Here is a 56,067-nt window from a genome sequence, read left to right on the forward strand (position 1 = left end):
GAAGACGAACCGCCTGGTCAGCGTCGAGGAAGGCTGGCCCTTCGCCGGCATCGGCTCGGAGCTGGCCGCGGTGATCATGGAGCAGGCCTTCGACTACCTGGACGCGCCGGTGGTACGGGTCGCCGGCGTCGATGTGCCGATGCCCTATGCCGCCAATCTCGAGAAACTGGCGCTTCCGCAAGCCGCGCAGATCGCGGATGCGGCCAAGCAAGTCTGCTATCGCTAGAAGAGGGAGGGAGCGATGCCGATCAACATCCTGATGCCCGCCCTCTCGCCCACCATGACCGAGGGCAACCTCGCGAAGTGGCTGAAGAAGGAAGGCGATACGGTGAAAGCCGGCGACGTCATCGCCGAGATCGAAACCGACAAGGCGACCATGGAGGTCGAGGCCGTCGATGAAGGCAAGATCGGCAGGATCCTGGTCGCCGCCGGCACCGAGGGCGTGAAGGTCAACGACGTGATCGCCGTGCTGCTGGAGGAGGGCGAAAGCGCCGCCGACATCGCCGCGACGCCGCAGTCCAACCCGGAACCGGCGCCCAAGGCTGCGCAGGCGAAGCCTCAGGCGACTTCCCCCCACCCTAATCCTCCCCCAAAGATGGGGGAGGGGACGACACCGAAACCGGCGGCAACCTCCGCTCCCCCGACTTCGGGGGAGGGCCGGGGTGGGGGGAAGTCGCGCGTCTTCGCCAGCCCGCTCGCGCGCCGCATCGCCGAGCAGAAGGGCATCGACCTTTCCAGTCTGGCCGGCAGCGGGCCGAACGGCCGCGTCGTCCGCGCCGATCTCGACAAGGCGCCCGTCGGCAGGACCGCGCCCGGTGCCGCCGCCCAGAAACCGGCGACCTTGCCGGGTGCACCGAGCTTCAATGCCTTTGGCGAGCCCGAGTTCGAGCTCATCCCGCATACGACGATCCGCAAGACCATCGCGCGCCGCCTGCAGGAATCGAAACAGTTCGTGCCGCATTTCTACCTGACGGTGGATTGCGAGCTCGACCGGCTGCTGGCGCTCCGCGAGGACGCCAATGCCGGCTCGGCCAAGGAAGGGCCGAACGCCTACAAGCTCTCGGTCAACGACTTCATGATCAAGGCCTACGCCATCGCGCTCCGGCAGGTGCCGAAGGCCAATGCCTCCTGGAGCGACGAGGGCATCAAGCAGTACAAGTCCTCCGACATCTCGGTGGCGGTGGCGATCCCGAACGGCCTGGTGACGCCGATCATCCGCAATGCTGAAGCGAAGACGCTGACCCAGATCTCCGCGGAGATGAAGGAACTGGCCGGCCGCGCCAAGGCGGGCAAGCTGAAGCCCGAGGATTACACCGGCGGCAGCGGCTCGCTCTCCAATCTCGGCATGTTCGGGGTGAAGAGCTTCAGCGCGATCATCAACCCGCCGCAGGCCACCATCCTCGCGATCGGCGCCGGCGAGCAGCGTGCCGTGGTGAAGAACGGCCAGCTTGCCGTGGCCACGGTGATGAGCGCGACGCTCGCGGTCGATCATCGCGCGGTCGATGGCGCGCTGGGCGCCGAGCTGCTGGCAGCATTCAAGCGACTGGTGGAGAGCCCGGCCGCCATGCTGGTCTGACCGCCGAAACGGAGCCCGGGCCATGCGCCCCATCATCTACGTCGCCGCCGGACTGGTACTCCTGATCGTCGTTGCGATCGCCGGCGGGCTCGCGCTGGTCGGTGGCGGGATCACCTGGGTTGCTACAAAGAAGGTGGACGTGAGCGATCCCAACGCAGCGGACACGTTCAGAGCCACGTTTCAGCAGAAATGCAGCGACATGGCTGTCAAGTTCTTCGACCAGCAGGACTATCAGAAGATCGCCCTGGTCAAGCAGGTCTGTGCCTGCGACGCCAACAAGCTCATCGCCTACATGCGGCGCGACAAGGACATGACGGTGGTGCAGTTGCAGGCGAAGTTGTTGGGCCACGATCCGGCAATCATGCGCGAGTTTGAAGCCTGCAACCAGGCCTATGGCATCGACGTCATGCCGAACTGACGGCCGATCAAAGGAACGCGCCGGGGGAACTGGATGAAATACATATTCTGGGGCATCGTCATCCTGGTCGTGCTCGGCGTCGTGGTCGTCGGGGGCGGGGCCTATTGGCTGGCCAATATCGACGTCGACTTCAAGGACCCGCAGATGGTCGGCAAGTTCAGCGAGACCTACGGCAAGAACTGCGTCGCGACCTACCAGAAGCAACTCACCAAGGCCGGCACGCCGCCGACGCCCGAGCAGCTGGTGGCGGCGGAGGCGGCCTGCAAATGCGCCCGCGACCCAGTGATCGCCGCGCTCGCCAAACGCCCGACCATGACGGTCTCCGAGCTGGCCGGCACCATGGCGACGGATCCCGAGATCCTCGCCATCACCAAGACCTGCTCCGAGGCCGCCGGCCTGTCGGCGCCGCAATGAGCAAATAGAGGAAGGAACCGACGTGGCCGATACGAATTTCGATGTGGTCATTCTCGGCGGTGGGCCGGGCGGCTATGTGGCGGCGATCCGCGCCGCGCAGCTCAAGCTCAACACCGCGGTGGTCGAGCGCGAGAACCTGGGCGGCATCTGCCTCAACTGGGGCTGCATCCCCACGAAGGCGCTGCTGCGCTCGGCCGAGGTCTATCACCTGATGCAGCATGGCGATGCCTACGGCCTCAGCGCCAAGGAGGTCAGCTTCGACTTCCAGAAGGTGGTGGATCGCTCGCGCAAGGTCTCGGGCCAGTTGACCGCGGGCGTGAAGCACCTGATGAAGAAGAACAAGATCACCGTGTTCGACGGCTCGGGCAAACTGAACGGCGCCGGCAAGGTGAAGGTCGAGAAGGACGGCAAGCCGGTCGCCGACCTCTCCGCCAAGCACATCATCCTCGCGACCGGCGCGCGGGCGCGGGTGTTCCCGGGCCTCGAGCCGGACGGCAAGCTGATCTGGACTTACCGTGAAGCGCTGCTGCCGAACATGATGCCGAAATCGCTGCTGGTGGTCGGCAGCGGTGCGATCGGCATCGAGTTCGCGAGCTTCTTCAGGACCCTCGGCGCCGAGGTGACCGTGGTCGAGGTGATGCCGCGCATCCTCCCTGTCGAGGACGCGGAGATCTCCGCCTTCGCCCACAAGGCCTTCGAGAAGCAGGGCATGAAGATCAAGGTCGGCGCCACGGTGAAGGCGTTGAAGAAGGGCAACAACAACGTCACCGCCACGATCGAGGCCGGCGGCAAGACCGAGGAGCTGACGGTCGATCGCGTGATCATGGCGGTCGGCATCGTCGGCAATGTCGAGGGCATCGGCCTCGAAGGCACCAAGGTCAAGGTCGAGAAGACCCATGTGGTGATCGACGAATACGGCCGCACCGGCGAGCCCGGGGTCTATGCGATCGGCGATCTCGCCGGCCCGCCCTGGCTCGCCCACAAGGCGATGCACGAGGGCGTGCTGGTGGTCGAGAAGATCGCCGGCGTCAAAGGGGTCCATCCGATGGACACCAAGAACATCCCCGGCTGCACCTATTGCATGCCGCAGGTGGCCAGCGTCGGCCTGACCGAGGAGGCCGCCAAGGCCGCCGGTCGCGAGATCAAGGTCGGCAAGTTCCCCTTCATCGGCAATGGCAAGGCCATCGCCTTGGGCGAGCCCGAGGGCCTGATCAAGACCATCTTCGACGCCAAGACCGGGGAACTCCTGGGCGCCCATATGGTCGGCGCCGAGGTGACGGAGCTGATCCAGGGCTATACCATCGCCAAGACCCTGGAAACCACCGAAGCCGAGCTGATGGCCACCGTCTTCCCGCATCCGACCCTGTCGGAAATGATGCATGAGTCGGTGCTTGCGGCCTACGGCCGGACACTCCATTTTTAGTCAGGGGAAACCAGCAAAAGGGGAGGCATATCGTGGAAGGGTCGTTTTCACTGTGGCATCTGATCATCTCGTTGATCCTGCTTCTGATCTTCATCGTGCCTTATGTGAAGATCATCAAGAAGGCCGGTTATTCGGGGTGGTGGGTTCTGGTGGCCTTCATCCCACTGGTCAACCTGATCATGCTTTGGGTGTTCGCTCTCGCACGCTGGCCGGTCGAAGAGCGAGCGGCGGGGATTGGCGCCGAGAAGGTCTTCTGAACAAGCATGACTGAAGCGTCGGTATTGCGCCATCCCGAGAAGGCCCATCGGCCGGACACGCCGCTCTTGCGCAAGCCGGAATGGATTCGGGTCAAGGCGCCGATGTCGACCGAGTTCGCCGAGACCCGCGCCCTCATGCGCAAGCTCGGCCTCAACACGGTCTGCGAGGAAGCGGCCTGCCCCAATATCGGCGAGTGCTGGAAGCAGAAGCATGCGACGGTGATGATCCTGGGCTCGCGCTGCACCCGGGCCTGCGCCTTCTGCAACGTGGCGACCGGACGGCCGGACCAGCTCGACCCGCATGAGCCGGCGCATGTCGCCGAGGCCTGCGCGGCTCTGGGTTTCCATCACATCGTCATCACTTCGGTCGATCGCGACGATCTTCCGGACGGCGGGGCCGGACATTTCGCCGAGACCATCCGTCGTATCCGTGCGACCTCGCCGCAGACCACGATTGAAGTGCTGACCCCCGACTTCCTGAAGAAGCCGGGCGCGCTCGAGACCGTGATCGAAGCCGGTCCCGACGTCCTCAACCATAATCTCGAGACGGTGCCGCGGCTCTATCGCAGCGTCCGGCCCGGTGCCCGCTACTTCCATTCGCTGCGGCTGCTGCAGCGGGCGAAGGAGCTGTCGCCGACCGTCTTCACCAAGTCCGGGATGATGGTGGGCCTGGGCGAAAGCCTGGACGAGGTCGCGCAGGTGATGGACGACCTCCGCGCCGCCGATGTCGATTTCATGACCATCGGCCAGTATCTGCAGCCGACCCGCAAGCATCACCATGTCGACCGCTTCGTGACCCCGGCCGAGTTCAACCAGCTGAAGCAGCAGGGGCTCGGCAAGGGCTTCCTGCTGGTTGCGTCCTCGCCGCTCACCCGCTCGTCCCATCATGCCGGCGACGACTTCAAGAAGCTGCAGGCGGCGCGGGCGGCGAAGGTGTCTGCTTAGGCGATGCTCGTTCTGAATCTCGGTGCAATTGCTCACTCGGATGACGGAGTTTGGGGGAACAGCGAACCCACCCGTTCAGGATTCCCCCCGTGGCGATGAAAACGCACCACGAGACCCGGGTGCTGCCCTATTCGTCGCAGCAGATGTTCGACCTGGTGGCCGATGTCGCGCGCTATCCGGAATTCCTGCCCTGGTGCGTGGGGGCGCGGATCCGGGAGCAGCAGGCGGACATGCTCCTGGCCGACCTGATGATCGGCTTCAAGATGGTGCGGGAGAAGTTCTCCAGCCGGGTCTGGCTGCATCGGGCGGAGCGGCGCATCGACGTCGAATACATCAACGGCCCGTTCCGCCAATTGAAGAATCATTGGACCTTCCATGACGAGCCCGGTGGCGGCTGCCGGATCGAGTTCTTCCTGGAGTTCGAGTTCAGCTCGGCGATGCTGCAGAAGCTGATCGGCGTGCTGTTCCACGAAGCGGTCCGCCGCATGGTCGCTGCCTTCGAGGCCCGCGCGAAGCAGCTCTACGGCTAGCGACGGTGGGCGTTTATCCCGGGATCGCGACGATGCAGGTAATCGGGTCGCTGTAGCCGTCCGAGACCTTGAACTCGCGATAGCCGGGCGAGCTGCCACGGGCGACGATCTCGAAGCCCTCGAGCGCATCCGGGTCGAGCGTGCTGCCCGGTCCGCGTGCGGGATCGGTCGATGCGATCACTGTTCCTGAAGCATTGACGAAGGCGGCGAAGCTGCCTGGATAGGGCGCGCCGCTGTCATCAACCGGAAGCACGTCCAGGAGCATCTGGCGAAACTGCGGCTCGCCGTCGAAGACGATCGCGACGCCGCCGACCGTGCGCGAGAAATCCGGCGCCAGGATCGAGCCGCAATAGACATAAGTCGGCCGCCCGTCGTAGAGCGGCGTCGGCTCGAAGGCGGAGACCGCATAGGCCTGGGTGTTGCGGCCGGCCAGCGTCGCCTCGATATGCGCGCCGGAAAGCTTCTCGCCGACCAGGCCGCTGGCACCGCTGCGCGAATCCGCGACCACCCGGCCACCCGCGTCGAAGACAAACAGCGTGCTGTAGACCGTATAGAGCCCGTTGATATAGGCGAGGATACGGCCGATCTCGGCGGCTTCGCCCGGGCCCGGCGTGCCGGCGGCGAGGGTCGCGCGGAAATACGGCGTCAACGCCCACCAACGATTGTCATTGGCGCGCTCATAGAGATTGCGGTCCATGATGTCGACGCCCAGCGCCGCCATCTGCTCCGCTTCGCGGCGCAGGCTGCCATGGGTCTGGTCGTAGAGCGTTCCAATCACGCCGTGCACGGCGTTGCGGATCTGCTCGCCGACCTCGCGGATGCTGCCAAGCACGGCGGGCAGCACGCGGTTGTTCTCGCGATCGGCGGCGATCTTGCCGTTGAGGCCGATCAGATGCAGGTCGGAATCGATCGCATAGGCGCGACGCGAGATCTGCTTCAAGGCATCGGACACGATCGCCGAGGCGGCGACCGTGCGCTCATCATGCTCGTCGACCGAGGCGAATTCCTGGGCTTCCTGACGCTGCCGGGACGGGCGCAACGCGACACCGCTCCAGCCGAGGCCGAAGAAGCCCTGATAGCCGCGGGTCGGACGGCGCAGCGCGAGGTGAACTTCGTCGTCAAGCGTCAGAGTGACGAGCTTCTCCGCCTCGATCACCAGCCGCGATCCGAGGGCGAGACCGGCGGCGTTGCTGCTGGCGATCACCTGGCCGTCACGATCGACGATGCCAAGGATCAGGCCGGGAGCCGCGCCCTTGAGCAGGCTGCCGAATATCCCGCGCATCTCGTCGTCGAACTTGAAGGAGAGGGCGAGCACGCCGATCGGCACGCGGCTCGGTCCAGGGATGGTCTGAACGTAAAGGAGCTGCGCGGTGCCATCGGGCGCAGGGCGGAAGATCTCACGGAAGCTGCCCGGCTGCCCCAGGGCGGCTGCGACCAGCGGATCGCCGGCACTGAAGCGGCTCGCCGGCCCCAATCGGGTCACGTGCAACGCGCCGTTCGACCGGAAGACTGCGATGTCGTCGTAGACCGAATACTTGGCGACATATTCATCCAGCCGCTGCCGCAACGCCTCAATCTGAGATTCGGCGTTTTCAGCGGCGGAGAGGCTCTCGACGATCGCGCCGTCCTCGGCCAGGAAGCCGACATCGGCGGTGCGTTCGAAGAGATTGCGAATCAGGATGTCGATGGAAATTTGAGCACGGGTGCCCAATTCGACGGCAGTCTCGCGACCTTGGGATTCCGCGAGCGCAGACAAAAGCTCGCCGCGCAGCTTGTTGAACTCGCCGCCGACCTGCTCCAGCGAGGCCAGCAATCCGGGCTTTTCCGCCAGGCCATTGGGCTTTCCGCTCATCACCAGACGCGTCCAGGTGCGCTGCAGCTGGCTCAGCGTCTCGACGGAAACGACTCTCTCTTGCGACATGATGCGACGGAACAGCCCCCAGGACGGGCGGCTCTAAGCAATTTCCGTGCAACTTTGCCAAAGTGCTCCAGCGGCGGCCGAAGAAGGCCGCCGCTTCGGAACCGTCGACGCTACTTCGTCACCGTGAAGACCAGATGCATGCCGGCATCGAAATGACCCGGCTGATTGCAGAACACCACATAGCGTCCAGGTTTTAGGTCCATGGTGAGCGAACCGGCCTTGCCGGGATCGAGGTCGCTGCTGAGTTCCTTCACGCCCTTCAGCTTGTCCTCGTCGACTTGGGCCGGGTTGTTGGGGTCCCGCGGGAACTTGTCGAAGGCCAGGTTGGTCTTCCAGATCAGGAACTCGTGCACCATCGATGTCGACGAGTTCTTCACCTCGAAGTCGACCTTGCCGGCCTTCGCATGGTCGGCGCTGAGGCTCATGCCCTGGCTGCCGTCCGCCTTGTTCCAAAGCTCCACCTTGACCGGCGTCGGCGTCGCCGCTGCCGCCACCGCCGCCGTCGCGAAGCCAGCCACCGTCGTTGCCGCCAGCAGGATGCCGGCGACCGAATGCCTCTTCATGGTTCAAATCCTCTTCCAGTTTGGCCGCGGCTTCCGTTCATTCTTCCGCGGTGCGCGATCATGAGCGCCATTCACTGACGACGTGCTGACCGCGTCAGGAAAATGAAGCGCCTGCGACCGGCAGCGACGCGTAGATGATTCCCTCGATCCGCTGGTCGGGATCCGGCTCGATCTCGATCGCGGCATGGGCGGTGGCGATCGCGGCGATCACCGCGTCGAGCGCGTCGCCGCCGATATTTTCCAGCAGGATCCGCTCGATGTGTCTTGCCGGGCGATCGATCAGCCCGCTGTCGATCAGGCGCTGCAGGATCGCCTTGCGCGCGCGGCGATGTGCGCCGCTCCGGCCCTTGTAGGCGGGATAGAAGCCGATCGCTTTCAGGCTGCTGGCCGGGCAAGCCTCGATCAAGATCGGGTGAGGGATTGCGGGCAACGGCTGGTAGGGGCGAACGATGGCTGCGCCGGAGGCCAGCAGCGGGCCCAGCAGATGCGCGATGCCCCACCAGGTCTGGCGATAGATGCGCAGGTTGTAGGAGTTGAACGGCGTCTTGGCCGCCCGATCGGCGGCGCGGCGAAGCTCACGCCCGTCGGCGCGGCTCAGCGCCCAGGCGCGAAACGCATCCGGGTCGGCAAAGCGCGCCGCGAAGCCCGCGGCGAAACCCTCCCAGCGGGGGCGGTCGATGACGGACTTCGGCAGCGTGAACGGAAAGTCGAAGCCGGCGATCGTGTCCGGCTGCTTGACCACGTGCCGCGCCAGGGCCGCGATCGCAGCGCCCGGCGCCGTGCCGCTTTCCGGGAGATCGGCGGCGGGAAGGAGATCGACCAGCGTCAGCCGGTCGCCCCGGCCGCGCTTGCATTCCGCGATCCAGATCTTTCGCCCGGCATCGTTGGCGCCGCTGAAATCGACGCCAAGGACGCGTTTGGGCTTCATCACACCGTGGCGGAGTAGAGATGGGTGAGGGCGCGAGTCACGGTCTGCGCGCGGACGGAATCGCGGTCGCCGTCGAACAAACAGCGCTCGACCTGGGACCAGCCGTCTTTGCGCGCCATGCCAATATAGACCAGGCCGACCGGCTTCTCGGCCGAGCCGCCGCCGGGTCCGGCGATTCCGGTAACCGAGATCGCGACATCGGCCTTTGAGCGATGCAGCGCGCCCTTGGCCATCGCCTCGGCGACCTCGCTGCTGACCGCGCCATGGGCCTCGAGCAGGCTCGAGGAGACGCCGAGTTGCTCGCGCTTAGCCTCGTTGGAATAAGTGACCCAGCCGCGGTCGTAGACGTCGGAGGAGCCGGCGACCGCGGTCAAGGTGCCGGCGACCAGGCCGCCGGTGCAGCTCTCGGCCGTGGCGATCTTCAGCTTGAGATCGCGATAGCGCTGCAGAAGTGCCGGAACATCCATCAGGAAGGGACCGTCCGCTCGTACCCCCACCCTAACCCTCCCCCGTCCGCGAATGCGGACATTCGTCCGCGGATTCGGGGTAGGGGACTGCAGCGAGCACTTCTTCTCCCTCCCCTGATTCGGGGAGGGCCGGGGTGGGGGTGCGAGTCACCGCCATCATGAGTCAGCTGAGCGGAAGGGCCACGGTGGCCATCGCCTGGGCGGCGATGCCTTCGCCGCGGCCGGTGAAGCCGAGCTTCTCCGTGGTGGTCGCCTTCACGCTGATGCGATGCGGGTCGATGCCCATGATCTCGGCCAGTCTTGCGATCATCGCCTCGCGGTGCGGGCCGACCTTCGGCTTCTCGCAGATGATCGTGATGTCGCAATGGGTGACATGGCCGCCCTGCCTGGCGACCAGCTTCATCGCGTGGTCGAGGAACTTCCAGGACGGGGCGCCGCGCCATTGCGGGTCGGAGGGCGGGAAATGCGCGCCGATATCCTGTGCGGCGATGGCGCCGAGGATCGCGTCGGTCAGCGCATGCATCGCGACGTCGGCGTCGGAATGGCCTTCGAGCTTCTGGTTGTGCGGAATGAGGACGCCGCACATCCAGACGCCGTCGCCGTCGACCAGCCGGTGCACGTCATAGCCGCTGCCGGTGCGGTATTCCAACGGCACCACGGCGCGCTGCTCCGCCATCATATGCTCGGCCCGCTCGAAATCGGCTCGGGTGGTTACTTTGAAATTGTTCACGATTCCCGGCACCAGCACCACCTTGATTCCCGCCGCCTCGGCGACCGCGGCATCATCCGTCATCTCCGGCCCCGAAGCCGCCTGGCGGTGCGCCGCCAGGATCGGCTGGAAGCGGAAGCCTTGCGGCGTCTGCGCGCGCCAGAGGCCGGTGCGATCGACGGTCGCGCCGCTGAACTTGCCCTCGGCGCGCTTCAAGGTGTCGACCACCTGGACCGCGACCAGCGCCCCGTCATGATCTTGCAGGGCGTCGATCGTGCGGTCGATGGTCGGCGCGTCAATGAAGGGCCGCGCCGCATCATGGATCAGCACCAGGTCCGGCGGGCTGCCGGTCAGGCTTTCCAGGCCGTTATGCACCGAGGCCTGGCGAGTCTCGCCGCCCATCGCCGGCGCGAGCAGGGGCAGGCCGGTGGTCGCCGACTCATAGAGCTCGCGGTAAGTGTCGTTGATCACGACCTTGACGCCGGCGATGCGGGGATGCGCGGCGAAGGTCTCCAGGCAATGGCGCAGCAGGGGCTTTCCCGCCAACGGCAGGAACTGTTTCGGCAATTCGCCGCCCATGCGCAGTCCGCTGCCCGCGGCCACGACCAAAGCCACAACATTCGTCATTCGGGGTCCTCAATGGGGGCGCAACCTAGTCAGGATGCGGCGATTTGCCAAGCTGGGCAGTTTGCCAAGGGAAGGCCCGGCAACCATAATAGTCAGATGCAAACGACTCTCATCTCCCAGCTGGCCGCCCTGGTGGCCTTGTTACCCCTGACCGCCGCGGCCCTTGCCGCCCGGCTGGGACGAAATCTGCTGCTCTGGCTGCTGCTGGCCGCGGCCATCGCCGGCCCGGTCGCCCTGGTGGTGTCGCAAATCAGCGCCGGCTGGCAGCCGGGCCTCTCCGCCAACCTCTGGGCCAGTGTCGCCGCCACCTTGCTGGCCTTCGGCGCGCTCTGCCTGGTCCGGCCGGGCGCCTATCGCCTGGGCGCCCTGCTGCTGCCTTATCTGGCTTTGAGCGCCGTCCTGGCGATCGCCTTTTCCACCGCGCCCAACGCCGAAGGTCCCGTGGTGCTGACCGGCGCCTGGTTCTCGCTGCATGTCGCCCTGGCGGTCGCGAGCTATGCCACCCTGACCCTGGCGGCGATCGCCGGAACCGCGGTGCTGCTCCAGGAGCGCGCCCTGAAGCGACGCGCCCATCTCGGCTGGACCGGGCAGACCCTGCCACCCCTGGCCGAGGCCGAGGGACTGCAGATCCGGCTGCTCACCTGGTCGGCCGGGCTGATGGCCGCGGCCTTGGCGACCGGTGCCGCCAATGAGGTCATCGAAACCGGCCACCTCCTGGCCTTGACCCATAAGATCCTGCTGGCTTTCCTGGCTTTCGGGCTGATCGTCGCCTTGTTGCTCCTGCACCACCGGACCGGGTTCCGGGGGCGCCATGCCGCGCGCTGGCTGCTGGTCGGCTACCTGTTGTTATTGCTGGCCTATCCCGGGGTGAAGTTCGTCAAGGACGTACTAATCGGGTGACTGCCAGGCTTTTGGGCCTCCTCCCATGGGTGGAGCTTTGCAGCGCAACAGACAAGCATAAAACTGTTGCTTCCGCGCCATGTTTCGGCTGTTATCGCCTGGATTTTGTGCAGCGCGGCAAGTGTGCTTAGAGAATGAGCATTCAAATCGGTCCTGTTTCCCTCAGCGACCCGGTCATCCTGGCGCCGATGTCCGGCGTCACGGATATGCCGTTCCGGCGGCTCGTGAAACGCGAGGGCGCCGGCCTGGTGGTCAGCGAGATGATCGCCAGCGAGGCCATGATCCGGCAGACCCGGCAGTCGATGAAGATGTCGACCAACTGCGCCGACGAGTTCCCGATGTCAGTCCAGCTGGCCGGCTGCGAGCCGCATGTGATGGCCGAGGCGGCCAAGCTCAACGAGGACCGTGGCGCCGCCATCATCGACATCAATTTCGGCTGCCCGGTGAAGAAGGTGGTGAACGGCGAGGCCGGCTCGGCGCTGATGCGCGACGAGGTCAAGGCCGCGAAGATCCTGGAAGCGACCGTGAAGGCGGTGAAGCTGCCGGTCACCCTGAAGATGCGCACCGGCTGGGACCACAGCAACCGCAATGCGCCGAGCCTGGCGAAGATCGCCGAGGATTGCGGCATCCAGATGCTGACCGTGCATGGCCGCACCCGCTGCCAGATGTACAACGGCTCCGCCGACTGGGCCTTCGTGCGCCAGGTGAAGGAGGCGGTGAAGCTGCCGGTCGTGGTGAACGGCGACATCGTCTCGCTCGAAGACGCCGCGAAGGCCAAGGCCGAATCCGGCGCGGACGGCGTGATGGTGGGGCGGGGCGCCTATGGCCGCCCTTGGTTCCTCAAGCAGGTGATGCAGTTCCTGAAGAACGGCGAGCGCCTGCCCGACCCGCCGCTGGCCAGGCAGCTCGCGATCCTGCTCGAGCATTATCGCGCGATCCTGGAGCATTACGGCGTGCAGCACGGCGTGAAGATCGCCCGCAAGCATGTCGCCTGGTACTCGAAGGGGCTCTACGGCTCCAACGAGTTCCGCACCAGGATCAACTTCATGGACGATCCCAAGGCCGTCGAAGCGGCGATCCTGGATTTCTACACCCCGCAGATCGAGCGAGCCGCCGCCTAGATGAACAACCTGACCGCCGCCGCACCGCGTTCTCTGCCGGACCCGAAGCCGGAGCGGCGCAGGGCGACGGATATGATGCCTTTCGTCTGGTCGATCCTGCTGGACGCCGTCCCGTTTGCCCTGGTCGTGCTCGACCCCACGGATCTCATCGTGACCGCGAATCACGCCGGCGAGCAGCTCCTGGGCGCCGGAAGAACCTTGCTCCAGGGCAAGCCGCTCAGAGACTACATCGCCGGCGACAGCCCGGTTTTCACCCTGATCGGCGAAGCCCGAAACGGCAGCATCGCCGTCGCCGAGCCGGATCTGGCACTCTCGGGCCCGAAGCTGCAGGCGGCGCATGTGGCGATCGACGCCGCGCCGATCGCCGAGCAGCCGGGCCATGTCGTGCTGGTGGTGAAGGACCGCAGCATCGAACGCCGCCTCAATCGCCAAAGCTTGAGCCGCGATGCCTCGCGCTCGGCCAAGGCGATGGCGGCGATGCTTGCCCACGAGGTGAAGAACCCGCTTTCCGGCATTCGCGGCGCGGCGCAGCTTCTGGAGAAGCGGGTCGAGACCGACGGCCGGATCCTGACCCAGCTGATCTGCGACGAGACCGACCGCATCGTCGGCCTGGTCAACCGCATGGAGATGCTGAGCGACGAGCGGCCGGCGCCGATGTCGCCGGTCAACATCCACGAGGTGCTGAACCACGTGCGCCGCCTGGCCATGGCGGGCTTTGCCCAGCATGTCGGCTTCCGCGAGGATTACGATCCCTCATTGCCGCCGGTCTGGGGCAATCGCGATCAGCTGATCCAGGTCTTCCTCAACCTGGTCAAGAACGCCGCCGAGGCCTGTCCGGAGCATGGCGGCAGCATCGTGCTGGCGACGCAATTCGTGCCCGGGTTGAGGCTCGGCGATCGTTTCACCGGGGCGCGGCCGCGCCTCGCTTTGACCGTGCGGATCCAGGACAACGGCGCCGGTATTCCTTCGCATATCCGCGACGGGCTGTTCGATCCCTTCGTCACCGGCCGGGTGGGCGGGAAGGGGCTCGGCCTGGCGCTTGCTGCCAAGATCATCGCCGAGCATGACGGCGTCATCGAGTTCGAAAGCCAGCCGCGCCGCACCGTGTTCTCGATCTCGCTGCCGCTCGCCCATGTCGAGCCGGTCCCCGCGCCGGAAGCCGCGGCAACCCCTGCCGCAAGGAGCTGAGCCGATGGCTGCTACCATCCTCGTCGCCGACGACGATCGCGCCATCCGGGTCGTGCTCTCCCAGGCTCTCGGACAGCTCGGTCATAACGTGCGGGCCGCATCCGACGCCTCCACGCTCTGGCAGTGGGTGCGCGAGGGCGAGGGCGACGTCGTCATCACCGATGTGGTTATGCCGGACGAAAATGCCCTCGATCTCATTCCGCGCATCCGCGAGCGCCGGCCGGACCTGCCGATCATCGTGATGAGCGCACAGAACACCCTGGTGACCGCGATTCGCGCCACCGAGCGGGGCGCCTTCGAATACCTGCCGAAACCCTTCGATCTCACCAATCTGGTCGGCGCGGTCGAACGGGCGCTGGCCGAGACCAAGGAACCCGCGCGCGCCGAGCCCGAGGCGCCGGGTGTCGAACATCACGTCGGCGGGCCGGACTCCCTGCCGCTGATCGGGCGCTCACCGGCGATGCAGGAGATCTACCGGGTGATCGCCCGGCTGGTGAACACCGACATGACGGTGCTGATCCACGGTGAATCCGGCACCGGCAAGGAACTGGTCGCGCGCGCGCTGCACGATTTCGGCCGCCGCCGCGACAAGCCCTTCGTCGCCGTCAACATGGCCGCCATCCCGCGCGAACTGATCGAGAGCGAGCTGTTCGGCCACGAAAAGGGCGCCTTCACCGGGGCGGTCAATCGCGGCATCGGCCGCTTCGAGCAGGCGGCCGGCGGCACCTTGTTCCTGGACGAAATCGGCGACATGCCGCTCGAGGCCCAGACCCGCCTGCTGCGCGTGCTGCAATCCGGCGAGTTCTCGCCGGTCGGCGGCCGCCAGGCGATCCGCGCCGATGTGCGGATCGTCGCCGCGACCCATCGCGACCTGCGATTGATGATCCAGCAGGGCGCGTTCCGCGAGGATCTTTTCTACCGCCTGAACGTGGTCCCGATCCGCCTGCCACCCCTGCGCCAGCGGCCGGAAGACATCGCCGACCTCTCGCGCCATTTCCTCAACCTCGCCCAGCGCGACGGGCTGATGCCGAAGACGCTCGATCCTTCGGCGATCGAGCGGCTCAAAGCCTATTCCTGGCCGGGCAATGTCCGCGAGCTCGAGAACCTGATGCGCCGCATGGCAGTGCTCTACAGCGAATCCGTCATCGACCGGCGGATCGTCAACGCCGCCTTGGCGGAACAGGAGCCCTCGCCCGCAGCGCGCAGCAACGGCGGCGAGGAGACGCTTTCGCAATCGGTCGAGCGGCATCTCGACGGCTATTTCAAGGCGCATCCGCACGGCCTCCCGGCCAGCGGCCTCTACGACCGGATCCTGCGCGAGATAGAGCGGCCCTTGCTGGCGCTCTCGCTGCAGGCGACCCGCGGCAACCAGATCCGCGCCGCGGAGCTGCTCGGCCTGAATCGCAACACCTTGCGCAAGAAGCTCCGCGAGCTCGACCTGCAGCCGAGCCGGGGCGCGAAGTGATGGAGACCACAAGGTGAGCTCCGTCGCCGCCGGCACGGACAATCCGCCGCCAGGCAAGCGCCGCGGCGCCTGGAGCTTCGTCCGCAGCATCTTCGAGCGGATCGCCGCCACCAGCCTGGAGCGGCGCCTGGCGGCGCTCTTGATGGCGGTCGGCGCGACCTGCAGCGTCGCGACGGTATACGTCCTGTTCCGCGGCGGCTGGACCTCGCGCGAAGAGGCGAACCGGGTCATCACCTATCTGCTGACCACCGACATCGTGATCACCCTGGCCCTGGCCGGCATCGTGATCCGCCGCTTGGTTTTGCTCTGGCTCAGCCGGCGGCGCGGCCAGACCGGATCGAAGCTCCATGCCCGCCTGGTGATTCTGTTCGCCCTGATCGCCGTTATCCCGACCGCGGTGGTTTCGATCTTCTCCACAACCTTCCTCAATCATGGCCTCGATGCCTGGTTCAGCCAGCGCCTGCAGGACGCGGTCGAGGGATCGGCCCAAGTCACGCAGGCTTACGAGCAGGAGCAGGGGCGGCAGATCGCCACCGCCGTCACGGAGATTTTCCAGGCGCTGCGTGATTCCGGCATCACCGGCCCGGACGACCAGCCCCGGCTCGGCGAGTTCCTCGCCTATCAACGCTGGACCCGGAACCTCACCGATGTCGCGCTGATCACCCGGTTCGGCCAGGTTCTCGCCGACGGGCGCGGGGTGATGTCGACGCCGCACCAGATCACTTTCGGCGCGACGGTCTTCGACGATGCCGATCTCGGCAAGCTGATGGTCACGAGGAACGAGAACGGTTTCGTCGGCTTGTTGTCGGTCGGCCCGGGCACAGGCCTCTATCTCTATGTGCAGCGTGCCTTTGACCCAAAGATCGGAAACGCGATCGAAAAGACCCGGGTCGCGGTCGATCTCTATCGCACTATCGAGGATGCCCGGACCAGCCTGCAGATCACCGTCGGCCTGATCTTTGCGGTCCTTGCCTTGCTGGTGCTGACCGCGGCGATCTGGGTGGCGATCGTCTATGCCACGCAGATGGTCAAGCCGATTTCCCGGCTGGCCTCCGCAGCCGAGCAGATCGGCGGCGGCGATCTCAGCGCCCGGGTGAAGATCGGCATGGCCGAGGACGATCTTTCCGCGCTCAGCCGCACCTTCAACGTCATGGCGATCCAGTTGCAGAGCCAGCAGCACGCTTTGATCGCCGCCAACCGGCAGTCCGACGAGCGGCGCCGCTTCACCGAGCTGGTCCTGTCCGGCGTCTCCGCCGGCGTGATCGGCCTCGCCGATGACGGCACGATCGACTTGCCGAACCGCTCCGCCTCCGAACTGCTCGGCGTCAACCTGCAGGACTTGATCGGCCAGCCCCTGGCCGTGGTCTCGCCGGACATGGCGGAGATCGTCGAGAAGGCGCGCAGCCGCAACTCCGGGACCGCGGACGGGCAGATCCTGTTCAGCCACGGCAGCATCAACCGCACCCTCCACGTCCGGGTCGTCTCCGAGGCAGAGGAGGAGGGGCGCACCAAACTCGTCGTCACCTTCGACGATGTGTCCGAGCTGCTTTCGGCGCAGCGCAAGGCGGCTTGGTCCGACATCGCGCGGCGCATCGCGCATGAGATCAAGAACCCGCTGACACCCATCCAGCTTTCCGCCGAGCGGCTGAAGCGCAAGTATCTCCGCCAGATCACCGACGATCCGGACACCTTCACCGCCTGTACCGATACCATCGTGCGGCAGGTCGGCGACATCGGCCGCATGGTGGACGAGTTCTCGGCGTTCGCGCGCATGCCGGCGCCGGCCCTGCGGCCGGAAGACGCCGCCGAGCTGGCCAAGCAGGCCGCCTTCCTGCAGCAGCACGCGCATCCGGGGATTCACTACCTCCTGGATATTCCGGACGCGCCGATCGAGCTGGTCTGCGACGCCTCGCAGTTCAACCGCGCGATCACCAACCTGATGAAGAACGCCGCGGAGTCTATCAACGACCGGCTCGAGGAGCAGGCGGCGCGCGGCGATACCGACTTGACGCCGGGCGAGATCCATCTATGGATGAAGCCGACCGACGATCGTCTCCTGATCGGCATCGACGACAACGGCCGCGGCCTGCCCGAGCACAACCGCGACCGACTCACCGAACCCTACGTCACCACCCGCAGCAAGGGCACCGGCCTCGGCCTGGCGATCGTGAAGAAGATTCTGGAGGATCACGGCGGCACATTGTCGCTGAGCGACCGGGACGGCGGCGGCGCCGCGGTCCTGGTGACGTTTCCGTTGGACGCAACCGCATTGAATGTCGCAGACTCCGGCAAGGCGCACGCCGCCGCCGGATCGGCATAGAGTAAGTAGACGGGCATGGCGCAGGACATCCTGATCGTCGATGATGAGGCCGACATTCGGCATCTGATCGCCGGTATTCTGCAGGACGAAGGCTATCAGACCCGGGAGGCCGCCGAGAGCGACGCCGCCCTGGCCCAGCTGCGCCATCGCCGCCCGCATCTGCTCATCCTCGACATCTGGCTGCAGAACAGCGCGCTCGACGGCATGGGCCTGCTGGAGATCCTGAAACGCGACTATCCGGAATTGCCGGTCATCATGATCAGCGGCCACGGCAATATCGAGACCGCGGTCAATGCCATCAAGAACGGCGCCTATGACTTCATCGAGAAGCCGTTCAAGGCCGACCGACTCTTGGTCATCATCGAGCGCGCCCTCGAAGCCGCGCGGCTGCGGCGCGAGAACGATGAGCTGCGCGCGCGCTCCGGCACCGAGACCGAGCTGATCGGCGTCTCGCCGGTCGTGACGCAATTGCGGCAGGCGATCGAGCGCGTGGCGCCGACGGGTAGCCGCGTCCTGCTCTCCGGCCCGGCCGGCAGCGGCAAGGAAGTCGCGGCGCGGATGCTGCATCGCCGGTCCAAACGGGCGAGCGGCCCCTTCGTGGTCGTGAACTGCGCGACCATGCATCCCGACCGGCTGGAGATCGAGCTGTTCGGCGTCGAACGCACTGCGGAAAACGCGGATGCACCGGGCAAGATCGGATTCCTCGAGCAGGCCCATGGCGGGACCCTGCTGCTGGACGAAGTCGCCGACATGCCGCTGGAAACGCAAGGCAAGATCGTGCGGGCGCTTCAGGAGCAGACCTTCGAGCGGGTCGGCGGCAAGACCCGGGTCGAGGTCGATGTCCGTGTGATCGCCTCGACCTCCAAGGACCTCCAGGCTGAAATGTCCGCCGGACGGTTCCGGCAGGACCTGTTCTATCGCCTGAACGTCGTACCGATGCGGCTGCCGGCGCTGCGCGAGCGCCGCGACGATATCGTGCCGCTGCTGGAATATTTCATGCGCCGCGCCGCCGACCAGACCGGTCTTCCGGTGCGGCACCTCGGCGACGACGCGCTCGCCATCCTGCAGGCCTATGACTGGCCGGGCAACGTCCGGCAGCTCCGCAACGTGATCGACTGGCTGCTGATCATGCCGCCGGGCAGCCCGGACGACCCGATCCGCGGCGACATGCTGCCGCCGGATATCGGCGCGGTCTCGCTCTCGCCGGTCGCCATGAACGACGGCAGCGAGGTCATGTCGCTGCCGCTCCGGGAAGCGCGCGAGATCTTCGAGCGCCGCTACCTCGAATCCCAGGTGACCCGCTTCGGCGGCAACATCTCGCGCACCGCCAACTTCATCGGCATGGAGCGCTCGGCGCTGCACCGCAAGCTGCGCTCGCTCGGCATCACCACCTCCGACAAGGGTGAGCGGCCCGAGGGCTAGTTCCCGAAGGCTGACGCCCGCTTCTTTCAGGATCGTTCCCCACCATGTCCAGGATCGCCTACGTCAACGGCAAGTATCAGCCGCACCGCACCGCCGCCGTTCATATCGAGGATCGCGGCTACCAATTCGCCGACGGCGTCTATGAAGTGGTGCCGGTCCAGAAGGGCAAGCTGATCGACGAGGACCTGCATCTCGACCGCTTGGAATTCTCCCTGGGCGAGCTGGAGATCGCGCCGCCCATGGATCGGCGGGCGCTCAAGTTGGTGCTGCGCGAGGTCTTGCGCCGCAACGGCATCGCGCGCGGCATCCTTTATATGCAGGTGACCCGCGGCGTCGCGCCGCGCAACCACGCCTTCCCGGTGATGGCGCGCCCCGCGCTGGTGATCACCTGCAAGCGGCTGAAACCCGTGCCGGCGAAATACCTGGAGGAAGGCGTGGGCGTCATCACCTTGCCGGATCTCCGCTGGAAGCGCTGCGACATCAAGACCATCGGGCTGCTCGCCAACGTGCTCGGCAAGCAGCGCGCGTCGGAGGAGGGCGCCTATGAGGCCTGGCAGATCGATCCCGACGGCAATGTCACCGAAGGCACCTCGACGAATGCCTGGATCGTGACCAAGGACCGCAAGATCGTGACCCGCCCGCTCGGCCACGAGATTCTGCCCGGCGTCACGCGGCGCGCCTTGCTGGCACTGCTGGAAGCTACCGACTTCACCTTGGAGGAGCGCAGCTTCAGCCTGGACGAGGCGCTGGCGGCTTCCGAAGCCTTCCTCACCAGCAGCAGCGTGTTCCTGCTGCCGATCACCCGCATCGACGGGAAGAAGGTCGGCAACGGCAAGCCCGGCGACCTCTCAAAGAAGCTCCGCCAGCTCTATCTCGACCATGCCGAGCGCCAGGCCAGCGCCGCATGACCGGGCCGGCGCGGCCCGCCGCGATCCTGTTCGACTGGGACAACACCCTGGTCGATAGCTGGGCGGTGATTCATGCCGCGCTCAACGAATGCTTCACGACGATGGAGCGGCCGCTCTGGACCCGGGAGGAGACCGAGGCGAGGGTGCGCGGCTCCCTGCGCGATACCTTCCCGGAGATGTTCGGCGCCCGCTGGCAGGATGCCGAGCGGGCCTTCTACGACGCCTTCGGGCGCATCCATCTGACGCAGCTGACGCCGCTGCCGGGCGCCGCCGAGCTCCTGCGCGAATTGAGCGATGCCGGCGTCTATCTCGGCGTGGTCAGCAACAAGCGCGGGCAGTTCCTGCGCCTGGAGGCCGAGCATCTCGGCTGGCAGCACCACTTCAGGCGCCTCGCCGGCGCCGGCGACAGCGCCCGCGACAAGCCGCACCGGGACCATATCGATCATGCCCTCGGCCTCGGCACCGCCAGTCCGGGCCCGCTCGCCGGGCACGACGTCTGGTTCGTCGGCGATGCGGATGTGGACATGCTTTGCGCCAAGAATGCCGGCTGCCAGGCCGTGCTGGTCCGGCCCACGGCGCCCGCCGCGGGCGAGTTCGCGGCGGCAGCGCCTGATCTCTATTTCCCGGATCTGCGCGATCTCGGCGCGCATTGGCGCCGCCTGTAGGAAAGCTTACGCAACCTCCCAGTTGCTGTGATCGCCATCACAGGCGTTGCCTGAACGCCGGTCGTCGCCAGGGCGACAGGTCTGATGTTCCCACAGCCTGTGCGGAACGCCGCCAATGGTGAAGCGCCCTGGGCGGCTCTGAACCATCTGCGGACGGAGACAACATGACCAAATCCAAAAAGCAGGAAAGCGTGGAGAAGGCAAAGAAGCCGGCCGCGCAGACCGGCTCGGAGCTTTCCGAGGCGGACCTCCATCAGGCTTCGGGGGGCGCGCTCAACGCCTATAAGTCGGGAATCACGGACGGAACCCATAGCGCCGGCGGTGGCGGCGGCGCCGGTATCGTCGGCCATATCTGGGTCGACAAGACCAAAGCGGCCGGAGACGGCAGCGTCTAAGAGAGCGTCGATCGGTCTCCTGGTACATTCCGCAATCGGCAACCGGGCCGTCGCCTCGCAAGGGGCGGCGGCCATCGTTGTTTTGACCTGCCTCAAGCCAGGGCCGGATGTGCTCCGGAACATCGGGATTGGCGCGGTGTTGATCCGTGGGGAGCCGCAGTCAGGTGGGTGACGGCGCTGGAATAGTCCTCATTTGCCAAGCATTTGCAGCATATCCACCTTCCGATCCGGGCAGTTTGCACTGGTCGGGAATTATGTTACTCGTCATTCCGGCGGTTGACCCCTGATCGCCATCGCTGGGTTGTTCGGCCCCAGAACCGGCAACCCCAAGAACAATGGACGGAGACAATAATGGCCAACGAGAAATCCCAAAGCGTCCAAGACGTCTTTCTGAACAACATCCGCAAGAACAAGATGCCGGTCACCATCTTCCTGGTGAACGGCGTGAAGCTCCAAGGCATCGTCACCTGGTTCGACAATTTCTCCGTGCTGCTCCGGCGCGACGCCCATTCGCAGCTGGTCTACAAGCACGCGATCTCGACCATCATGCCGGCGGGTCCGCTGCAGCTGTTCGAAGGTGCCAAGGAGGCGGAGGAGGCTTGACGCCTCCCCGTCCCACTTCCCCCCGCGCCTGGGGACTGCAGCAATGACCGGCGCACCTGATCCCGGTAAATCCGTGGCCGACAACCGGCCGATGGTGGACGGCGACGGCGTGCGCCATCACGACCGCGCGCTGGTGCTGCATCCCAGCTTCAAGACCGGCCCGCGCGCGGTCTATTCCGGCGGCCGCTCGCCCGAGAGCCGGCTGGAAGAGGCGGCGGGGCTCGCCCGGGCGATTGACCTCAACGTCGTCGCGGCGGAGATCGTGCGCATCACCGAGCCGAAGCCGGCGACCCTGATCGGCTCCGGCGGCGTCGACCGGCTGGCCGCGCTGATCGCCGAGCAGGAGATCGCCGTCGTCGTCATGGATGGCGCGATCACGCCGATCCAGCAGCGCAATCTCGAACGCGCCTGGAAATGCAAGGTGATCGACCGCACCGGTCTCATCCTCGAGATCTTCGGCGAGCGCGCGCGAACCCGGGAAGGCCAGCTCCAGGTCGAGCTCGCGGCTCTGACCTATCAGCGCAGCCGCCTGGTCCGGTCCTGGACCCATCTCGAGCGCCAGCGCGGCGGCTTCGGTTTCCTCGGCGGTCCGGGCGAAAGCCAGCTCGAGATCGACCGCCGGCTGATCGACGAGCGCATTATCCGCAACAAGCGCGACCTCGAGGATGTGAAGCGCACCCGCGGCCTGCACCGGAAGGCGCGACGGCGCGTTCCTTATCCCGTCGTGGCGCTGGTCGGCTACACCAATGCCGGCAAGTCGACGCTGTTCAACCGGCTGTCCGGATCGGGCGTGCTCGCCGCGGACCTGCTGTTCGCGACGCTCGATCCCACCATGCGCCGGATCACCCTGCCTGACGGGCGGGAGATCATCCTCTCCGACACCGTCGGCTTCATCTCCGACCTGCCGACCGAGCTGGTCGCGGCCTTCCGCGCGACCTTGGAAGAGGTCTTGGAAGCCGACCTGCTGCTCCATGTCCGCGACGCCTCGCATCCCGAGACCGAGGGCCAGAAGGCCGATGTCGAGGCCGTGCTGCAAAGCCTCGGCGTCGGCGGCATCGAAGGCGAGCGCATGATCGAGGTCCTGAACAAGATCGATCGGATCGAGCCCGAGGCACGCGAGGCCCTGCTCGAGCAGGCCAAGCGGCATCACCCGGTGGTCGCCATCTCCGCGATCAGCGGCGAGGGCTGCGAGCGGCTGATCGCCATGATCGAATCCAAGCTGCGCCATACACAATTCACGCTGACCTACCGGCTGCCGCATGAACAGGGCGCCCCCGGGGCCTGGCTCTACGAGCATGGCGAAGTGCAGGAACGGCGCGATGAATCCGACTATTATGAACTGACCGTGCGCCTCACGCCGGAGGACAGTGAGCGTTTCGAACGCCGCTTCGGCATGGCGCCGGTACAGGATGCCAACGAGGAGACGAGGCGAGACCATGGTTGAAATCGCGGTTCCGACGCGCGCGGAGATCGTCGCCTTGCTGCAGGCGGTGCTGGACGGCAACACCAGCCGCACGGCGGCGGCCGAATGGGCAAGCGAGGTGCAGGACGAAATCGAGGAGCTCGACACCGACGCCGTCGATCCTGACATGTGGCATCTGCTGCGGCTGGCGGCGAGCCTCGACGTCAAGTCCGGAGAGAAATTCCTCCACGACGAAGCGACCATCCGCGACTGGATCGAGGGCCGGGGATGAGCGTGGTGCCCGTGACCAAGGTTCCCGAACCGGCCGAAGTTGCCAAGCTGTTGCGCGAGATCGCAAGGGTCGAAGTACTGCCGCGCTTCCGGCAATTGCAGAAGCATGAGATCCGCGAGAAGAGCCCCGGCGATTTCGTGACCGTCGCCGACGAGGCGATGGAGGCGGCATTGGCGCCGAAGCTGGCCGAGCTGCTGCCGGGATCGCTGCTGGTCGGCGAGGAGGATACCGCGCGCGATCCATCGGTCATGCAACGCTTGGCCTCGAACCAGCCGGTCTGGGTCATCGATCCGGTGGACGGGACAGCGAATTTTGCCGAGGGCAAGGAAGAATTCTGCACCATGATGGCGCTGATCGAGCGCGACCAGGTGCTGGGCGGTTGGATCTATGATCCGGTCACCGACACGACCAGCTATGCGGTCAAAGGCAGCGGGGCCTGGAGCGGCGGCAAGCGCCTCGCGCCGCCGCCCGCGACCGATCGTTATCGCGGCATCCTGGCGGTCGGCGCCAAGGGCGATCGCGCGACTGCGCAGCGGGTGATGCAGCGCCGCGACCGCGTGCAGCAGGTGAAGAGCGTGCGCTGCGCCGGCCTCGAATACCTGCGCCTGGCGCGCGGCGAGGTCGACTTCCTGATGTTCAGCGGCGTGATGCCCTGGGATCATGCGCCGGGCGGCGCGGTGATCGAGGAGCTCGGCGGCTATATCAGCTATTTCAACAGCGACGGCTATCGCCCGAGCCAGGCGGAAGGCGCCACCGGCATCCTGGCCGCGCGCGATCGCGCGACCTGGGACGAGGTGCACCGCCGCATGCTCGCCGCGGAATAGGCCAAGCATTCAAAGAGCGAGGGGATGATGAAGGTTGCGTTTCTCGGCCTGGGCGTCATGGGCTTCCCGATGGCGGGGCATCTGAAGAAGGCCGGTCATGATGTGACGGTTTATAACCGCACCGGCGCCAAGTCGGCCAAGTGGGTCGAGACCCACAAGGGCGGCTCCGCCGCGACCCCGCGCGAGGCCGCCAAGGGCGCCGAGATCGTCTTCGCCTGCGTCGGCAACGATGACGATCTCAGGAGCGTGGTGCTCGGCAGCGACGGTGCCTTCGCCGGCATGGCGAAGGGCGCGCTCTTCGTCGACCACACCACGGCTTCGGCGGAGGTGGCGCGCGAACTGGCGGCAGCCGGCGCCAAGCTCGGCATCGGCTTCGTCGATGCGCCGGTCTCAGGCGGCCAAGCCGGCGCCGAGAACGGCAAGCTCGGCGTGATGTGCGGCGGCGAGCAGAAGGATTTTGACCGCGCCAAGCCGGTGATCGATTCCTATGCCAAGGCCTGCGTGCTGCTGGGGCCGGCCGGCAGCGGCCAGCTCACCAAGATGGTGAACCAGATCTGCATCGCCGGCCTGGTCCAGGGCCTGGCGGAAGCCATGAACTTCGCGGTGAAGGCCGGGCTCGACACGACGAAAGTGGTTGAGGTGATCTCCAAGGGTGCGGCGCAGTCCTGGCAGATGGAGAACCGCGCCCATACCATGGTCCAAGGCAAGTTCGACTTCGGCTTCGCGGTTGACTGGATGCGCAAGGACCTCGGAATCTGCCTCGCGGAAGCGCATCGCAACGGCGCGCGGCTGCCGGTGACCGCCCTGGTCGACCAGTTCTATGCCCAGGTCCAGCAGCGCGGGGGCAACCGCTGGGACACCTCGAGCCTGATGGACCTGGTGGCGCGGCCCTAAGCCGAACGTTTCTCCTCCGCCCATTTCCGCTCCAGCCTTGCCATGTGGTGGCGGAGCAGGGTGCCGATGCGCATCTCGCCATAGGGCCGGCGGTAGATGCGCTGCGGGTAATGCACGTCGGGATAGGAGTTGCCCTCGAGCAGCAGCGGGCCTGAGGGCGTGATCGCGATGTCCCAGCCGACCAGGATCCGGTCGCGCGTGACCCGATGGGCGCGTTCCGCCAGGGCCGCAACGGCTGGCCAGCAGGGCACGACGCGGCCCTTGACGGCGACGCCGGTGACCGGATGGCGGTCATGCCAGTTCCAGAGGCTTTCCGGCTGGTCGCCGGTCATGGCGGACAGGCGCCCATCCTCGAGGTCGATGGACGAAGCATATTCGGTAATCGGCTTCTTCACCGGCCAGTCGGGCTCGAGCTTGGTCAGCACCCGGAGGTAGGCGAGGACCAGCTCCGGCTGCTGCCGCTCGTCGAGGCAGGTCACGGCCCGGATGGTGATCAAGGAACGACCGGCCAGGCCTTCCAGCTCCGGATGATTGTGGAGCCGTGGCAGGACCATCACGTTTCCGACGTCGAAGCGGCGGATCAGATCGCTGACGATCTGGCCCAGGGTGAGATGCCGGCCGTCCTCCGCCTCGTAGCGGAAGGCGGAGATCCGGCGATAGAGCTGCACGCCGCGGGCGCCGCGACCCACCCGGGGCTTGGCAAAGAGGTCCTGGTCGAGATCGAGCAGATTGCCGCTCTGCCAGACGACGCGGCCGTCCTCGATCAGCATCAGCGGCGCCGCATGGGGCAGGCTGGTGCGCGCGCACCAGGCGAGGAACTGGAGCTTGTCGCCGAGATTGATCCGGCGCTCGGCCGCCGGCGGCTGCAGCCGGTGCAGGTGGCGGAGCAGCTTGCCCTTCACCTCGCGCCGCAGGAAATACTGGTCGACCGCGTCGAGCGCGCCCGGCTTGTAAAGCTCTTCGAAATAGTAGATCGACGGATCGATGCCCTTGCCGAAGGCGAGGCGCAATTGGTCGGCGAACTGGCGCCGGATCGAAATGCCGGTCTGCGCGCGGACTTGCGGCGCGAGGCGCGGGGCATACCAGGCGATGCGAAGGGCGTCGAGGAGGCGGATCCGGAGCACGCGCCGCAACCGGTCCGGCCAAGGCAGCCGGCGCAAGGCGCGCGCTTCCAGCCGGCGCGCCAGCAGGCCGAGCGGCACATCGGCAAATTGAGTGTCTATCGGTGACGACATCGGCGCCGGCGTGGCGGCGGGATGCGAAGGCAGAGCCAGAGTGTTCATTCCACTTCCAGGACCGAGGCGCGGCGCCCGGCCGGGAATGGCCGCGGCGGTGTCAGCGCGATGCGGTCTTGGCCTCCTCGGCCTTCACGCGCCGCCACAATGCCTCGAGCTGCTCCAGGGATGTTGGCATTGCGACCTGACCCCCTCCTGTCTCCGTTGGGCCTGACTCGCCTTCACCGGCCAGAGCTTCCATCCGCTTGAAGCGGCGCTCGAACTTCTGGTTGGCGCGGCGGAGCGCGCCCTCCGGATCGACGCCCAGGTGCCGCGCCAGATTGGCGCAGGCGAAGAGCAGATCGCCGAGTTCCTCGTCGAGCCGTTCGGGTTTTCGATCGTCCCCCAACTCCGCTTTCAGCTCGGCGATCTCCTCCTCGACCTTGTCGATGACGGGCGCTGCTTCCGGCCAATCGAAGCCGATCCGCGCCGCGCGCTTTTGCAGCTTCTCCGCCCGCGTGAGGGCAGGGAGCCCGGCCGCGACGCCGTCCAGCACGCTGACCGCGCGGCCCGCAGCCGCGGCTTCCGCCGCCCGTTCCTTGGCCTTCTGCACTTCCCAAGCGACGGTCTGCGCCGCGGCGGTCTCGATGCTGGCCGAGCCGAACACATGCGGATGCCGCGCGATCATCTTGTCGTTGATCGCCGTGAGCACGTCCTCCATCCGGAAGTGTCCGGCCTCGGACGCCATTTGCGCATAGAACACGACCTGGAACAGCAGATCGCCGAGCTCGCCCGGCAGCGCCTTCATGTCGTCGCGCTCGATCGCGTCGGCGACTTCGTACGCCTCCTCGATCGTATGCGGCACGATGGTGCGAAAGCTCTGCTCCAGGTCCCAGGGGCAGCCGTCCTTGGGATCGCGCAGCCGCGCCATGATCGCAAGCAGCCGATCCAAGGCCAGGGCGGCGGTGCTCGGCGTCGCGGGTTCGAGGGGATTGTTCATCGGCGGACTCACTGCGAGGGAATGCTCGCCGGTGAGAATGCCCGCCGGAAGGGTGCGGCTACAAGAGGCCGATCAGCTGGAATCCGCGTCGAGGTCGGCGAAGCCCTGGCGCAGCGCTTCCAGCATGGCGGGCATCGAATAGGGCTTGCCGATCCAGCCGAGCGGCTCGGCCGGAGCCGCGCGGCGGCGCACCTCCAGGTCGTGATGGGCGGTCGCGAAGATGCAGCGGAGCCCGAGCTTGCGGAACAGCTCCAGGGCCGCCTCGACCCCGTCCATCTTGCCGGCGAGGCGGATGTCCATCAGCACCAGGCCGGGCCGTACGGCGGTCGCCATCGCGATCGCCTCCTCGCCTGAGGCCGCGGTGCCGGCCGATACAAAGCCGGCTTCGGTCAACGCCGCCTCGATCTGCATGGCGACCAGGAAATCGTCTTCCACCACCAGGACCGGCGCCTGGGTGGTTGCGGGCCTTGCGGCACTCGACCTTTCATCAGGCGCGAAGCGCGGCGCCGGGTTGGGCGGCATCATCGGCGCGACATGCGCGCTTCCCAGCCACATCGATCGGGTTCGTTGCGACACCATGCACCCTATGAGAAATGAATGATGCAGCGCGCGGGGTCGCGCGCCGTCTCGAAGCGTCCGCGGAGCTGGCGCGCGAGACCTTGCACCAGCTGCAACCCGGAGGAACGGCGCACCACTGCTTCCAGATCGAAGCCCGGGCCCTCGTCCTCGACCGTGAGCACGTATCCTTCGCCCTCGCGCTCCAGCCGCACCACGATCCTGCCCGGGCGGCTTTTCATGCCATGCTTGACCGCATTGGTAAGCAGTTCGTTGAGGATGAGCGCCAACGGCATGGCCGAGTCATTCGGCATCCTTCCCACATCCGACCGGCATTCGATCAGGATATCCGCGGGGAAGGCATGCTGCGACGTCTTGCAGACCGCGTTCAGGAATTCCTGGCCGTCGAAGTTCGTCGCGTCGGTGGTGCCGTAGAGCACACGCTGGGCCGCCGCCATCGCCGCCAGGCGGTCGCTGGCCTCGCCCAGGACCAGCTTCGCCTCCACGTTCTGCGTGTTCCGCGCCGCGCTCGCCAGCAGCGACTGCAGCATCTGCATGTTGTTCTTGACGCGGTGATTGAGCTCGTTCAGCAGGATTCGCTGCTGGGTCTCGGCCTGCTTCCTTTCGCTGATATCGACCAGCATGTTGATGGCGCCGGTGATCCGCCCTTTCGCGTCCTTGAGCGGCGTGGGGTAGGGGATGAACGGCACCCGCGTGCCGTCCGGCCGCTCGGCGACCGCTTCGGCATCGCGGATGGCCCGGCCTTCCTTGAGCGCGATTGCCATCGGACACTGATCGTGCGGCAGCGGTGTCCCGTCGGGCCAATAGAGCTTCCAGGTGACGCACCATTCGTCGCTGCCGATGACCGGCACGCGGCCGGCCAGCTCGACGGCTTTCTCGTTGAAGTAGGTAACTCGGCCCTCGGCATCGGTGGTGTAGATCGCAGCCGGGATTGCCGCCAGCAGGTCCTTGAGCTGCTGCTCGTTGTCGCGCAGGCGGGCCTCGGCTTCCTTCCGCTCGGTGATGTCGCGGGCGATCTTGGAGGCGCCCATGATCCGGCCCCATTCGTCGCGGATCGGCGAGATGGTGAGCGAGATGTCGATCGGATGCCCGTCCTTGTGCCGGCGGATGGTTTCGAAGTGATCGACCCGCTCGCCGGCCCGGATCCGCGCCAGGATCTTCGGCTCCTCGTCCTGCCGGTCCTCCGGGATCAGCACATTGACCGGGCGGCCGATGATCTCCTCCGGCTTGTAACCGAAGATCCGCTCGGCGCCGCCATTCCAGGTCTGGATGATGCCTTCCAGGCTCTTGCTGATGATCGCGTCATCGGATGATTCGACGATGGCCGCCAGGCGCTGGGCGGCGCGCTCCGCCTGCATCCGTTCCAGCCCGAAGCCGAGCTGGCGGGCGAGGGCGATCGCGACATCGACCTCGGCCTCGGAGAAGCGGTGCGGCGCATCGTAATAGGCCATGAATTTGCCGAGCAGCCGCCGGTTCCGCAGCAGCGGGATGAAGGCACAAGCGCCGATGCCCTCGGCCTGGATGCTTCGTTTCAGCGCATCGGGCAGTTCGGCCTGCGCGACATCGTCGATCAACACCGGCCGGGGTTGGTCTTCCTGCGGCGACCAGGGGGAGTGGCCTTCGACCGCGTGGCGGTAAACCTGAGACAGCCCGCGCGCGGCGGCAAAGCGCATAGTCCCGGCGCTGTCGGCCAGCAGGATCGCGGCGCGGTCGCAGCGCAGGGCCCGCAATATGGCGTCGAGCGCCGCCTCATGCACCTGTTCCGGCGCGCGCGCATGCTGCATCGCTTCGGTGAAGGCGAAGAGGGCGCTCTGCTCTTCCATCCGCCGGGCCAACGCTTCTTCCGCCCGCTTGCGCGCGGATATGTCGAGCTGCACCCGGACGGCGTAAAGAAAGCGCCCGACCGGGTCGAGCACGCTGGACGAACTGATCGAAGCCCAGAAAATGCTGCCATCCTTGCGCTTGAGCCGTTTTTCCAGACTGTAGCGATCGATCTCTCCCCCCACCTGGCGGCGGAGCAGGTTGCGGTCGGCCTCCACATCCTCGGGAAAGGTCGTGTCGAACAGCGATACGCCGATGAGCTCCTCGGGGCTGAAGCCGGTCAGTTCGCAAAGATGGGCGTTCACCCGCAGGAAGCGCCCGTCGGCATCGATTTCCGCGATCCCGACGCCGGCATGGTCCATGGTCGAGGACAGGCGCTGGCTCTTCTGGACCAGGGCGGGTTCGCCGAACTCGGGGCAGGGCAGGTGACGGGTTGGATGTTCCGCCCCAGGCTGCGCCCCGGCTTCCGGCAGCCTGGCGATCCCTTCGACACTCATGGCGCATCCCCGTGCATAAACGCTGCGCCACAGCGAACAATCAGGATAGGTTCGGCCATCAAGGCCTTTCAGGCGCAACAACTGGCTACAGCTCAACCTCCGGGCGCCTGCAAGGTTCCGCACGGCCAGACGCGGACCCCGGGCAGCCGACAGGCAAGTCGCCACCGGTTATTGCGTGGTGTAAGTCATGGATTCAGTGTTAGTTTGACTATCAGTCATTCGCATAATGTATATTATGGAAAATCATGGATGCTGCATTCCGCCCTTGCTACCGCGCGACTTCGTTGGGCACCGGGACTGCTTTCGGTGCCGCGGCTCGCTGCGCGGGTCGGTCTTCTTCCGGCAGCGCGGCTTCGGCGATCCAAGCGTCGAACAAGGTATAGCCGACCGCCAGCACGGTCGGGCCCAGGAACAGGCCGATCAGACCGAAGGCCACCAGGCCGCCGATGACCCCCACGAGGATCAGCAGCAGCGGCAGGTCCACGCCTTTGCGGATCAGAATCGGGCGCAGGAGGTTGTCCATGAGCATGCACGGGATCGTCAGGGCCAGCAGGATGGTGCCGGTCAGGGTCTCGCCGCTCCAATAGAGCCAGCCGACCGTGGGCAGCAGCACCAGGGCCGGCCCGAGCTGGGCCACGCAGAGCATCAGGATGAGCGCGCTCAGGATCGAGGCATAAGGCACCCCGGTCACCACCAGGGCCAGGGCGCTGCAGGCCGCCTGGATGAAGGCCGTCACCACGACGCCCAGGGCCACGCCGCGGATCGCCTTGCCGCTGAGGATAATGGCATGCCGCCCGCGCTCGCCGGCAAGGCGCGCGCCGAAGCGCAAGGCATAGGCCGCGGCGGCTTCGCCGCGCGCAAACAGCACCGCCGAGACCGCGACGGTCAGCAGGAACTGCACCAGCAGGCCGCCGAAACTGCCGACCGCGCCGATGAACCACTGGGTCGCCATCAAGACATAGGGCCGGATCTTCACCATGAGATCCTGGGCGCCATTGTCGACAGCGCCCTGCCAGACGGCGTGCCACCGGGGACCGACCAGCGGCAGACCGGCCAGCCAGTCCGGCGGTTGCGGGATCTGGATATCGGAAGCCGATCCGGCGATGCGGACGATCTGGCCGGTGTTCTCGACGATGGTGTCGATCGCGAGCCAGATCGGCACCACCAGCACCAGCAGCAAGGCCAGCGTCATCACGGTGACCGCCCGCCCCCGGCTCCCCAGGCGCGCCTGGAGCCGCAGCAGCACCGGCCAGGTTGCGATCACCAGCGTGGCGCCCCAGGCGATGGCCGGCAGGAAGGGCTGCAGGATCCACAGGCAGAGCGCCAGCAATCCCACGATGAAGACGATCCCCAGCGTGCGTTGCGCCAGGTCGTGGCGCACGGGTTCGGCCTGCATGAGTCACAGCCTCGGCGTCGTGTCAGCGGCAAACGCTAACGCGCCGGGCCCGGGGGCGGATATTGGCCTTTAGGGACTTGGAATCCGGCTAGTTGCGGGTTTCCATCATCTCTTCGGCGGTGGTGACCGCGGTCTCGAGGCGCTGGTCCCAGTTCTTCAGGTTGCGCTCGGCATCCTTGAAGTAGGCGGTGCGCTTGATCCCCCAGGTCAGCAGATTGCCGATCAGCCGGCCCGGCAGATGCATCGGGCGGTCGAAGTCGAAGATCAGCACCACGCGCTCTTCGTCGGTGTCGTTCCAGACCTCATGGGGGAAGAAGTCGTCGAACACCACGCATTTGCCGGGTTCCCAGACCACGATGTCCTCACCGACCTGCATGCGGCAGCGCTCGCGCTCCTGCGGGATGATGAGGCCGAGATGCGAGCGCAGCACGGTCTTGGTGACGCCGCGGTGCCGGGCGATGTGATAATGCGGCGAGAGGATCGAGAACCAAGCCGATTGCAGGTTTGGAATCTGTTTCAACAGCCGCGCGGTCTCCGGGCAGCGCGCGCAGTTGCGCTGGCTCGGCACGCCGAAGCCGTAGAGGATGAAGACCTTCCAGCGGTCCTGGTGCGAGATCTTCTTCTGGTCGGGCGAGATCTGGTGGAAGGCCGGCAATTGATTGCGGTCCTTCAGCAGCTCGGCGAGCTCGGCGCGGATCGTGGTCCAGTTCGCCTCGACCGGCGCCAGGAACGGATAGAGCTTGGGGTCGTGCACCGGCCGGTCGGGCACCCTGCCCTGGCGCCCGATGAAGTTCGCGACGCCCAGGATGAAGCGCCGCCCCGTCCGCTTGACGAAGCGGCGGCGGGTCTTCCGCGCCCGCCAAAGCAGCGTCTTCTTCTTGCCGTCACGCGTGTAAGCGACCAAGCCCTTGTACCCCGCTGGCCCAGGACAGGACAGTCCATCCCGTCCGGATTTCTCAAATATGGCCGACACTTGGCAATGTCCAGGCCACCACCGTCAAGCTGATCTTAGGCCCCGGTCCTACCGGTCGCCGCATAGCCAGGCCAGGGACTGGGCCCAAAGCCGCGCATAGCCCTTCCAAGCCACAAATTCGGGCGGAAGCCAATGCGGCCCGATGTCCGAGGTCCACGCCAGGCTGCGGCCCTTGCCGAACCGGCCGGCGACCAGCAGCGGCCTGCCGCCATATTCGGCCGAGACCGTGGCCAGCACCTCGGCCTCCGGCTTGGCGGTGACCTCGTTGAAACCCAGCAGCTGCGGCCAGCGTCCGGTGAAGCCTTCGAGGATCGGATGGCCCTTCTTGCGGATCGCCGGGGTGAAGCCCTCCGGCACCTCGACGCGGTCGTCATAGGGGTGGATCTCGACCGGCAGGATCTCCTCGACCGGCGTGCCGTGATAGCGCGCGGCGCCGTTGATGCCTTGGAAGCTCAGATAGCCGCCCACCATCATCAGGCCACCACCGGCCTCGACATAGGATTTCAGCAGCTTCAGCCGGTTCGGGGTGCGCTTGCTGCGGAGCCAAGTGTCCGGGTGCAACAGCAAGGTGTTGGCGCCGATATCCGAGAGCATGACCGCGTCATAGGCCGAGAGCGCCTCGAGCGTCTGCGGAAAGGCTTCCTGCGCCTCATGCGCCGGCATGTAGCGCAGGTTGAACGCACTGCCCTTCAGCGCCGTGACCAGCGGTTCGGCGCCGAGATGGAATGTCACCGAGGAGAACTGGTCGAAACCCTTGTAATGGGTCGCAGCACTCGCCCAGGATTCGCCGGCGAGCAGGATCTTGCGGGATTTGGCCATGAAGGACGGACTCCGAAGGAAGAACCGTCAGCTTCGTAGCATCAAACGGGCGCGAGCGGCAGATGCGGTTCCGGCGGCAACTCTACGGTGATGGAATCGCCGGGCACGACCTCCCCGCCCTCCAGCACCACCGACATGACGCCGGCCTTGCGCACCAGCCGGCCCTCGGCATCGCGGTCCAGCACCGCGGCGGTGAGGCCCTGCTGGAAGCCGTCGAGCTGGGTGCAGGGATTGCGCAAGCCGGTGACGCGGATGACGGCGGTCCGGCCGATCCTGAGGACGCTGCCGGTAGGCAGGCCGAGCAGGTCGATGCCCCGGGTGGTGATGTTCTCGCCGATATCGCCCGGATGGACCCTGAAGCCGGCGGCATTCAACTCCTCATGCAGCTCGGCATGGACGAGGTGCACCTGGCGGAGATTGGGCTGGGTCGGATCGACCCTGACCCGCGAGCGGTGCTTCACCGTCGCGCCGCTATGCGCATCGCCTTCGACGCCCTGCCCTGCGATCAGGCGAATGCTCATCTCGGTCGGCTTGCTGAAGCTGTGGCTCTTGCTGCGGCTGACCGCAACGACGCTGCCTTTCATATCTCCACGCTCAAGCCGTCATAGCCCGGCTCGACCCCCGGTGGGCATTTCGCCTTCACCGCGTCGTAGTCGGTCTGGTGGTTGAGATGGGTCAGGATCGCGTGCTTCGGTTTCAGGCGCTCGATCCATTGGATCGCCTTGTCGAAATGCGCATGGGTCATGTGCGGCTCGAAGCGCAGGCAATCCACGATCCAGAGATCGAGGCCCTCGAGAACCGCGAAGGCCTCTTCCGGCAGGTCGACCGCGTCGGTCGAATAGGCCATCGAGCCGACACGATAGCCCAGGGTCTTCGAGCCGAAGCCGTGGTCCTGGTCGAATGGGGTGACGGTCAGCCCGCAGAGCTCGAACGGTCCGGAGACCGGCTTCGCCTCCAGGAACGGCTTGTAGAGATGGCCCGAGCCGTCGGTGTTCTGGGTGAAGATATAGGCGAAGCGCTCGGTCAGCGTGCGCAAGGTTTCCGCCGCGCCATAGGCTGGGATGCGCTGGCTCTTGTCGTAGGAGCGCATGAAGCGCACGTCGTCGATGCCCTGGGTATGGTCGGCGTGGTCGTGGGTGTAGAGGATCGCATCGAGCTTGCCGACGCCGGCGTCCAGCATCTGCGCCCGGAAATCCGGCGAGGTGTCGAGCACGATGTTGGCGCCCTCATGCTGCACCAGGACCGAAACCCGCCGCCGCCGGTTCCTCGGGTTCTCCGGATTGCAAGAGCCCCAGTTGTTGCCGATCAGCGGCACGCCGCCGGAGCCGCCGCAGCCGAGCACGGTGACTTTCATATTCCTACCTCGTCACCCCCGGGCTTGACCGGGAGTCTGTCTCGGCGTCGGCGCCAGATGCCCGGGTCAAGCCCGGGCATGACGATGAAAAAAACTCGGGCGCCCTAAGCAACATGCGCCTTCTTGAACAGTCGCTTGAAGTTCTCCGTCGTCTTGGCCGCGAAGGCCTCGTCAGACATACCGAACAGCCGTGCGGCGAACTCCGCCGTGTGTTTGACGTAGCTGGGCTCGTTCTTCTTGCCGCGCTTCGGCACGGGTGCCAGGTAGGGCGAATCCGTCTCCACCAGCAGCCGGTCCAGCGGCACGGTCTTGATCACCGCGCGCAGTTCCTCGGCATTTTTGAAGGTCACGATGCCGGAGAGCGAGATGTAGAAGCCGATCTCGAGCGCCGCATCGGCCAGCTTCTGGGTCGAGGTGAAGCAGTGGATGACTCCCGCCAAGGGCATCCCGTCCTGCCCGCCCTTCTCCGCCCCGATCTTCAGCTCCTCGATCGTATCGTCGTCGGCGTCGCGGCTATGCACGATCAGCGGCAGGCCGGAGCGGCGCGCCGCCTCGATATGGGTGGCGAAGACCTGGCGCTGCCGCTCGCGCGGGCTCTTGTCGTAGTAGTAATCCAGCCCGGCCTCGCCGATCCCCACCACCTTGGGGTGCCGAGCCAGTTCCACCAGCCGCTCGGTGTCGACCGCGGGTTCCTCCGCCGCCTCATGCGGATGGATGCCGACGGAGCAGCTGATCCGGGGATCGCTCTCGGCGATCGCCAGCACCTTGTCGAACTCGGATACCTTGGTGCAGATGGTGACAAGATGCGCGACGCCGTTGGCCTCGGCCCGCGCCAGCACCTCCGGCACCTGCCCCTGGAAATCCGGAAAATCGAGATGGCAGTGGCTGTCGATCAGCCGAACTGTCATGCGGCCGTCTCTTCGACAAAGCGCGGGAAGACGCCTTCCGGCTTCGGCAGGTCGGCGCCAGCCGTCAAAGCATGTTCCGGCCCGAGCGCCGCGAAGCTCCGGTCGTCGTTGCTGACCTCGAGCTGGTCCAGGATCTTCGCGCCGGATTCCGGCATGAAGGGCTGGATCAGCAAGGCGAGATGCCGGATCGTCTCGGCCAGCACATAGAGCACCGTGCCCATCCGCGCCGGGTCGGTCTTCTTCAGCGCCCAGGGCGCTTGCTCGTCCACATAACGGTCGGCCTCGGTCACCACCTGCCAGATCGCCTCCAGTGCCTTGTGGAACTGCTGCGAGGTCATCAGCGGTCGCACCGCCGCGAGCAGGCCATGCGCCGCGCCGAGCAGTTTCCGGTCGGCCTCGGTCAGCACGCCATGCGCCGGGACCTTGGCCTCGCAGTTCTTGTTGATCATCGACAGCACGCGCTGCGCGAGGTTGCCGATGCCGTTGGCGAGGTCGCCGTTCATCCGCTGCACCATGCCGCGGTGCGAGAAATCGCCGTCATTGCCGAACGGCACTTCGCGCAGCAGGAAGTAACGCACCTGGTCGCGGCCGTAGCGCGCGATCAGCTCATGCGGATCGATCACGTTGCCGAGCGATTTGGAGATCTTCTGCCCTTCATTGGTCCACCAGCCATGGGCGAAGACCCGTTTCGGCGGCTCGAGCCCGGCCGCCATCAGGAAGGCCGGCCAATAGATCGCGTGAAAGCGGACGATGTCCTTGCCGACCATGTGCAGATCGGCCGGCCAGAACTTGATGTATTTCTCCTGCTCGGTGTCGGGGAAGCCGACCGCGGTGATGTAGTTGGTCAGCGCGTCCAGCCAGACATACATGATGTGGTCGGCATCGTCCGGCACCGGGACGCCCCACTTGAAGGTGGTGCGCGAGATCGAGAGATCCTTCAATCCCTGCTTCACGAAGCTGATCACCTCGTTGCGGCGGGAATCCGGGCCGATGAAATCCGGATTCTTTGCATAGAACTCCAGCAGCGGCTCGGCCCAGGCCGAGAGCTGGAAGAAGTAGCTCGGTTCCTCCACCCACGCGACCTCGGCGCCGGAGGCCTTGGCGATCCGCTTGCCGTCGGGCCGGGTCTCGAGCTCGTCCTCCTGGTAGAAGGCCTCGTCGCGCACCGCGTACCAGCCGGAATAGGAGCCGAGATAGATCTGGCCACGCTCCTTCAGGCGCCGCCACAGCTCCTGGCAGGATTCGATGTGCCGCCGCTCGGTGGTGCGGATGAAATCGTCGTTGGAGAAGTTCATCGCCTCGGCCAGGAGGCGAAAGCGCTGCGAGACCTCGTCGGTGAAAGCCTGCGGATCCTTGCCTGCCGCCTCCGCCGACTTCTCCACCTTCTGCCCGTGCTCGTCGGTCCCGGTCAGGAAATGCACGTCGTAGCCATCCAGCCGCATGAACCGCGCCAGGGCATCGCAGGCAAGCGAGGTGTAGGCGTGCCCGATATGCGGTGAATCGTTCACATAGTAGATCGGCGTGGTGACGTAGAAGCTCTTGCGGTCGGCCATCGGTTTCCTGGGGTTGTAGGGAGCGGCGATATTCGCCCTGGCCCCGGCCTATCCGTCGCCGAGACCGCCAGCTCCCATTCCATGAGTTTCCACGGTCTGGAGAGCGAGCCAGGCCGTCAGCCAAGCCTGCCGGCGATCGAGATTGACGCTCAGCACCCGGGCAAACAGCCGCTCGACTTTCTCCCACAGCTCCAGCCAGCGATCAAGTCCGGCCGCCCCCAGCCATTTCCGCGTCAGTTCCGCCTCGCCCGGGAAGCGCTCCGGCGTCACATTTCCGCCTAAAGCGGCGTTCCGGAGAAACCGCGCCCCGATCCATTCCAGCAGCTCCGCCGCCTGCTCGAATGCCTGCTCGGTGCCACGACCGCTCAAGCGATCCGCCAGCTTGTGCAGGGCCGCCGTGTCGGCGCGCGGCCACTGCACCAGCAACCCGGCGATCTCGTGGAACAAGCCCACCGCCTCGGTCTCGACCAGCGTCAGGGCATGACCGAGACTGCCCTCGGCCAGGGCCGCCACCAGATTGAGATCCTCGCCCCCGAGCTCGGGCGCCCGCGCATTCAGCTCCGCCGCCATCACCGCCTCCGGCAGCGGCGACAGAGTGAGCCTCCGGCAGCGCGAGCGGATGGTCGGCAGCAGCCGTCCCGGCGCGTGCGAGACCAGGATCAATACCGTGCGCGGCCGCGGCTCTTCCAAAATCTTCAACAGCGCATTCGCGGCGTTGCGGTTGAGGTCATCCGCCGCATCGACGATCAGCACCCGCCAATCGCCTTCGGCCGGGGTCATTCTCAGGAAGTCGATCGCCGCGCGGACGTCCTCGATGACGATCTCGCTCCGCAGCTTGCCTTTATCGTTGAGCGAGCGGCGCAACAGCCGGAAGTCGGAATGCGCCAGCTCCGCGAGGCGGCGGAACACCGGATGCCCGGCATCCATCTCCAGGCTCACCGCGCGTTTCGGCGCCTCGCCGAACAGGCCGCCGCCATCCTCGGTCTGCGCCGGCGTCGAGAGCAGGGCCCGCGCCATGCGGAAAGCGAGCGTCGCCTTGCCCACGCCCTTCGGCCCGGTGATCAGCCAGGCATGCGGCATCCGCCCGGCCTCCAGCGCGGTCAGGAAAGAGGCTTCGGCCGCCTCATGGCCGATCAGCCGCGTGGCGGTCGCCGCCGCCGGCGGCGGCAGGATGCGGGCATCGGCATCGGCGGCAGGCCGGCGCGCCATCAGAGCTTGATGCGGAATCGATCGGCGACGGCAGCCCGCACCGCCGCGGCGACCGTCTCGACCGGGCGCGTGGCATCGATCACCTTGCAGCGATCCGGCTCCTCCTTCGCGATCGTCAGGAAGCCGGCATGCAGCCGCTCGTGGAAAGCGCGGCCCATGCGTTCGTAGCGCTGGTGCGTGCTCACCCGGCCGAGGCCGACATCGACCGGCAGGTCGAGAATGAGCGTGAGGCCGGGCTCGGTCTTGCCGACGATCTGCGAGCGCAATTGCTGCAGCCAGCCGAGGTCCTGGGCCTGGCCGTAACCCTGATACGCCAGGGTTGAATCCGCGAAGCGGTCGCAGAGCACCCACTTCCCCTCGTCCAGCGCCGGCCGGATCACCTTCGCAAGATGCTCGGCGCGGGCCGCGAAGTGCAGCAGCGCCTCGGCATCCGCCGGCCAGCGCCCGGTCTCGCCTTCGACCAGCAGGCGGCGGATCTCCTCGGCGCCCGGCGCGCCGCCGGGCTCGCGCGTCGTCACCACGGTCTCGCCGGCCTTGCGCAAGGTGTCGGCTAAAAGGCGCAGCTGGGTCGACTTGCCGCCGCCCTCGCCGCCTTCGAACGTGATGAATTTGAGCGGCGGGCGCACCGGCGTCGACATCGGCCTGCCGCCCCGCCTCAGTTGGTCTGGGTCTGCGGTTGCGGCTGCTGTTCCGCCTGGGGCTGCTCGGCCTGGGGTTGCTCGGGGCCGAAGATCATCTGCTGCAGCATGGCGACCACGCGACCGCCGAAGCCGAGCTGCGGCACCTCTTGCGCCGCGACCAGCGGGGCGCGGAATTCCGGCATGCCGGGGATCGTCATCACCAGCTCGCCGATCGGCTGGCCGGCGGCGACCGGTGCGGCGACCGGGCCGTCATAGACCGCCTTCACCTGGACCTTGTCGCGCTCGGAGACTGGCAGGGTCACCAGCAGGTCCTGGGCAACAGTCAGCGGCACGGTCTTCTGCTGCCCCATCCAGACATTGGCCTGGGCGAGAATCGTGTCCTTCTTCGCCACCGTGTAGTCGCCGAACGAGCGGAAGGCCCAGTCGAGCAACTGGCCGGTCTCGTCGGCGCGGTCCTGCATCGAGGTCATGCCGTGCACGACCATGAAGATGCGCCGCCCGTCGCGGATCGCTGAAGCGGTCAGGCCGAAACCCGCCTCCTCGGTATGGCCGGTCTTCAACCCGTCGACGCCGGTGCCGGGACGATAGAGCAAGGGATTGCGGTTGCCTTGCTTGATCTTGTTGAAGACGAACTCTTTCTCACTGAAGTAGTGATAGAATTCCGGGAAATCGGAGAACAGGTGATTGGCCAGGACGTAGAGGTCCTGTGCGGTCATCAGGTGGTTCGGATCCGGCAGGCCGGACGCGTTGATGAAGTGGCTGTTCTTCAGCCCGATCTCGGCGCCCTTCTTGTTCATGCGGTCGGCGAAGGCTTCCTCGCTGCCGGCGAGCCCCTCGGCCACCACCACGCAGGCATCGTTGCCCGACTGCACGATGATGCCGCGGATCAGGTCCTCGACCTTGATGTCGCCGTCGATCGGCACGAACATCTTGGAGCCTTGGGTCGACCAGGCCTTCTTGCTCACGTGGAAGCTGTCGGTCAGCTTGACGTCGCCGCGCTTCAGGGCATCGAACAGCATGTAGAGCGTCATCAGCTTGCTCATCGACGCCGGATGCAGCTTCTCGGTGCCGGCCTTGTCGTAGAGCACCGAGCCGGTGTTGTAGTCGACGATGTAGACGTGCTGTGCCTGGACATTCGGCGGCTCGACGGCCCCGGCGGCGGACGCCGCCAGACTGAATGCCAGAACCAGGCCCAAAGCCAGCCATCGCCGCGACATGAACGTTCCTCGCCGCCAATTCGTGTGAGTCATAAAGGACCTTTGCGGCAAAGGAGCGAAGCCGTCAAGCGCCCAGCAATGAATGGAACCGGGCCCCGAAAAGCCGTGATATCCCGGGCTATTCGACCACGATCCGAGCGTCCGGCTGGCCGGTGCCGATCACCTGCTGCAACAGCGCGTCGGCATCCTCGATCTTCGCGATCGGCCCGAGTCGGACGCGATAGAAGGTCTGCGTGCCGACCCGCGCCTGGGTGACCCGGGTCTGGCCGAGCGAGGCGAGCTGCTGAGTGAGCTTCAGCGCATTGCTCTGCTGCAGGAAGGCGCCCGCCTGGATGAAGATATGGGTCGGCTTCACCGGCTGATACGAGACCGAGCCATTCAGCGAGGGGATGGTGGCCGCCGCCTGCTGCGCCGAGGGCTTCGGGAGGCCGACGACCGAGCTTGACGCCTGCGGCTGCACGCTGGGGGTCGCCGCGGGCGCCGATTGTCCCGGCGGCAGCTTTTGCGTGACGACAGTGCCGGCCGGCGCGGCCTGCGGCTTCGGCCCGCCCGCCAGCGGCTCCGGTTCGCCGGCATAGGCGAGCTGCGCGCCGCCGACCTTGTTGGCCAGCAGGATGCTGTCCTCTTTCATCACCTGCACTTTCACCCGCGCGGTGCCCTGGCCCTCGAAGCCGAGCAGCTGCGCGCCGCGACGCGTGAGGTCGATGACCCGGTTGTTCTTGAACGGGCCGCGATCGTTGATCCGCACCTCGATCGAGCGGCCGTTCTCGAGATTGGTGACCCGCACGATGGTCGGCATCGGCAGCGTCTTATGCGCGGCGGTCAGCGCATTCTGGTCGAAGATCTCGCCGTTGGCCGTGCTCTTGCCGTGGAAGTCCGGCCCATACCACGAGGCGATGCCGGTCTCGCTGTAGTCGTAATCGACCTTGGGATAATACCAGGCGCCCTCGATCTGATAGGGCTTCCCGAGCTTGTACGGCGGTATCGTGTTCGAGTCTTCGGTGGCGAGCTTCGAGCCGTTGGTGACGAGCGTCGTCTCCGCGCATCCGGCAAGGCTCACCGCGGCGAGAATCAACCCACCGAAAACCAGCAATGCCCTCAGCGCACGCGTCATGCTGTTGGTACTCAAACCCCCGAATCTCAAGGCTGTGGCAGGCTAACCAATAGGGTCGGCGGCTTCAAACGATTCTGCCGCGGGACCCCGTGCCTAGGACCAAGAGCCGAGGTTGGAAGGCGCTACGGCTGCTTCTTCAGCGCATCGACCGCAAGGCCGGTGACCGCGCCCGCACCGGCGCCAATGATCGCGCCCGCGGGAATGCTCAAGCCTCCGGTCACCGCCCCCAATCCCGCGCCGGCACCGGCACCGATTGCGGCACCGGTCAGCACGCGCTGCTCGGTATCCCCCATCCCCGCGCAACCGGACAACAGCAGCCCCGAAAGCGCCGCGGCAGCCAGACCCAAACGGGGCGAGCCCGCAGCAATGCGCATCGTCATCTTAATCTCCCTTAACAGTCGACTCGAGTGAGCAAACACTTGGTGCAAAACATAAAGGTTGTAGGTCAGGAAATTCAAGAATCTGGTTGATTCAATTGGATTCACTATGTCGTGAATCACACCCCGCCGGGGCGACCCCGAGCAAATCCAGGTTGGCGGCAGTGGCCGGCTCCTTTAAGGAGAGGCCCGCGCGCAATGGACGTGCCTGGGGATGGGTGGCCGAGTGGTTTAAGGCACCGGTCTTGAAAACCGGCGTGGGTGCAAGCTCACCGTGAGTTCGAATCTCACCCCATCCGCCACCCTGCGCCCTGCGGGCTTCGGGTAGCGCAGCCACCGGGAGACCGAAGGGCGCAGGGTGTCTCCCGAAGCCTTGGCGTAGGGAGACTGGCTCCGGCTCTCCAAGCCTATTTGCGCTTGCGGACGAACTCGGTCCGCAGGACGAGACCTTTGATCGTGTCGTGGCGGCAGTCGATCTCCTCGACATTGTCGGTGAGGCGGATCGACTTGATGACCGTGCCCTGTTTCAGGGTCTGGTTGGCACCCTTCACCTTGAGGTCCTTGATCAGGGTGACCGAATCGCCATCGGCGAGGGCGTTCCCGGCCGCATCGCGCACCACGGCCTGCTCGCCCTTGGCGGCAGCGGCGACTTCCGCGGCCGGGCGCCATTCGCCGGTCGCTTCGTCGTAGACATACGCATCGTTCTCGTCGGCCATGTCGCGCCTCGATTGCAGAGCCGTTTCCCGGCCCGGGTCGCTTAGACCACCCGCTCCCCGCGCGCAAGACCGGCGAACGGCGACATGGCATCGCAGGCCGCCCGGGTCTTCGGAACCAAGCCTCCGCTCCGCTGTTCTTCCATCAGTGCCGTGAAAATCGGATTTTCTGAGGAGGGAATCGTGTTGCGGAATAGAACCCATTTCTGGCGGATCGCCAGTGCCGCGCTGGTTGCCGGCGCGCTGTCAGCCTGCTCCGTCGTCGAAGGCAAGCAGAGCGGCGAGGAATACATGGATGATGCGAGCATCACCACGCGGGTGAAGACCCAGCTCGCCTCCGACGTCGGCTTGACGCCGGCCAACCAGATCAGTGTCGAGACCTCGAACCGCATCGTGCAATTGAGCGGCTTCGTGGACTCGCCCGCCCACAAGGCCCAGGCGGAGAGCGTCGCGCGCGGCGTGAAGGGAGTCGAAGGCGTCGAGAACGACATCATCGTTCAGCCGTCGAACTAGAGCCGCGGCAACGCGGCATCGCGAAACCCCGCCGTATCCCGGCGGGGTTTTTGTTTCCCCGGTTCTTTGCTAGCCTCGGTGCCGGGGAGCACCAAATGTACGAAATCGATCCGACCCGGCTGGATCTCGCCGAGGAGTTTCGCCGAAAGCCCTACGGCCGCCACAGCGCCGAGCTGCAGCGCATCCTCAATCGCATGCGCACGGAGCCGTTCGAAGGTCATTACGTACTGCTGCGCGACGGGCGTTTCGGCCCCTATCGCCTGGGGACCTTCGGGGCGACGCCGGCCGACCCGGTCACGCCGACCGGGCATGTCTTCAAGTCGGTGCGCGAGGCCGAATGGGTGGTCTTCAAGCTGCGCTGGAAGCGCCTCACCGGCCAGGACCTGCCGCTGGATTGATCCCATGCTGAAGATCGTCGGCTATACCGACCGCCTCTCGGTCCGCCCCGGAGAAAGCCTCGCCTTCAAGGTGAGCTGCGAGGGGAATGCTGCTGAATACGATGCCGAGATCGTTCGCATCATCTGCGGCGACGACAGCCCGCATGGACCGGGCTTCAAATCGGAGCCGGTCGCGGCTTCGGTCAACGGCCGTTATCCGGGGCGCAAGCAGCGCATCAACATCGGTTCCTTCGGCTATGTCGCGCAGGGCGTGCCGATCCCTGACGGCGCGGGCTTCACGGTCGCGGCGCTGGTCTATCCGACCTGGCTCGCGAAGAAGGCCGATCAGGCCATCATCGCCTCGCGCGGCGTCGCACCGCTGCCCGGCCAAGGATGGTCGCTTCTGCTGGACTCGACGGGGCGCGGATGCTTCGAAATCTCCAATGGTCAGCTGCAGGCGGCTGTGACCCTGGATCGCCCGCTGCCGGAGCGACGCTGGTCGCTGCTGGTCGCGACCGTGCAGGACGATATGCTGAAGCTGGTCCACCGCCTGCTGGAACCGCTGCCTCGCGAAGCCGAGATCGCCGCCGCCACGGCCCGCATCGGCTTCCGTCCGGCGCACCTGGTCGGAACACCGGTGACCATAGCCGCGGAGCTCGAAGCGGTGGAAGCCGGCCAGCTCTTCACCAAGCGGCATTTCGACGGCAAGATCGAGGCACCACTGATCCGCCCGGCGGTCAGCGATATCGAGAACGCAACGATCGACGCTCTGGCCGATTCTGCCCAGGCATCCTGGGCGTTCGCCCTGGCGATCGACAGCCAGCGCATCGTCGACGTTTCCGGGAACGGCCGCGACGGCGTCCTGGTCAACCTGCCGACCCGCGCGGTAACCGGCCACAATTGGAAGGGCCAGACCCTGCGCTGGTCGGACCAGCCGGACCTCTACGGCGCGATCCATTTCCACTGCGACGATCTCCACGACATGCAGTGGGAGACCGGCTTCACCTGGACCATTCCGGCTGATCTCAAGAGCGGCGTCTATGCCGCGCGCGTGAGCTGTGCCGGTGGCGGCCCCGGAAGCAATGAGGACTTCCTGCCCTTCTTCGTCCTGCCGGCCAGGACGGCGGCGAAGGCACCGGTCGCCTTCCTCGCCTCGACCTTCACCTTCCTGGCCTATGCCAACAGCCATCACGGCTATGAGGATGCGCTTTCCGAAGTCTGCTATGGCGCCCTGCTGGAACTCGGGCCGACCGAGCAATTCCTGAAAGAGCGTCGCGACTTCGGCATCTCGCTCTATGACCGGCACCGCGACGGCAGCGGCGGAGTCTACAGCTCCTGGCACCGGCCGATCCTCAACACAAGGCCGAAGCGCGCACTCTGGAACTTCAATGCCGACCTCCACGTGGTGGATTGGCTGAGCGAGACCGGGCAGCATTTCGACGTCATCACCGACGACCGGATTGACGCGGAGGGCTTGGAACTGCTCCGCGGCTATCGCTGCATCGTCACCGGCAGCCATCCCGAGTACCATTCGACCGCGATGCTCGATGCCTTCGACGCCTATCTGCAAGAAGGCGGGCGCCTGATGTATCTCGGCGGCAACGGCTTCTATTGGCGCGTCGCCACGCATGCGGAGCTGCCCGGCGTCATCGAAGTGCGTCGTGGCGAGGCCGGCACGCGCTGCTTCGAGCTGCCGCCCGGCGAGCGTTTCCACAGCTTCACCGGCGAGTTCGGCGGCCTGTGGCGCTCGAACGGCCGCGCGCCGCAAGCCCTGGTCGGCGTCGGCTTCGTCACCGAAGGCTTCGACGAAAACTCCCACTTCGTCCGCACCGAGGGCAGCTTCGATCCTCGCGCCGCCTTCATCTTCGAAGGCGTCGGCCGCGATGAAAAGATCGGCGATTTCGGCGTGCTCGGCGGCGCCGCCGGCTACGAGCTCGACGCCGCCGACCCGGACCTCGGCACCCCGCCGCATGCCCTCGTGCTGGCGCGCTCGGTGGAGCATTCCAACGTCTATCTGCTGACGCCGGAGGAAATGCTCGCGGGCTTTCCCGGAGCGGACGCGATCGAGAACCCGAAGGTCCGCGGCGAGCTGGTTTACTTCGAAACGGCGCGGGGCGGCGGGGTCTTCTCGACGGGTTCGATCACCTGGGCCGCGTCGCTCTCCCACAACCGCTACGACAACAACGTCGCCCGCATAACCGGGAATGTGCTGCGCCGCTTCATCGATCCGGAGCCGCTGTGATTGCAACCGCCGGGGAATCCCGTGCTAGGCTGCCGGCCATGGCCAGCGACCTTTACCACACCTTTGACCCCGCCTACCCGCCGAGCTTCCTGTCGCCGCGCTGCGCCAGGCTGCTGCAATACTGGAACGCGGTGCGGGGCAACCGCGAGTTCCCGGCGCGCGGCGATATCGATCCCGCGGCGCTGAAGCCGCTGCTGCCGCATATCATGATGTCCGCGATCGAGTACGAACCGTTCCGCGTGTTCTACAAGCTGGTCGGCACCGAGATCGTGCGCTTCGCCAAGTTCGACTTCACCGGCCATTATGCCGACGCACTGGTCTTCCAGGACGACGCCGGCGAGGACTGGACCCGCTTCTACCGCGAATCCGTGGCGGCGCGGCGGCCGGGACACGGCATCTACCACTGGTCGGTGGACGGGCTGCGGCGCTGGATCGAGTTCCTGGTCTGCCCGCTTTCCAGCGACGGGGCGGTGATCGATCGCTACATCGCGGTTGAGGATTACGAGCAGCTGAACGTCATCGAGATAGACACCTTGCCGCCGGTGGCCGAGCACTAGGGCCGCGCGGAGCCTCTTGCGCCGGCGCCGGGCTTTGCGCAGAATCCCGGCATGCATCTGGAAATCTTCTCCGACACGATCTGCCCCTGGTGCTACATCGGCAAGCGCCGGCTGGAACGCGCCTTGAAGGCGCGGCCGATGCCCGGCCTTTCGATCCGCTGGCGGGCCTTCCAGCTCAACCCCGGCATGCCGAACGGCGGCATGGACCGCCAGCAATACCTCGCCGCCAAGTTCGGCAGCGCCGAGCGCGCCGGCCGGCTCTATGACACGGTGACAAGGGTCGGCGCCGAGGAAGGCATCCGCTTTCGCTTCGACCGCATCACCCGGACGCCCAACACGATGCGCTCACACCGCCTGCTGGCGCTGGGCGGCCAGCATGGCATCCAGAGCTCCCTGCTCGACCGCCTGTTCGCCGCCTACTTCAGCGAAGGTCGCGATACCGGCTCGGCCGACGTCCTGCTGGAGATCGGCCTCGCCGCCGGATTGCCCAAGCCAGAGATCGAATCCGCCCTTGCCGAGGACAGCCCGATCGGCACGACGCTGGCGGAGGATTTCCTGGCCCGCCGGCAGGGCATCAACGGCGTCCCCTACTTCGTCTTCAACGGCCGCTTCGGGTTGTCGGGCGCGCAGGAGCCGGAGGCGCTCTACCACATGTTCGATCTGGCGCGCGAAGACGACGCCCTGGTGCGGGTCTAAGCATTTCGCCGCGGAGCTTCGCGCTTCGTGACGAAACAAGCTGCATTTCCCCCTTTGGCTCGTCTGTGCACCGCACCCAGCTGTTATTTTTCGTTGTAGTAATCCTTCCGTACGACTATAACGAGTCAGTCAGGGGAAATTCAACTAATAAAAATAGGGCGGCTCATGCTGTTCACCGTTCAGATTGCAGCGGTACTTTCAGTCTTGGTGCTTACCTATCTAATTTTTCAGGTGCTCGGACCGAGACCTGCTTCCATCTTCTTGACGCGTGGCGAGAAGACGTTTTGGGACAGCAAGATCGTTGCTAAATTTGGTTCTTATCTTTTTCTGTCAAACTTCGTTGCGTCGATTACATCGCTCGCCACCGTCTATATCTTCTTCATCGGCAATTCGAAAATTTTCGGATATTGGATTCTTGTCAGTGTCGTCACAGTTGTCTTTGCCGGTGTAGCTGCTCGTTCAGTTACGAACTCCTATTTGAGACAACCTCGGTACCTTGAGCGACTCAATTCAGATGCGCCTTCATCAGCGGTATTGGCATCGCTATTTTGGGCGCCTAACCGTTCTGGAATGGCGATCTCCAGCATCATCAAATGGCTCAGTATCACGAACATACTTTGCATAATTTGGCTCGAGTTCTCGGTATTCTCGGACCTTTCCGGTCTTATATTGCTGCCTCAGTCTCTAATGTTCTCGTCATCGACGATGTTCATAATGGTGGCAATTGTCTTCTATTTTACTTTACGAAATGGCCTTAGAGGCTTTCTTTTCGCCGACTTGCTGCATGCTCCAATGGTACTCGGCGGGTCGTTGATTCTGCTGACGGGTGTCATTTGGGCGCTTGCGGGATCTAATTCCGTTGATGTGGATCTCAGAGTCCTTCAGCCAAAACTCAGTGCGACTGAAGGCATCGTCTTTGTCATCGCAACCATTTTTCTAAACTCTTTTCTAACGGCCGCTTCCGAAGCTCACTGGGTCAGAGTTTGGTCTCTCCGCCGCTATGTAATCTCTCATCAAGTCAGAAGCGCCTTGGTTACCTCAGCTACTTGGACGGTGCTCATAGTTATCGGCCTACTTGCCGGTGTAATCACGACATCCGTTTCGCAGCAGGCTGTTGCAGAACTATTGAGCGAAGTAGCTAGCCTTTCGCCAGTTTTTGTCGCCGCGTTCTGGGTTGCCGGGGTTTCTGCTCTATTTTCAACTAGTGACGCACAAATCTATTCAGCTCTCCTGGTATTCAGCTTCCAGCCACGCAATGGGAGCATGACCGAAGTTGCGGGAATAGTGCGGAGGCCTTTCCTTGTTTCTTTGATACTCGCGGCATTGCTCACTGTTATCTATGCCCTGGTGCGAGCCTATGAAATACCGTTTGAAAAATTGATATTTCTCTTGTTCCCAATCTTCTTGAATGCGGTTCCTGCCATTGTGCTTGGTGCATTGGGCCGAAAGGTCACGCCTGCGCCGGCCGCAATTTCGATTTGTCTCTATGCTGCTTGCAGCGTGGCCGGTCTACTTCAGAGTAGAAATGAACTCCTTTGGACGCTCGCCGCGCCGTTGATGCCTGCGGTGGTAACGCTGGTCGCTATTGGATGGCCTGCGTATCGTCGCAATGGAACCAGTCAATGATTGGACGTTTGCTCGCCCATGGATGGATATCGACGTTTGCCTGCGCACTCTTGATTGGCGTTCTAGCCCAACGTCAATTCTGGTCGGCCGTCTATATATGCGTGCTCATATTCGCGATCGCTAGCGAGCCTGTGAAATTGGAGGACATCTCTCTTCAGCCAAAGAACCAGCGTCACAGGTTGATCGTGTTTAAAAACATCTATTCGACTTCAATCGCGATTATGGCACTTTCCGTGCTGGTCAACTATGTATGCAAAATTTTGATCGTTGAACTTCAAGGAGATCTTCCTAATCTGACGTCTCAGCTAATTCACTATTCAGGTATGGGTAGTTCACTTGAGCCGATTGTATTAGCTTGTTTGCAAAAAAATGGGAACGGACTCAGCGATCTAGCTCGAAATGGGCCGGTGTTGATCGTCGCGACATCGGATGGAGCATCAGTGCTGCTATCCCTACGAGACCTCGCAATGGGAACAGTGGTTCCCATTGCTGATGAGGTCCGGGCGAATACTGTCCTCTTCATCCTGTTTACGGCGGGAATTGTCGCGGCGCTTCGTAAGCTTATTCAGTTTGTGGGCCTATTCGATCGGCCACCTGAAGTTAACTGACCTACCGATACTGCAGCATCCATGAAACACTCTCGGACAGCGCTCTTTCCAATCAGCCTTAGTAATCAGAAATTCAGTTCAAAAATTGTCTTTCCTGCCATTGAATTGATGCTTGGCAGATATCAGAAGATTGTTTTTCTTGTTGCTGACCAGCTTCAACTCTTCAATAGAGCTGCTTCTGCTGACGCGTCAGCTGATCTCTCTAGAGTCATGAAAGGCTTTAGTTACGACAGCAATACTCTCAACGAACGCCGAGCTTGGCTTGAACGATTGAGACTTCGGATGGGAGAGAGAAGTGTAGGATTAGAGTGGCGCATCTTAGGCGTCGACGAAGTTGCAGATCGCCGATGCTACAAGATACTTCGAAATGTCATTGTTGCTTACCATGTTTTGCCACCGTTTAGATCCGACGTTGATATCGCTGCATGGGAGCACGTTCGGCATTCTAGCAAGACGGCAGAGAATTCCGTCCATCATTCACTCTCGGTAAGCTATATAATTGAGGAAATCGCGCTTAGCTTGCGACTACGAGTTGTTGGTAAGATCTTGGATGAATATTACGTGGGATCAACGCTGCCTCCTGTACTTAAGCTATACGACGGAAAATACCCCATCGACGTCTACACTTTATCGGGGGTAAAGAAGCGGGAGGAGCATTACAATTTTTTTGATTTGACAATGACGATGCGCGATTTTCGATGGGACCAAGTAGAAATCGATTCTTAGCCGCTCATTCCTCCAACAAGTGTACATGAACTCTGATTCATAGGACCAGCGCGGCCAGGTTCTTCACCAGTTTTTCGACACCGTTGACCCGGGCTTTCGGTTCCGGCCAGTCCTGCTTGCAGACGAGCCGCTGGTCGGGGCGGATGCTGAACAGGCGTGCGTGCTTGGTGATGAAGCCGACCAGTTTCTCCGGCTGCGCGAAGCGGTTCTGGCGGAATTGCAGCACGGCGCCCTTCGGCCCCGCCTCCACCTTCTCGACGCCCGCGCGGCGGCAGAGCCGCTTGATGGCGACGATGCCGAGCAGGTTCTCGACTTCGACCGGCAAGGGACCGAAGCGGTCGATGAGCTCGGCCGCGAAGGCTTCCGCCTCCTCGTCGCTCTCCAGCACCGCGATGCGGCGATAGAGGCCGAGCCGCACCGAGAGATCGGTCACGTAATTCTCCGGGATCAGCACCGAGGTGCCGATGTTGATCTGCGGTTGCCAGTCGCGCTGCGCCGCTTGGCGATCGCCGCGTGCCTCGCGCACCGCTTCTTCCAGCAGCTGCTGATAGAGCTCGACGCCGACCTCGCGGACATGGCCCGACTGCTCGTCGCCCAGCAGGTTGCCGGCGCCGCGGATATCGAGATCGTGGCTGGCCAGGCTGAAGCCGGCACCCAGCTGATCCAGGGTCTGCATGACCTCGAGACGCCGGTCGGCATCGGCGGTCAGCGCCTTGCCGGGCGGCGTCGTGAGGTAGCAATAACCGCGCAGCTTCGCCCGGCCGATCCGGCCGCGCAGCTGGTAGAGCTGCGCCAGGCCGAACATGTCGGCGCGATGCATGATCATGGTGTTGGCGTTCGGGATGTCGAGGCCGCTCTCGATGATATTGGTCGAAAGCAGGATGTCATACTCACGGTCATAGAACGCGTTCATCGCCTTCTCGAGCTGGGTCGGCGACATCCTTCCATGGGCGACCACCAGCTTGATCTCCGGCACCAGCTTGCGGATGCGTTCCGCCAGCGCATCGAGGTCCTCGATCCGCGGGCAGACGTAGAACACCTGTCCGCCGCGGAATTGCTCCCTGAGGATCGCCTCGCGCACGATGACCGGATCGTAGGGCAGCACGAAGGTGCGGATCGCAAGCCGGTCGACCGGTGGCGTGGTGATCAGGCTCATCTCGCGAATGCCGGTCAAGGCCAGCTGCAGGGTGCGCGGGATCGGGGTCGCGGTCAGGGTCAGCACGTGGATGTCGCCGCGCATCTCCTTCAGGCGTTCCTTCTGTGTCACGCCGAAATGCTGCTCCTCATCGACGATGACCAGGCCGAGATCGGCGAACTCGATCGACTTGGCCAGCACCGCATGGGTGCCGATCACGATATCGACCTTGCCCTCTTTCAACGCGGCCTTGGTCTCGTTCGCTTCCTTGGTGCCAACCAGGCGCGAGAGCTGGCGGACCTGGACCGGGAAGCCCTTGAACCGCTCGGTGAAGTTCCGGAAATGTTGGCGGCAGAGGAGCGTGGTCGGCGTCACGATCGCGACCTGGCGCCCGCCCATGGCGACGGTGAAGGCGGCGCGCAAGGCGACCTCGGTCTTGCCGAAGCCGACATCGCCGCAGACCAGCCGGTCCATCGGCTTGCCCGAGGCGAGGTCCATCAGCACCTCGTCGATCGCTTTCAGCTGGTCCTCGGTCTCGGCATAGGGGAAGCGGGCGCAGAACTCGTCGTAGAGGCCTTCCGGCCGCTGCATCGGTTCGGTCTCGCGGATCGCGCGCTGGGCCGCGATCTTCAGCAGCTGCTGGGCGATGTCTTTGATGCGCTGCTTGACCCGCGCCTTGCGGTTCTGCCAGGCGGCCGAGCCCAGCTTGTCCAGCGCCACGATCGCATCCTCGCCGCCATAGCGGGAGATCACCTCGATGTTCTCGACCGGCACGAACAGCTTGTCGTTGCCTTCGTAGATCAGCCGCAGGCAGTCATGCGGCGCGCCGCCGACATCCAGCGTCTCCAGCCCTTCGTAGCGGCCGACGCCGTGGTCGTTGTGCACGACATAGTCGCCGGCATGGAAGTTCGAGAGCTCGGCGAGGAAGGTCTCGCTCTTCTTCTTGCGGCTGATCGCCCGCGTCATGCGGTCGCCCAGGATGTCCTGCTCGGTCACGACGAGCAGGTCGTCGGTCGAGAATCCGGTCGGCTGGTTCAGCACCGCGCGGGCGACGACGCCGGGCTCGAGCTTCCCCAGGTCATCGGCATGCTCGACCGGCTGCGGCGCGGGCAGGCCGTGATCCTTGACCAGTCCGGAGAGCCGCTCGATCGCGCCGTTGCTGCTGGCGGTCAGCAGCACGCGCCGTCCGCCGGCGAGTTCCGGCCGCAACTTCTGCGCCACCGCGTCATAGAGATTGATGTCGGGATTGGTGCGCGCCTCGGCGAAGCTCAGGCCCGCGCGCCCGCCGGCATCGACCCAGCCGGCACTTTCCGGATGCCGGTGGTGATTGAAGGCCAATACCGGCCGGCCCTTCTGCATCTGGTGCCAGCCGTTCTCGGCGAGATAGAGCCGCGCCGGCTCCAGCGGCCGATAGGGCGCTGCCCCACTCTCCTTCTCGGCGCGCTGCAGGTCGGTGCGCGCCTGGTAGAAATCCGCGATCATCTCGAGGCGCGCGTTCTTCGCCTCCTCGAACTGGTGGTCGAGGGTCAGCACGGCATCGGGCAGATAGGCGGTCAGCGGCACGAGTTCGGCCAGGAACAGCGGCAGCCAATGCTCCATGCCGGGATATTGGCGACCGGCGCTGATCGCCTCGTAGAGCGGGTCGTCGCTGACATTGCCGAAGGTGTTGCGGTAGTTGGTGCGGAAACGCTCGATCGCCGCCGGATTGAGCGTCACCTCGTTGACCGGCTTCAACACGAAGCGCTCGAGCTTCTCCTGGCTGCGCTGGGAAAGCGCATCGAACAGCCGCAGCTCCTCGATCTCGTCGCCGAAGAAATCGACCCGCAGCGGGCTGGGCGCCCCCGGCGGATAGAGATCGACGATGCCGCCGCGCACCGCGAACTCGCCGGGTTCGCCCACGGTGCCGGAGCGGAGATAGCCATTCCCCAGCAGGTATTCGATCAGCTGCTGCTGGCTCAAGGTCTGGCCGCGCCGCAATTCCTGCGCCGCCGCCGCGAAGGTCGCGGGTGCCGGCACGCGTTGCAGGATCGCGGCGACCGTCGTCACCACGATCGGCCGGGCCCCACCCTCCGGGAGATGCGCCAGATCGGTCAGCGCATCGACGCGACGCGCCAGGATGTCGCGATGCGGGGAGACCCGGTCATAGGGCAGGCAGTCCCAGGCCGGAAACGCAACCACACGCTGCTTTGGGGCGAAGAATTCCAGCGCGTCGGTCAGTCGTTGCAGCCGCACGTCATCGACGGCGACATGCAGCACGCCGCCGGGATGCGCCTCGGCCAAGGCGGCGATCAGCTGGGCGTCGCGACCTTCCGGAACGCCCCCAACCTTCAAGAGAGTGGCGTTGAGGCGGCCGGATTCCGGCAGTTCAAAGGGCAGTTTTTTCACGATTGGTGAAGTCGAGGAGAGATCCAGTGACAGGGTTTTGCAGCCGGGCCGGCAGGGGCACGCGCCCGACAAGCCAGTCGTATATATCGGGGTCGGGCTCCCCCAGCAACACGGCGAATTGCTGCAGCTCCGCCATGCGGAATTGGGCCAGATGCGCCTCGGCGAACCGGCCCAGGATCAGGTCGAGCTCCTTGACCCCGCGGTGCTTGCTCTGGAACAGCAGCCGCCTCCGCAAAGCCGCTTCCTCGCCGATTTGGCCTCGGGGGGCAATCTGGTCTCCGGTCATGGTTTCGTTATACCTTGCCCACCCCTGGATTCCACATTTAACCCGCCCTCTGGGAGAAACCCTTGCGGCCGCAGATTCTGTTTCCACTGTTCGCCGCGGTGACCAGCCTGCCGGGAATCGGCCCGCGATTCGGGAAACTGCTGGAAAAGCTCTGCGGTCCCCATGTGGTGTCGCTGCTCTGGCACCTGCCGACCAGCCTGGTGGACCGCAGCGCCGAGCCGGACCTCGACGATGCGGTCGAGGGCTCGATCATCACCGCCGTGGTGAAGCCGCTGGCGCATATGCCGCCCAACAACCCGCGCCAGCCCTACCGCGTCTCCTGCGTCAACGATACCGGGTCGCTGGACCTGGTCTTCTTCCACGCCAAGGCGGATTACCTGAAGAAGACCCTGCCAGTCGGCGAACTCCGCGTGGTCAGCGGCCGGATCGAGCGCTATGGGCATGGCCGCACCGCCAACATGGTGCATCCGGACTACATCCTCCCGGTCAGCCGCCGCGACGAAATCCCCCGCTTCGAGCCGGTCTATCCGATGACCGCCGGGCTGCCGGCCAAGGTCGTGGTGAAAGCCGTGCGCGCGGCCTTGGAGGATCTGCCGGATCCCGCCGAATGGGCCGACCCGCATCTGGTAAAGCGTCACAGCTGGCCGGATTGGGACGACGCCGTGCGCGCCGTGCACAACCCGAAGACCCATGGCGACCTCGACCCTGCGTCGCCCGCGCGTGCCCGCCTCGCCTATGACGAGTTGCTGGCCAACCAGCTCGCCCTGGCGCTGACCCGCCAGCACAACCGTCGCCTTCCGGGGCGTCCCAGCACCGGCAACGGCAAGCTGCGCGACAAGGTGCTGAAGGCCCTGCCCTATCGCCTGACCGGATCGCAGACCATGGCGGTCGCGGAGATCGAGGGCGACATGGCGGGCTCGCACCGCATGCTTCGGCTGCTGCAGGGCGATGTCGGCAGCGGCAAGACCGTGGTGGCGCTGATGGCGATGCTGGTCGCGGTCGAAGCCGGCGGTCAGGCCGCGCTGCTCGCCCCGACCGACATCCTCGCGCGCCAGCATCTCGCCACCTTGCGGCCGCTCTGCGCAGCCGCGGGCGTCAACATCCTGCTCCTGACCGGCCGCGAGAAGGGCAAGAGCCGGGATGCGATCCTGAAAGACCTCGCCGACGGCGAGCTGAAGCTGATCGTCGGCACCCATGCGCTCGTCCAATCGGATATTGCCTTCGCCGATCTGCGTCTCGCGGTAATCGACGAGCAGCATCGCTTCGGCGTGCAGCAGCGCATCGCGCTGGCGGAAAAGGGAAAGGGCGTCGACCTCCTGGTCATGACCGCGACCCCGATCCCGCGCACGCTCATGCTGACGGCCTATGGCGACATCGACGTCTCGCGCCTGACCGAGAAGCCGATCGGCCGCCAGCCGATCGACACCCGCGTGCTGCCGGTCGAGCGCCAGGAAGAAATCATCCCGGCGTTGAAACGCGCCATCGCGAGCGGGGCGCGGGTCTACTGGATCTGTCCCCTGGTCGAGGAATCGGAAGACATCGAGAAATCCGATCTCGCCGCGGCCACGGCACGGCATCGCGCGCTGTCGGAGATCTTCGGCAAGCGGGTCGGCCTCGCCCATGGCAAGCAGAAAGCGCAGGACCGCGACCAGGCCATGGCCGATTTCGCCGCCGGCCGGATCGACATTCTGGTCGCAACCATCGTGGTGGAGGTCGGTGTCGACGTGCCGGAAGCGACCGTGATGGTGATCGAGCATGCCGAGCGCTTCGGTCTGGCGCAGTTGCACCAGCTGCGTGGCCGGGTGGGACGCGGCCAGGGCAAGTCGAGCTGTCTCCTGCTCTACCAGGGGCCGCTGACCGAGACCGCGAAGGCCCGGCTGCAGATCATGCGCGACACCGATGACGGCTTTCGCATCGCCGAGGAGGACCTGAAGCTGCGCGGCGGCGGCGAGGTGCTGGGCACCCGCCAGAGCGGCCTGCCCGACTTCAAGCTGGTCGACCTCGCCGCCCATGGCGACTTGATCCCGGTGGCGCGCGACGATGCCAAGCTGGCCATCGAGCAGGATCCGGAGCTGGTCGGCGATCGCGGCCGGGCGCTCCGCGTCCTGCTCTACTTGTTCGAGCGGGATTCGGTGGTCAGGACGTTGCGCTCGGGCTGATCCGCAGCGGCTTGCGGCGCCGGCGGCAGGACCAGCCCCAGCGAGATCACCAGCTTGATCCCATCCTCGACCGACATGTTGAGGATATGCACCTCGCGCCGCGGGATGAACATGAGGAAGCCCGAGGTCGGGTTCGGCGTCGTCGGCACGAAGACGTTCACCATCTCCTCGCCGGTCAGCGCCTCGAACTCCTTGGCC

Annotated in this window: 56 protein-coding genes and 1 tRNA gene (2 of these 57 running past the window's edge); 32 read left to right on the forward strand and 25 right to left on the reverse strand. The window is 65.4% G+C overall.

Annotated features, from left to right (window positions below):
* From ACYQ4T_RS22635 to ACYQ4T_RS22670, 8 genes are all read left to right on the forward strand, one after another.
* On the forward strand, window positions 1–226 hold the 3' portion of the coding sequence (locus ACYQ4T_RS22635; RefSeq protein WP_459858866.1) for a pyruvate dehydrogenase complex E1 component subunit beta. Its footprint begins 1,136 nt before the window's first position; 226 of the gene's 1,362 nt are visible here — the last part of the coding sequence; its start codon lies off the left edge, out of view; its stop codon occupies window positions 224–226.
* 15 nt (window positions 227–241) lie between these two features.
* Entirely contained in the window at window positions 242–1,576 is a 1,335-nt protein-coding gene (locus tag ACYQ4T_RS22640; protein ID WP_459858867.1) for a pyruvate dehydrogenase complex dihydrolipoamide acetyltransferase, read from the forward strand.
* 22 nt (window positions 1,577–1,598) lie between these two features.
* Entirely contained in the window at window positions 1,599–1,994 is a 396-nt protein-coding gene (locus ACYQ4T_RS22645; RefSeq protein WP_459858868.1) for a hypothetical protein, read from the forward strand.
* Window positions 1,995–2,027: 33 nt separating this feature from the next.
* Window positions 2,028–2,408: a hypothetical protein gene (locus ACYQ4T_RS22650; RefSeq protein WP_459858869.1), complete on the forward strand. Its 381-nt coding sequence runs from the start codon at window positions 2,028–2,030 to the stop codon at window positions 2,406–2,408.
* Between the two features lie 22 nt (window positions 2,409–2,430).
* The gene (gene lpdA, locus ACYQ4T_RS22655; protein WP_459858870.1) at window positions 2,431–3,831 is read left to right on the forward strand and encodes a dihydrolipoyl dehydrogenase; all 1,401 of its coding nucleotides are present in this window, start codon (window positions 2,431–2,433) and stop codon (window positions 3,829–3,831) included.
* 32 nt (window positions 3,832–3,863) lie between these two features.
* Window positions 3,864–4,088, forward strand: coding sequence for a hypothetical protein (locus ACYQ4T_RS22660; protein WP_459858871.1), 225 nt, complete (start codon window positions 3,864–3,866; stop codon window positions 4,086–4,088).
* Window positions 4,089–4,094: 6 nt separating this feature from the next.
* Complete coding sequence (lipA, locus tag ACYQ4T_RS22665) at window positions 4,095–5,033, forward strand: lipoyl synthase (protein ID WP_459858872.1); 939 nt, start codon at window positions 4,095–4,097, stop codon at window positions 5,031–5,033.
* Between the two features lie 95 nt (window positions 5,034–5,128).
* Window positions 5,129–5,563 (forward strand): type II toxin-antitoxin system RatA family toxin, encoded by a 435-nt coding sequence (locus ACYQ4T_RS22670; protein WP_459859205.1) that lies wholly within the window; start codon window positions 5,129–5,131, stop codon window positions 5,561–5,563.
* Window positions 5,564–5,576: 13 nt separating this feature from the next.
* Here ACYQ4T_RS22670 and ACYQ4T_RS22675 read toward each other — a convergent pair whose 3' ends face one another.
* The 5 genes from ACYQ4T_RS22675 to ACYQ4T_RS22695 form a co-directional block, all read right to left on the reverse strand.
* Window positions 5,577–7,484 carry a hypothetical protein gene (locus tag ACYQ4T_RS22675; RefSeq protein ID WP_459858873.1) on the reverse strand — a complete coding sequence of 636 codons (1,908 nt, stop codon included), beginning with the start codon at window positions 7,482–7,484 and terminating at the stop codon, window positions 5,577–5,579.
* 110 nt (window positions 7,485–7,594) lie between these two features.
* Window positions 7,595–8,047, reverse strand: coding sequence for a hypothetical protein (locus ACYQ4T_RS22680; protein ID WP_459858874.1), 453 nt, complete (start codon window positions 8,045–8,047; stop codon window positions 7,595–7,597).
* Window positions 8,048–8,141: 94 nt separating this feature from the next.
* Complete coding sequence (locus ACYQ4T_RS22685; protein WP_459858875.1) at window positions 8,142–8,975, reverse strand: hypothetical protein; 834 nt, start codon at window positions 8,973–8,975, stop codon at window positions 8,142–8,144.
* Entirely contained in the window at window positions 8,975–9,442 is a 468-nt protein-coding gene (locus tag ACYQ4T_RS22690) for a CinA family protein (protein ID WP_459859206.1), read from the reverse strand. Before ACYQ4T_RS22690 ends, ACYQ4T_RS22685 begins: the two co-directional genes overlap by 1 nt.
* Before the next feature lie 163 nt (window positions 9,443–9,605).
* A complete protein-coding gene (locus tag ACYQ4T_RS22695; protein WP_459858876.1) occupies window positions 9,606–10,778 on the reverse strand; it encodes a bifunctional 2-C-methyl-D-erythritol 4-phosphate cytidylyltransferase/2-C-methyl-D-erythritol 2,4-cyclodiphosphate synthase in 1,173 nt (390 codons plus the stop codon).
* Between the two features lie 96 nt (window positions 10,779–10,874).
* Between ACYQ4T_RS22695 and ccsA the strand changes: the two genes are divergently transcribed.
* From ccsA to ACYQ4T_RS22765, 14 genes are all read left to right on the forward strand, one after another.
* Window positions 10,875–11,678, forward strand: a complete 804-nt coding sequence (gene ccsA, locus ACYQ4T_RS22700) for a cytochrome c biogenesis protein CcsA (protein WP_459858877.1) — start codon at window positions 10,875–10,877, stop codon at window positions 11,676–11,678.
* 134 nt (window positions 11,679–11,812) lie between these two features.
* Window positions 11,813–12,799, forward strand: coding sequence for a tRNA dihydrouridine synthase DusB (gene dusB, locus ACYQ4T_RS22705; protein WP_459858878.1), 987 nt, complete (start codon window positions 11,813–11,815; stop codon window positions 12,797–12,799).
* Window positions 12,800–13,987: a two-component system sensor histidine kinase NtrB gene (locus ACYQ4T_RS22710; RefSeq protein WP_459858879.1), complete on the forward strand. Its 1,188-nt coding sequence runs from the start codon at window positions 12,800–12,802 to the stop codon at window positions 13,985–13,987.
* Between the two features lie 4 nt (window positions 13,988–13,991).
* A complete protein-coding gene (gene ntrC, locus ACYQ4T_RS22715) occupies window positions 13,992–15,452 on the forward strand; it encodes a nitrogen regulation protein NR(I) (protein WP_459858880.1) in 1,461 nt (486 codons plus the stop codon).
* 13 nt (window positions 15,453–15,465) lie between these two features.
* A complete protein-coding gene (locus tag ACYQ4T_RS22720) occupies window positions 15,466–17,772 on the forward strand; it encodes a sensor histidine kinase NtrY-like (protein WP_459858881.1) in 2,307 nt (768 codons plus the stop codon).
* Between the two features lie 15 nt (window positions 17,773–17,787).
* Window positions 17,788–19,194 (forward strand): nitrogen assimilation response regulator NtrX, encoded by a 1,407-nt coding sequence (gene ntrX / locus ACYQ4T_RS22725; RefSeq protein WP_459858882.1) that lies wholly within the window; start codon window positions 17,788–17,790, stop codon window positions 19,192–19,194.
* Between the two features lie 44 nt (window positions 19,195–19,238).
* Window positions 19,239–20,102, forward strand: coding sequence for a D-amino-acid transaminase (locus ACYQ4T_RS22730; RefSeq protein ID WP_459858883.1), 864 nt, complete (start codon window positions 19,239–19,241; stop codon window positions 20,100–20,102).
* Window positions 20,099–20,767, forward strand: a complete 669-nt coding sequence (locus tag ACYQ4T_RS22735; RefSeq protein WP_459858884.1) for an HAD family hydrolase — start codon at window positions 20,099–20,101, stop codon at window positions 20,765–20,767. The genes ACYQ4T_RS22730 and ACYQ4T_RS22735 overlap by 4 nt, the downstream gene beginning before the upstream one ends.
* 164 nt (window positions 20,768–20,931) lie before the next feature.
* Entirely contained in the window at window positions 20,932–21,162 is a 231-nt protein-coding gene (locus tag ACYQ4T_RS22740) for a hypothetical protein (protein WP_459858885.1), read from the forward strand.
* A gap of 351 nt (window positions 21,163–21,513) precedes the next feature.
* Window positions 21,514–21,765, forward strand: coding sequence for an RNA chaperone Hfq (hfq, locus tag ACYQ4T_RS22745; RefSeq protein ID WP_028097099.1), 252 nt, complete (start codon window positions 21,514–21,516; stop codon window positions 21,763–21,765).
* A gap of 91 nt (window positions 21,766–21,856) precedes the next feature.
* A complete protein-coding gene (gene hflX / locus ACYQ4T_RS22750; protein WP_459859207.1) occupies window positions 21,857–23,209 on the forward strand; it encodes a GTPase HflX in 1,353 nt (450 codons plus the stop codon).
* Window positions 23,202–23,459, forward strand: coding sequence for a hypothetical protein (locus ACYQ4T_RS22755; RefSeq protein ID WP_459858886.1), 258 nt, complete (start codon window positions 23,202–23,204; stop codon window positions 23,457–23,459). Before hflX ends, ACYQ4T_RS22755 begins: the two co-directional genes overlap by 8 nt.
* Window positions 23,456–24,283, forward strand: a complete 828-nt coding sequence (locus ACYQ4T_RS22760; protein ID WP_459858887.1) for an inositol monophosphatase family protein — start codon at window positions 23,456–23,458, stop codon at window positions 24,281–24,283. Before ACYQ4T_RS22755 ends, ACYQ4T_RS22760 begins: the two co-directional genes overlap by 4 nt.
* A 24-nt stretch (window positions 24,284–24,307) precedes the next feature.
* Window positions 24,308–25,177 (forward strand): NAD(P)-dependent oxidoreductase, encoded by an 870-nt coding sequence (locus ACYQ4T_RS22765; protein WP_459858888.1) that lies wholly within the window; start codon window positions 24,308–24,310, stop codon window positions 25,175–25,177.
* Here ACYQ4T_RS22765 and ACYQ4T_RS22770 read toward each other — a convergent pair.
* The 16 genes from ACYQ4T_RS22770 to ACYQ4T_RS22845 all read right to left on the reverse strand — a co-directional run bounded on the left by ACYQ4T_RS22770 (window position 25,174) and on the right by ACYQ4T_RS22845 (window position 41,849).
* Window positions 25,174–26,460 (reverse strand): sugar-transfer associated ATP-grasp domain-containing protein, encoded by a 1,287-nt coding sequence (locus ACYQ4T_RS22770; RefSeq protein WP_459858889.1) that lies wholly within the window; start codon window positions 26,458–26,460, stop codon window positions 25,174–25,176. The genes ACYQ4T_RS22765 and ACYQ4T_RS22770 overlap by 4 nt on opposite strands.
* A gap of 52 nt (window positions 26,461–26,512) precedes the next feature.
* A complete protein-coding gene (mazG, locus tag ACYQ4T_RS22775) occupies window positions 26,513–27,391 on the reverse strand; it encodes a nucleoside triphosphate pyrophosphohydrolase (RefSeq protein ID WP_459858890.1) in 879 nt (292 codons plus the stop codon).
* 72 nt (window positions 27,392–27,463) lie between these two features.
* Window positions 27,464–27,946 carry a response regulator gene (locus ACYQ4T_RS22780; protein ID WP_459858891.1) on the reverse strand — a complete coding sequence of 161 codons (483 nt, stop codon included), beginning with the start codon at window positions 27,944–27,946 and terminating at the stop codon, window positions 27,464–27,466.
* 29 nt (window positions 27,947–27,975) lie between these two features.
* Entirely contained in the window at window positions 27,976–30,285 is a 2,310-nt protein-coding gene (locus ACYQ4T_RS22785; protein WP_459858892.1) for a PAS domain S-box protein, read from the reverse strand.
* A 268-nt stretch (window positions 30,286–30,553) separates the two neighbouring features.
* Window positions 30,554–31,681, reverse strand: a complete 1,128-nt coding sequence (ydiK, locus tag ACYQ4T_RS22790) for an AI-2E family transporter YdiK (RefSeq protein WP_459858893.1) — start codon at window positions 31,679–31,681, stop codon at window positions 30,554–30,556.
* An 88-nt stretch (window positions 31,682–31,769) separates the two neighbouring features.
* Entirely contained in the window at window positions 31,770–32,585 is an 816-nt protein-coding gene (locus ACYQ4T_RS22795) for an aspartyl/asparaginyl beta-hydroxylase domain-containing protein (RefSeq protein WP_459858894.1), read from the reverse strand.
* A 117-nt stretch (window positions 32,586–32,702) separates the two neighbouring features.
* Window positions 32,703–33,473 carry a glutamine amidotransferase gene (locus ACYQ4T_RS22800; protein WP_459858895.1) on the reverse strand — a complete coding sequence of 257 codons (771 nt, stop codon included), beginning with the start codon at window positions 33,471–33,473 and terminating at the stop codon, window positions 32,703–32,705.
* 41 nt (window positions 33,474–33,514) lie between these two features.
* Window positions 33,515–34,057, reverse strand: coding sequence for an MOSC domain-containing protein (locus ACYQ4T_RS22805; RefSeq protein WP_459858896.1), 543 nt, complete (start codon window positions 34,055–34,057; stop codon window positions 33,515–33,517).
* Window positions 34,054–34,827 carry an MBL fold metallo-hydrolase gene (locus ACYQ4T_RS22810; RefSeq protein WP_459858897.1) on the reverse strand — a complete coding sequence of 258 codons (774 nt, stop codon included), beginning with the start codon at window positions 34,825–34,827 and terminating at the stop codon, window positions 34,054–34,056. Before ACYQ4T_RS22810 ends, ACYQ4T_RS22805 begins: the two co-directional genes overlap by 4 nt.
* Window positions 34,828–34,931: 104 nt before the next feature.
* Window positions 34,932–35,735: a TatD family hydrolase gene (locus ACYQ4T_RS22815; protein ID WP_459858898.1), complete on the reverse strand. Its 804-nt coding sequence runs from the start codon at window positions 35,733–35,735 to the stop codon at window positions 34,932–34,934.
* Entirely contained in the window at window positions 35,732–37,288 is a 1,557-nt protein-coding gene (gene metG / locus ACYQ4T_RS22820) for a methionine--tRNA ligase (RefSeq protein WP_459858899.1), read from the reverse strand. Before metG ends, ACYQ4T_RS22815 begins: the two co-directional genes overlap by 4 nt.
* Before the next feature lie 48 nt (window positions 37,289–37,336).
* Window positions 37,337–38,497: a DNA polymerase III subunit delta' gene (locus ACYQ4T_RS22825; RefSeq protein WP_459858900.1), complete on the reverse strand. Its 1,161-nt coding sequence runs from the start codon at window positions 38,495–38,497 to the stop codon at window positions 37,337–37,339.
* Window positions 38,497–39,135 carry a dTMP kinase gene (gene tmk / locus ACYQ4T_RS22830; protein WP_459858901.1) on the reverse strand — a complete coding sequence of 213 codons (639 nt, stop codon included), beginning with the start codon at window positions 39,133–39,135 and terminating at the stop codon, window positions 38,497–38,499. The genes ACYQ4T_RS22825 and tmk overlap by 1 nt, the downstream gene beginning before the upstream one ends.
* A 17-nt stretch (window positions 39,136–39,152) precedes the next feature.
* Window positions 39,153–40,355: a D-alanyl-D-alanine carboxypeptidase family protein gene (locus ACYQ4T_RS22835; protein ID WP_459858902.1), complete on the reverse strand. Its 1,203-nt coding sequence runs from the start codon at window positions 40,353–40,355 to the stop codon at window positions 39,153–39,155.
* 118 nt (window positions 40,356–40,473) lie between these two features.
* Complete coding sequence (locus ACYQ4T_RS22840) at window positions 40,474–41,469, reverse strand: septal ring lytic transglycosylase RlpA family protein (RefSeq protein ID WP_459858903.1); 996 nt, start codon at window positions 41,467–41,469, stop codon at window positions 40,474–40,476.
* A 122-nt stretch (window positions 41,470–41,591) separates the two neighbouring features.
* Entirely contained in the window at window positions 41,592–41,849 is a 258-nt protein-coding gene (locus ACYQ4T_RS22845; protein WP_459858904.1) for a YMGG-like glycine zipper-containing protein, read from the reverse strand.
* Between the two features lie 209 nt (window positions 41,850–42,058).
* On the opposite strand from ACYQ4T_RS22845, the gene ACYQ4T_RS22850 reads away from it, so the two are divergent.
* Window positions 42,059–42,148 (forward strand) — tRNA-Ser (locus ACYQ4T_RS22850).
* A gap of 105 nt (window positions 42,149–42,253) precedes the next feature.
* Here ACYQ4T_RS22850 and ACYQ4T_RS22855 read toward each other — a convergent pair.
* On the reverse strand, window positions 42,254–42,562 hold the full coding sequence (locus tag ACYQ4T_RS22855; protein ID WP_459858905.1) for an alkylphosphonate utilization protein: 309 nt from the start codon (window positions 42,560–42,562) through the stop codon (window positions 42,254–42,256).
* A 180-nt stretch (window positions 42,563–42,742) separates the two neighbouring features.
* On the opposite strand from ACYQ4T_RS22855, the gene ACYQ4T_RS22860 reads away from it, so the two are divergent.
* From ACYQ4T_RS22860 to ACYQ4T_RS22895, 8 genes are all read left to right on the forward strand, one after another.
* Entirely contained in the window at window positions 42,743–43,072 is a 330-nt protein-coding gene (locus tag ACYQ4T_RS22860) for a BON domain-containing protein (RefSeq protein WP_459858906.1), read from the forward strand.
* A gap of 95 nt (window positions 43,073–43,167) precedes the next feature.
* Window positions 43,168–43,470 carry a hypothetical protein gene (locus tag ACYQ4T_RS22865; protein ID WP_459858907.1) on the forward strand — a complete coding sequence of 101 codons (303 nt, stop codon included), beginning with the start codon at window positions 43,168–43,170 and terminating at the stop codon, window positions 43,468–43,470.
* Window positions 43,471–43,474: 4 nt separating this feature from the next.
* A complete protein-coding gene (locus ACYQ4T_RS22870; protein ID WP_459858908.1) occupies window positions 43,475–45,691 on the forward strand; it encodes a N,N-dimethylformamidase beta subunit family domain-containing protein in 2,217 nt (738 codons plus the stop codon).
* 38 nt (window positions 45,692–45,729) lie between these two features.
* A complete protein-coding gene (locus ACYQ4T_RS22875) occupies window positions 45,730–46,248 on the forward strand; it encodes a PAS domain-containing protein (RefSeq protein ID WP_459858909.1) in 519 nt (172 codons plus the stop codon).
* 51 nt (window positions 46,249–46,299) lie between these two features.
* A complete protein-coding gene (locus ACYQ4T_RS22880) occupies window positions 46,300–46,944 on the forward strand; it encodes a DsbA family oxidoreductase (protein ID WP_459858910.1) in 645 nt (214 codons plus the stop codon).
* A 165-nt stretch (window positions 46,945–47,109) separates the two neighbouring features.
* The gene (locus ACYQ4T_RS22885; protein ID WP_459858911.1) at window positions 47,110–48,570 is read left to right on the forward strand and encodes an SLC5/6 family protein; all 1,461 of its coding nucleotides are present in this window, start codon (window positions 47,110–47,112) and stop codon (window positions 48,568–48,570) included.
* Window positions 48,567–49,178 (forward strand): hypothetical protein, encoded by a 612-nt coding sequence (locus tag ACYQ4T_RS22890; protein WP_459858912.1) that lies wholly within the window; start codon window positions 48,567–48,569, stop codon window positions 49,176–49,178. The genes ACYQ4T_RS22885 and ACYQ4T_RS22890 overlap by 4 nt, the downstream gene beginning before the upstream one ends.
* 21 nt (window positions 49,179–49,199) lie before the next feature.
* The gene (locus tag ACYQ4T_RS22895) at window positions 49,200–49,904 is read left to right on the forward strand and encodes a hypothetical protein (RefSeq protein ID WP_459858913.1); all 705 of its coding nucleotides are present in this window, start codon (window positions 49,200–49,202) and stop codon (window positions 49,902–49,904) included.
* A 37-nt stretch (window positions 49,905–49,941) separates the two neighbouring features.
* On the opposite strand, the gene mfd is transcribed toward ACYQ4T_RS22895, so the two are convergent.
* Window positions 49,942–53,424, reverse strand: a complete 3,483-nt coding sequence (mfd, locus tag ACYQ4T_RS22900; RefSeq protein WP_459858914.1) for a transcription-repair coupling factor — start codon at window positions 53,422–53,424, stop codon at window positions 49,942–49,944.
* Window positions 53,405–53,710: a succinate dehydrogenase assembly factor 2 gene (locus tag ACYQ4T_RS22905; protein ID WP_459858915.1), complete on the reverse strand. Its 306-nt coding sequence runs from the start codon at window positions 53,708–53,710 to the stop codon at window positions 53,405–53,407. Before ACYQ4T_RS22905 ends, mfd begins: the two co-directional genes overlap by 20 nt.
* Window positions 53,711–53,772: 62 nt before the next feature.
* Between ACYQ4T_RS22905 and recG the strand changes: the two genes are divergently transcribed.
* A complete protein-coding gene (gene recG, locus ACYQ4T_RS22910; RefSeq protein ID WP_459858916.1) occupies window positions 53,773–55,869 on the forward strand; it encodes an ATP-dependent DNA helicase RecG in 2,097 nt (698 codons plus the stop codon).
* Here recG and ACYQ4T_RS22915 read toward each other — a convergent pair.
* Window positions 55,821–56,067 carry the final stretch of a DUF502 domain-containing protein gene (locus ACYQ4T_RS22915; protein WP_459858917.1) on the reverse strand. 476 nt of this gene lie beyond the right edge of the window, so 247 of the gene's 723 nt are visible here — the last part of the coding sequence; the start codon falls outside the window, past its right edge — the gene reads right to left on this strand; its stop codon occupies window positions 55,821–55,823. The genes recG and ACYQ4T_RS22915 overlap by 49 nt on opposite strands.

The sequence above is a fragment of the Dongia sp. agr-C8 genome, assembly GCF_054658695.1.

Coding starts and splice junctions, on each gene's coding strand:
- ACYQ4T_RS22675 (WP_459858873.1), bottom strand. CDS start 7,484: ATGTCGCAAGAGAGAGTCGTTTCCGTCGAGACGCTGAGCCAGCTGCAG.
- ACYQ4T_RS22845 (WP_459858904.1), bottom strand. CDS start 41,849: ATGACGATGCGCATTGCTGCGGGCTCGCCCCGTTTGGGTCTGGCTGCC.
- ACYQ4T_RS22800 (WP_459858895.1), bottom strand. CDS start 33,473: ATGGCCAAATCCCGCAAGATCCTGCTCGCCGGCGAATCCTGGGCGAGT.
- tmk (WP_459858901.1), bottom strand. CDS start 39,135: ATGTCGACGCCGGTGCGCCCGCCGCTCAAATTCATCACGTTCGAAGGC.
- ACYQ4T_RS22770 (WP_459858889.1), bottom strand. CDS start 26,460: ATGAACACTCTGGCTCTGCCTTCGCATCCCGCCGCCACGCCGGCGCCG.
- ntrX (WP_459858882.1), top strand. CDS start 17,788: ATGGCGCAGGACATCCTGATCGTCGATGATGAGGCCGACATTCGGCAT.
- ACYQ4T_RS22840 (WP_459858903.1), bottom strand. CDS start 41,469: ATGACGCGTGCGCTGAGGGCATTGCTGGTTTTCGGTGGGTTGATTCTC.
- ACYQ4T_RS22730 (WP_459858883.1), top strand. CDS start 19,239: ATGTCCAGGATCGCCTACGTCAACGGCAAGTATCAGCCGCACCGCACC.
- lipA (WP_459858872.1), top strand. CDS start 4,095: ATGACTGAAGCGTCGGTATTGCGCCATCCCGAGAAGGCCCATCGGCCG.
- ACYQ4T_RS22880 (WP_459858910.1), top strand. CDS start 46,300: ATGCATCTGGAAATCTTCTCCGACACGATCTGCCCCTGGTGCTACATC.
- ACYQ4T_RS22855 (WP_459858905.1), bottom strand. CDS start 42,562: ATGGCCGACGAGAACGATGCGTATGTCTACGACGAAGCGACCGGCGAA.
- ccsA (WP_459858877.1), top strand. CDS start 10,875: ATGCAAACGACTCTCATCTCCCAGCTGGCCGCCCTGGTGGCCTTGTTA.
- ACYQ4T_RS22760 (WP_459858887.1), top strand. CDS start 23,456: ATGAGCGTGGTGCCCGTGACCAAGGTTCCCGAACCGGCCGAAGTTGCC.
- ACYQ4T_RS22875 (WP_459858909.1), top strand. CDS start 45,730: ATGGCCAGCGACCTTTACCACACCTTTGACCCCGCCTACCCGCCGAGC.
- ACYQ4T_RS22825 (WP_459858900.1), bottom strand. CDS start 38,497: ATGGCGCGCCGGCCTGCCGCCGATGCCGATGCCCGCATCCTGCCGCCG.
- ACYQ4T_RS22670 (WP_459859205.1), top strand. CDS start 5,129: ATGAAAACGCACCACGAGACCCGGGTGCTGCCCTATTCGTCGCAGCAG.
- ACYQ4T_RS22690 (WP_459859206.1), bottom strand. CDS start 9,442: ATGGATGTTCCGGCACTTCTGCAGCGCTATCGCGATCTCAAGCTGAAG.
- ACYQ4T_RS22890 (WP_459858912.1), top strand. CDS start 48,567: ATGATTGGACGTTTGCTCGCCCATGGATGGATATCGACGTTTGCCTGC.
- ydiK (WP_459858893.1), bottom strand. CDS start 31,681: ATGCAGGCCGAACCCGTGCGCCACGACCTGGCGCAACGCACGCTGGGG.
- ACYQ4T_RS22735 (WP_459858884.1), top strand. CDS start 20,099: ATGACCGGGCCGGCGCGGCCCGCCGCGATCCTGTTCGACTGGGACAAC.
- ACYQ4T_RS22695 (WP_459858876.1), bottom strand. CDS start 10,778: ATGACGAATGTTGTGGCTTTGGTCGTGGCCGCGGGCAGCGGACTGCGC.
- ACYQ4T_RS22905 (WP_459858915.1), bottom strand. CDS start 53,710: ATGACCGGAGACCAGATTGCCCCCCGAGGCCAAATCGGCGAGGAAGCG.
- ACYQ4T_RS22740 (WP_459858885.1), top strand. CDS start 20,932: ATGACCAAATCCAAAAAGCAGGAAAGCGTGGAGAAGGCAAAGAAGCCG.
- ACYQ4T_RS22810 (WP_459858897.1), bottom strand. CDS start 34,827: ATGAAAGTCACCGTGCTCGGCTGCGGCGGCTCCGGCGGCGTGCCGCTG.
- ACYQ4T_RS22680 (WP_459858874.1), bottom strand. CDS start 8,047: ATGAAGAGGCATTCGGTCGCCGGCATCCTGCTGGCGGCAACGACGGTG.
- ACYQ4T_RS22640 (WP_459858867.1), top strand. CDS start 242: ATGCCGATCAACATCCTGATGCCCGCCCTCTCGCCCACCATGACCGAG.
- metG (WP_459858899.1), bottom strand. CDS start 37,288: ATGGCCGACCGCAAGAGCTTCTACGTCACCACGCCGATCTACTATGTG.
- ACYQ4T_RS22870 (WP_459858908.1), top strand. CDS start 43,475: ATGCTGAAGATCGTCGGCTATACCGACCGCCTCTCGGTCCGCCCCGGA.
- ACYQ4T_RS22865 (WP_459858907.1), top strand. CDS start 43,168: ATGTACGAAATCGATCCGACCCGGCTGGATCTCGCCGAGGAGTTTCGC.
- mazG (WP_459858890.1), bottom strand. CDS start 27,391: ATGAACAATCCCCTCGAACCCGCGACGCCGAGCACCGCCGCCCTGGCC.
- ACYQ4T_RS22785 (WP_459858892.1), bottom strand. CDS start 30,285: ATGAGTGTCGAAGGGATCGCCAGGCTGCCGGAAGCCGGGGCGCAGCCT.
- hfq (WP_028097099.1), top strand. CDS start 21,514: ATGGCCAACGAGAAATCCCAAAGCGTCCAAGACGTCTTTCTGAACAAC.
- ACYQ4T_RS22765 (WP_459858888.1), top strand. CDS start 24,308: ATGATGAAGGTTGCGTTTCTCGGCCTGGGCGTCATGGGCTTCCCGATG.
- hflX (WP_459859207.1), top strand. CDS start 21,857: ATGGTGGACGGCGACGGCGTGCGCCATCACGACCGCGCGCTGGTGCTG.
- ACYQ4T_RS22650 (WP_459858869.1), top strand. CDS start 2,028: ATGAAATACATATTCTGGGGCATCGTCATCCTGGTCGTGCTCGGCGTC.
- ACYQ4T_RS22645 (WP_459858868.1), top strand. CDS start 1,599: ATGCGCCCCATCATCTACGTCGCCGCCGGACTGGTACTCCTGATCGTC.
- ACYQ4T_RS22835 (WP_459858902.1), bottom strand. CDS start 40,355: ATGTCGCGGCGATGGCTGGCTTTGGGCCTGGTTCTGGCATTCAGTCTG.
- ACYQ4T_RS22885 (WP_459858911.1), top strand. CDS start 47,110: ATGCTGTTCACCGTTCAGATTGCAGCGGTACTTTCAGTCTTGGTGCTT.
- ACYQ4T_RS22710 (WP_459858879.1), top strand. CDS start 12,800: ATGAACAACCTGACCGCCGCCGCACCGCGTTCTCTGCCGGACCCGAAG.
- ACYQ4T_RS22815 (WP_459858898.1), bottom strand. CDS start 35,735: ATGACAGTTCGGCTGATCGACAGCCACTGCCATCTCGATTTTCCGGAT.
- ACYQ4T_RS22805 (WP_459858896.1), bottom strand. CDS start 34,057: ATGAAAGGCAGCGTCGTTGCGGTCAGCCGCAGCAAGAGCCACAGCTTC.
- ACYQ4T_RS22895 (WP_459858913.1), top strand. CDS start 49,200: ATGAAACACTCTCGGACAGCGCTCTTTCCAATCAGCCTTAGTAATCAG.
- ntrC (WP_459858880.1), top strand. CDS start 13,992: ATGGCTGCTACCATCCTCGTCGCCGACGACGATCGCGCCATCCGGGTC.
- ACYQ4T_RS22780 (WP_459858891.1), bottom strand. CDS start 27,946: ATGTGGCTGGGAAGCGCGCATGTCGCGCCGATGATGCCGCCCAACCCG.
- ACYQ4T_RS22685 (WP_459858875.1), bottom strand. CDS start 8,975: ATGAAGCCCAAACGCGTCCTTGGCGTCGATTTCAGCGGCGCCAACGAT.
- ACYQ4T_RS22755 (WP_459858886.1), top strand. CDS start 23,202: ATGGTTGAAATCGCGGTTCCGACGCGCGCGGAGATCGTCGCCTTGCTG.
- dusB (WP_459858878.1), top strand. CDS start 11,813: ATGAGCATTCAAATCGGTCCTGTTTCCCTCAGCGACCCGGTCATCCTG.